The 55621-nt window shown below is 62.7% G+C and carries 63 protein-coding genes and 1 tRNA gene (2 of these 64 running past the window's edge); 24 read left to right on the top strand and 40 right to left on the bottom strand.

Translation table 11 applies throughout. The annotated features are described in order from the left end of the window. From ahbB to DMP03_RS07200, 3 genes are all read right to left on the bottom strand, one after another. Positions 1-479: the 5' portion of a siroheme decarboxylase subunit beta gene (gene ahbB, locus DMP03_RS07210; protein ID WP_152120013.1), read on the bottom strand. The gene continues 607 nt to the left of window position 1, outside the view; the window shows 479 of its 1086 coding nt (coding positions 1-479); the start codon lies at positions 477-479; its stop codon lies off the left edge, out of view. 44 nt (positions 480-523) lie between these two features. Continuing rightward, a complete protein-coding gene (locus DMP03_RS07205) occupies positions 524-928 on the bottom strand; it encodes a DUF5778 family protein (RefSeq protein ID WP_152120012.1) in 405 nt (134 codons plus the stop codon). Positions 929-1059: 131 nt separating this feature from the next. Then, on the bottom strand, positions 1060-1254 hold the full coding sequence (locus DMP03_RS07200; protein WP_075938198.1) for a cold-shock protein: 195 nt from the start codon (positions 1252-1254) through the stop codon (positions 1060-1062). Between the two features lie 99 nt (positions 1255-1353). Between DMP03_RS07200 and uppS the strand changes: the two genes are divergently transcribed. Together uppS and DMP03_RS07190 are read left to right on the top strand one after the other, a co-directional pair. Further along, positions 1354-2262, top strand: coding sequence for a polyprenyl diphosphate synthase (gene uppS, locus DMP03_RS07195; RefSeq protein ID WP_152120011.1), 909 nt, complete (start codon positions 1354-1356; stop codon positions 2260-2262). A 168-nt stretch (positions 2263-2430) separates the two neighbouring features. Continuing rightward, positions 2431-3747 (top strand): metallophosphoesterase, encoded by a 1317-nt coding sequence (locus tag DMP03_RS07190; protein WP_152120010.1) that lies wholly within the window; start codon positions 2431-2433, stop codon positions 3745-3747. A 132-nt stretch (positions 3748-3879) separates the two neighbouring features. Here the strand turns inward: DMP03_RS07190 and DMP03_RS07185 are convergent, their stop codons facing one another. Next, positions 3880-4488, bottom strand: a complete 609-nt coding sequence (locus DMP03_RS07185; protein WP_152120009.1) for an undecaprenyl diphosphate synthase family protein — start codon at positions 4486-4488, stop codon at positions 3880-3882. A gap of 79 nt (positions 4489-4567) precedes the next feature. On the opposite strand from DMP03_RS07185, the gene DMP03_RS07180 reads away from it, so the two are divergent. From DMP03_RS07180 to DMP03_RS07155, 6 genes are all read left to right on the top strand, one after another. Next, positions 4568-5449 carry a Vms1/Ankzf1 family peptidyl-tRNA hydrolase gene (locus DMP03_RS07180; protein WP_152120008.1) on the top strand — a complete coding sequence of 294 codons (882 nt, stop codon included), beginning with the start codon at positions 4568-4570 and terminating at the stop codon, positions 5447-5449. A gap of 42 nt (positions 5450-5491) precedes the next feature. Next, the gene (locus DMP03_RS07175) at positions 5492-6517 is read left to right on the top strand and encodes a DUF1611 domain-containing protein (protein WP_152120007.1); all 1026 of its coding nucleotides are present in this window, start codon (positions 5492-5494) and stop codon (positions 6515-6517) included. Between the two features lie 23 nt (positions 6518-6540). Next, entirely contained in the window at positions 6541-7530 is a 990-nt protein-coding gene (locus DMP03_RS07170; protein WP_152120102.1) for a dipeptide epimerase, read from the top strand. Positions 7531-7557: 27 nt separating this feature from the next. Further along, complete coding sequence (locus DMP03_RS07165) at positions 7558-7983, top strand: PaaI family thioesterase (RefSeq protein WP_225870717.1); 426 nt, start codon at positions 7558-7560, stop codon at positions 7981-7983. Between the two features lie 147 nt (positions 7984-8130). Then, positions 8131-10059 carry a threonine--tRNA ligase gene (gene thrS / locus DMP03_RS07160; protein WP_152120006.1) on the top strand — a complete coding sequence of 643 codons (1929 nt, stop codon included), beginning with the start codon at positions 8131-8133 and terminating at the stop codon, positions 10057-10059. A gap of 88 nt (positions 10060-10147) precedes the next feature. Continuing rightward, positions 10148-12280, top strand: coding sequence for a bifunctional metallophosphatase/5'-nucleotidase (locus tag DMP03_RS07155; RefSeq protein ID WP_152120005.1), 2133 nt, complete (start codon positions 10148-10150; stop codon positions 12278-12280). A 1-nt stretch (position 12281) separates the two neighbouring features. On the opposite strand, the gene DMP03_RS07150 is transcribed toward DMP03_RS07155, so the two are convergent. The 5 genes from DMP03_RS07150 to trkA form a co-directional block, all read right to left on the bottom strand. Then, positions 12282-12587 carry a hypothetical protein gene (locus tag DMP03_RS07150; protein WP_152120004.1) on the bottom strand — a complete coding sequence of 102 codons (306 nt, stop codon included), beginning with the start codon at positions 12585-12587 and terminating at the stop codon, positions 12282-12284. Positions 12588-12633: 46 nt separating this feature from the next. Continuing rightward, positions 12634-13536, bottom strand: a complete 903-nt coding sequence (locus tag DMP03_RS07145) for a hypothetical protein (RefSeq protein ID WP_225870718.1) — start codon at positions 13534-13536, stop codon at positions 12634-12636. Between the two features lie 108 nt (positions 13537-13644). Continuing rightward, complete coding sequence (locus DMP03_RS07140; protein WP_152120002.1) at positions 13645-14475, bottom strand: PspA/IM30 family protein; 831 nt, start codon at positions 14473-14475, stop codon at positions 13645-13647. Positions 14476-14519: 44 nt separating this feature from the next. Then, positions 14520-16118: a TrkH family potassium uptake protein gene (locus DMP03_RS07135; protein WP_197739306.1), complete on the bottom strand. Its 1599-nt coding sequence runs from the start codon at positions 16116-16118 to the stop codon at positions 14520-14522. A gap of 50 nt (positions 16119-16168) precedes the next feature. Further along, the gene (trkA, locus tag DMP03_RS07130; protein WP_152120001.1) at positions 16169-17500 is read right to left on the bottom strand and encodes a Trk system potassium transporter TrkA; all 1332 of its coding nucleotides are present in this window, start codon (positions 17498-17500) and stop codon (positions 16169-16171) included. A 275-nt stretch (positions 17501-17775) separates the two neighbouring features. On the opposite strand from trkA, the gene DMP03_RS07125 reads away from it, so the two are divergent. Continuing rightward, on the top strand, positions 17776-18708 hold the full coding sequence (locus DMP03_RS07125) for a transcription initiation factor IIB (RefSeq protein WP_152120000.1): 933 nt from the start codon (positions 17776-17778) through the stop codon (positions 18706-18708). A 228-nt stretch (positions 18709-18936) separates the two neighbouring features. Here the strand turns inward: DMP03_RS07125 and DMP03_RS07120 are convergent, their stop codons facing one another. The 26 genes from DMP03_RS07120 to DMP03_RS06995 form a co-directional block, all read right to left on the bottom strand. Further along, a complete protein-coding gene (locus DMP03_RS07120) occupies positions 18937-19137 on the bottom strand; it encodes a hypothetical protein (RefSeq protein WP_152119999.1) in 201 nt (66 codons plus the stop codon). Between the two features lie 114 nt (positions 19138-19251). Beyond that, positions 19252-20727, bottom strand: coding sequence for a preprotein translocase subunit SecY (secY, locus tag DMP03_RS07115; RefSeq protein ID WP_152119998.1), 1476 nt, complete (start codon positions 20725-20727; stop codon positions 19252-19254). Position 20728: 1 nt separating this feature from the next. After that, positions 20729-21223: an uL15m family ribosomal protein gene (locus DMP03_RS07110; protein WP_152119997.1), complete on the bottom strand. Its 495-nt coding sequence runs from the start codon at positions 21221-21223 to the stop codon at positions 20729-20731. After that, positions 21223-21687 carry a 50S ribosomal protein L30 gene (locus DMP03_RS07105; protein ID WP_152119996.1) on the bottom strand — a complete coding sequence of 155 codons (465 nt, stop codon included), beginning with the start codon at positions 21685-21687 and terminating at the stop codon, positions 21223-21225. The genes DMP03_RS07110 and DMP03_RS07105 overlap by 1 nt, the downstream gene beginning before the upstream one ends. Next, positions 21687-22322, bottom strand: a complete 636-nt coding sequence (locus tag DMP03_RS07100) for a 30S ribosomal protein S5 (RefSeq protein WP_123123866.1) — start codon at positions 22320-22322, stop codon at positions 21687-21689. The genes DMP03_RS07105 and DMP03_RS07100 overlap by 1 nt, the downstream gene beginning before the upstream one ends. After that, on the bottom strand, positions 22319-22864 hold the full coding sequence (locus DMP03_RS07095; protein ID WP_152119995.1) for a 50S ribosomal protein L18: 546 nt from the start codon (positions 22862-22864) through the stop codon (positions 22319-22321). The genes DMP03_RS07100 and DMP03_RS07095 overlap by 4 nt, the downstream gene beginning before the upstream one ends. Positions 22865-22866: 2 nt before the next feature. Continuing rightward, positions 22867-23307, bottom strand: coding sequence for a 50S ribosomal protein L19e (locus DMP03_RS07090; protein WP_152119994.1), 441 nt, complete (start codon positions 23305-23307; stop codon positions 22867-22869). Continuing rightward, positions 23300-24007 carry a 50S ribosomal protein L32e gene (locus DMP03_RS07085; RefSeq protein ID WP_152119993.1) on the bottom strand — a complete coding sequence of 236 codons (708 nt, stop codon included), beginning with the start codon at positions 24005-24007 and terminating at the stop codon, positions 23300-23302. The genes DMP03_RS07090 and DMP03_RS07085 overlap by 8 nt, the downstream gene beginning before the upstream one ends. Continuing rightward, the gene (locus DMP03_RS07080; protein WP_152119992.1) at positions 24007-24546 is read right to left on the bottom strand and encodes a 50S ribosomal protein L6; all 540 of its coding nucleotides are present in this window, start codon (positions 24544-24546) and stop codon (positions 24007-24009) included. The genes DMP03_RS07085 and DMP03_RS07080 overlap by 1 nt, the downstream gene beginning before the upstream one ends. Further along, complete coding sequence (locus DMP03_RS07075; protein ID WP_152119991.1) at positions 24536-24928, bottom strand: 30S ribosomal protein S8; 393 nt, start codon at positions 24926-24928, stop codon at positions 24536-24538. The genes DMP03_RS07080 and DMP03_RS07075 overlap by 11 nt, the downstream gene beginning before the upstream one ends. A 3-nt stretch (positions 24929-24931) precedes the next feature. After that, the gene (locus tag DMP03_RS07070) at positions 24932-25093 is read right to left on the bottom strand and encodes a 30S ribosomal protein S14 (protein ID WP_075938176.1); all 162 of its coding nucleotides are present in this window, start codon (positions 25091-25093) and stop codon (positions 24932-24934) included. Beyond that, entirely contained in the window at positions 25090-25608 is a 519-nt protein-coding gene (locus tag DMP03_RS07065; protein WP_152119990.1) for a 50S ribosomal protein L5, read from the bottom strand. The genes DMP03_RS07070 and DMP03_RS07065 overlap by 4 nt, the downstream gene beginning before the upstream one ends. Next, positions 25605-26303, bottom strand: coding sequence for a 30S ribosomal protein S4e (locus tag DMP03_RS07060; RefSeq protein WP_152119989.1), 699 nt, complete (start codon positions 26301-26303; stop codon positions 25605-25607). The genes DMP03_RS07065 and DMP03_RS07060 overlap by 4 nt, the downstream gene beginning before the upstream one ends. Next, positions 26300-26653: a 50S ribosomal protein L24 gene (gene rplX, locus DMP03_RS07055; RefSeq protein WP_152119988.1), complete on the bottom strand. Its 354-nt coding sequence runs from the start codon at positions 26651-26653 to the stop codon at positions 26300-26302. The genes DMP03_RS07060 and rplX overlap by 4 nt, the downstream gene beginning before the upstream one ends. Then, the gene (locus DMP03_RS07050; RefSeq protein WP_152119987.1) at positions 26650-27048 is read right to left on the bottom strand and encodes a 50S ribosomal protein L14; all 399 of its coding nucleotides are present in this window, start codon (positions 27046-27048) and stop codon (positions 26650-26652) included. Before DMP03_RS07050 ends, rplX begins: the two co-directional genes overlap by 4 nt. Next, entirely contained in the window at positions 27048-27377 is a 330-nt protein-coding gene (locus DMP03_RS07045; RefSeq protein ID WP_075938171.1) for a 30S ribosomal protein S17, read from the bottom strand. Before DMP03_RS07045 ends, DMP03_RS07050 begins: the two co-directional genes overlap by 1 nt. After that, on the bottom strand, positions 27368-27643 hold the full coding sequence (locus DMP03_RS07040; RefSeq protein WP_075938170.1) for a ribonuclease P protein component 1: 276 nt from the start codon (positions 27641-27643) through the stop codon (positions 27368-27370). Before DMP03_RS07040 ends, DMP03_RS07045 begins: the two co-directional genes overlap by 10 nt. Before the next feature lie 4 nt (positions 27644-27647). Then, on the bottom strand, positions 27648-27857 hold the full coding sequence (gene rpmC, locus DMP03_RS07035) for a 50S ribosomal protein L29 (protein ID WP_075938169.1): 210 nt from the start codon (positions 27855-27857) through the stop codon (positions 27648-27650). After that, positions 27857-28786: a 30S ribosomal protein S3 gene (locus DMP03_RS07030; protein WP_152119986.1), complete on the bottom strand. Its 930-nt coding sequence runs from the start codon at positions 28784-28786 to the stop codon at positions 27857-27859. Before DMP03_RS07030 ends, rpmC begins: the two co-directional genes overlap by 1 nt. Next, positions 28786-29247, bottom strand: coding sequence for a 50S ribosomal protein L22 (locus DMP03_RS07025; RefSeq protein ID WP_152119985.1), 462 nt, complete (start codon positions 29245-29247; stop codon positions 28786-28788). The genes DMP03_RS07030 and DMP03_RS07025 overlap by 1 nt, the downstream gene beginning before the upstream one ends. Beyond that, positions 29247-29669 (bottom strand): 30S ribosomal protein S19, encoded by a 423-nt coding sequence (locus DMP03_RS07020; protein ID WP_152119984.1) that lies wholly within the window; start codon positions 29667-29669, stop codon positions 29247-29249. Before DMP03_RS07020 ends, DMP03_RS07025 begins: the two co-directional genes overlap by 1 nt. Before the next feature lie 2 nt (positions 29670-29671). Next, on the bottom strand, positions 29672-30400 hold the full coding sequence (locus tag DMP03_RS07015; RefSeq protein ID WP_152119983.1) for a 50S ribosomal protein L2: 729 nt from the start codon (positions 30398-30400) through the stop codon (positions 29672-29674). After that, positions 30401-30649: a 50S ribosomal protein L23 gene (locus DMP03_RS07010; protein WP_152119982.1), complete on the bottom strand. Its 249-nt coding sequence runs from the start codon at positions 30647-30649 to the stop codon at positions 30401-30403. After that, positions 30646-31392, bottom strand: a complete 747-nt coding sequence (gene rpl4p, locus DMP03_RS07005; protein ID WP_152119981.1) for a 50S ribosomal protein L4 — start codon at positions 31390-31392, stop codon at positions 30646-30648. Before rpl4p ends, DMP03_RS07010 begins: the two co-directional genes overlap by 4 nt. Then, on the bottom strand, positions 31389-32399 hold the full coding sequence (locus DMP03_RS07000; RefSeq protein ID WP_152119980.1) for a 50S ribosomal protein L3: 1011 nt from the start codon (positions 32397-32399) through the stop codon (positions 31389-31391). Before DMP03_RS07000 ends, rpl4p begins: the two co-directional genes overlap by 4 nt. 7 nt (positions 32400-32406) lie before the next feature. Further along, complete coding sequence (locus DMP03_RS06995; protein ID WP_152119979.1) at positions 32407-33273, bottom strand: putative RNA uridine N3 methyltransferase; 867 nt, start codon at positions 33271-33273, stop codon at positions 32407-32409. A 208-nt stretch (positions 33274-33481) separates the two neighbouring features. On the opposite strand from DMP03_RS06995, the gene DMP03_RS06990 reads away from it, so the two are divergent. The 6 genes from DMP03_RS06990 to DMP03_RS06965 all read left to right on the top strand — a co-directional run bounded on the left by DMP03_RS06990 (position 33482) and on the right by DMP03_RS06965 (position 42365). Then, positions 33482-33552: transfer RNA gene (locus DMP03_RS06990), tRNA-Gly, on the top strand. A gap of 134 nt (positions 33553-33686) precedes the next feature. Then, positions 33687-34820 carry a tyrosine-type recombinase/integrase gene (locus tag DMP03_RS06985; protein WP_152119978.1) on the top strand — a complete coding sequence of 378 codons (1134 nt, stop codon included), beginning with the start codon at positions 33687-33689 and terminating at the stop codon, positions 34818-34820. Between the two features lie 1098 nt (positions 34821-35918). Next, positions 35919-37421 (top strand): type I restriction-modification system subunit M, encoded by a 1503-nt coding sequence (locus DMP03_RS06980; RefSeq protein ID WP_152119977.1) that lies wholly within the window; start codon positions 35919-35921, stop codon positions 37419-37421. After that, positions 37414-38697 (top strand): restriction endonuclease subunit S, encoded by a 1284-nt coding sequence (locus tag DMP03_RS06975; protein WP_152119976.1) that lies wholly within the window; start codon positions 37414-37416, stop codon positions 38695-38697. The genes DMP03_RS06980 and DMP03_RS06975 overlap by 8 nt, the downstream gene beginning before the upstream one ends. Continuing rightward, entirely contained in the window at positions 38690-41650 is a 2961-nt protein-coding gene (locus tag DMP03_RS06970; RefSeq protein WP_152119975.1) for a type I restriction endonuclease subunit R, read from the top strand. Before DMP03_RS06975 ends, DMP03_RS06970 begins: the two co-directional genes overlap by 8 nt. After that, complete coding sequence (locus DMP03_RS06965) at positions 41643-42365, top strand: M48 family metallopeptidase (RefSeq protein ID WP_152119974.1); 723 nt, start codon at positions 41643-41645, stop codon at positions 42363-42365. Before DMP03_RS06970 ends, DMP03_RS06965 begins: the two co-directional genes overlap by 8 nt. A 280-nt stretch (positions 42366-42645) precedes the next feature. Here the strand turns inward: DMP03_RS06965 and DMP03_RS06960 are convergent, their stop codons facing one another. Continuing rightward, on the bottom strand, positions 42646-44559 hold the full coding sequence (locus DMP03_RS06960; protein WP_207105368.1) for a hypothetical protein: 1914 nt from the start codon (positions 44557-44559) through the stop codon (positions 42646-42648). A gap of 371 nt (positions 44560-44930) precedes the next feature. Then, positions 44931-45161 (bottom strand): helix-turn-helix domain-containing protein, encoded by a 231-nt coding sequence (locus tag DMP03_RS06955; RefSeq protein ID WP_152119972.1) that lies wholly within the window; start codon positions 45159-45161, stop codon positions 44931-44933. A 427-nt stretch (positions 45162-45588) separates the two neighbouring features. Here DMP03_RS06955 and DMP03_RS06950 point away from each other — a divergent pair, with 427 nt between their 5' ends. From DMP03_RS06950 to DMP03_RS06910, 9 genes are all read left to right on the top strand, one after another. Beyond that, the gene (locus DMP03_RS06950) at positions 45589-46461 is read left to right on the top strand and encodes a hypothetical protein (RefSeq protein WP_152119971.1); all 873 of its coding nucleotides are present in this window, start codon (positions 45589-45591) and stop codon (positions 46459-46461) included. Positions 46462-46654: 193 nt separating this feature from the next. Next, on the top strand, positions 46655-46876 hold the full coding sequence (locus DMP03_RS14915; RefSeq protein ID WP_152119970.1) for a hypothetical protein: 222 nt from the start codon (positions 46655-46657) through the stop codon (positions 46874-46876). Between the two features lie 478 nt (positions 46877-47354). Beyond that, a complete protein-coding gene (locus DMP03_RS06940; protein ID WP_152119969.1) occupies positions 47355-48071 on the top strand; it encodes a hypothetical protein in 717 nt (238 codons plus the stop codon). Between the two features lie 407 nt (positions 48072-48478). Beyond that, a complete protein-coding gene (nadE, locus tag DMP03_RS06935) occupies positions 48479-49285 on the top strand; it encodes an NAD(+) synthase (RefSeq protein WP_225870720.1) in 807 nt (268 codons plus the stop codon). Between the two features lie 218 nt (positions 49286-49503). Next, a complete protein-coding gene (locus DMP03_RS06930; RefSeq protein ID WP_152119968.1) occupies positions 49504-49821 on the top strand; it encodes a thiamine-binding protein in 318 nt (105 codons plus the stop codon). A 42-nt stretch (positions 49822-49863) separates the two neighbouring features. Continuing rightward, the gene (locus tag DMP03_RS06925) at positions 49864-50598 is read left to right on the top strand and encodes an SDR family NAD(P)-dependent oxidoreductase (RefSeq protein ID WP_152119967.1); all 735 of its coding nucleotides are present in this window, start codon (positions 49864-49866) and stop codon (positions 50596-50598) included. Positions 50599-50637: 39 nt separating this feature from the next. Next, a complete protein-coding gene (mch, locus tag DMP03_RS06920) occupies positions 50638-51570 on the top strand; it encodes a methenyltetrahydromethanopterin cyclohydrolase (RefSeq protein WP_152119966.1) in 933 nt (310 codons plus the stop codon). Then, a complete protein-coding gene (locus tag DMP03_RS06915; RefSeq protein ID WP_152119965.1) occupies positions 51567-52052 on the top strand; it encodes a hypothetical protein in 486 nt (161 codons plus the stop codon). The genes mch and DMP03_RS06915 overlap by 4 nt, the downstream gene beginning before the upstream one ends. A gap of 37 nt (positions 52053-52089) precedes the next feature. Continuing rightward, complete coding sequence (locus DMP03_RS06910; protein ID WP_152119964.1) at positions 52090-52752, top strand: HAD family hydrolase; 663 nt, start codon at positions 52090-52092, stop codon at positions 52750-52752. Here the strand turns inward: DMP03_RS06910 and DMP03_RS06905 are convergent. The 3 genes in view from DMP03_RS06905 to DMP03_RS06895 are tightly spaced (at most 44 nt apart) and all read right to left on the bottom strand, a layout consistent with a single transcriptional unit that may run on beyond the window. Continuing rightward, on the bottom strand, positions 52723-53652 hold the full coding sequence (locus tag DMP03_RS06905) for a M48 family metallopeptidase (RefSeq protein WP_152119963.1): 930 nt from the start codon (positions 53650-53652) through the stop codon (positions 52723-52725). The genes DMP03_RS06910 and DMP03_RS06905 overlap by 30 nt on opposite strands. Beyond that, positions 53652-55268, bottom strand: coding sequence for a GTPBP1 family GTP-binding protein (locus DMP03_RS06900; protein WP_152119962.1), 1617 nt, complete (start codon positions 55266-55268; stop codon positions 53652-53654). The genes DMP03_RS06905 and DMP03_RS06900 overlap by 1 nt, the downstream gene beginning before the upstream one ends. A 44-nt stretch (positions 55269-55312) precedes the next feature. Then, positions 55313-55621, bottom strand: the final stretch of a protein-coding gene (locus DMP03_RS06895) for a DMT family transporter (RefSeq protein WP_152119961.1). The gene runs 579 nt beyond the window's last position; the window shows 309 of its 888 coding nt (coding positions 580-888); the start codon falls outside the window, past its right edge; the stop codon is at positions 55313-55315.

Genomic DNA, 55621 nt, shown 5'->3' with positions numbered 1-55621 from the left:
AACTTCGCGCCGACGTGGAACTCGCGCAGCTTCGGCATATCGTACGTCTCCTGCCCGGTCGCCTCCTCGATGCGGTCGAGCACAGTCGCCACGCCGTCGCTGTCGGCGACGGAGACGACGAACCACATGTTCAGATGCGGGTGTTCGCGCTCGTAGTTGTGGGCGACTTCGCGGAAGTCGTTCACCTGTTCGGCAATCTCATCGTAGCGGTCTTCCGGAGCATGGAGCGCGACGAGTGAGGCCGCACCGCCGATCTCCTCGGCGTTGACGAGCGCGCCGTACCGCGAGAGCGCGCCGGCGTCCACCATCTCAGTGAGACGGGCGTGGAGGTCGGCCGCGCCGATGTCGACGCCACGCTCACGGAGCGCGCCGGCGGCCAGCTCGAAGGGATCTTCGACGACCGGGAAGCCGCCCTGGAAGGCGTTCACGATTGCGCGGTCGAGACGGTCGAACTCGTAATCGACGGGGCCGCGAGTCATTGCCACAACTCGGGGCTACCGGGTCATAAGCCCCTCGCCGTCGGCTACTCGCCGGGGACGCTCGTCACGTCGCGCCCGTCGTCGTCGAGGTCGGAGATGATGCCGTCCTGGTCGGCGCTGGCCTCGTAGTAGAAGACGACCTCGTAGTGTTGCTCGCGCATCAGCTGTTGACACTCCCAGACGAACTCGTCGCCGTCGAGGGTGCGCCCCTGGTGCTGATTGACGCCGAAGTCGGGGTCGTCGTTGCCCGAGTAGACGTACGTGTCGGCGGGGTCAAGGCCCGCGTGCTCTGTGATGGTCTCGCCCACATCCAGGGTGAGTTGGTGGAGGGTCGGCTCCTCCTCGCCGGTGAGGTCGGTGTGGACGATGAGACCGTTCAACTCGATGTCGCCGGGTTCGAGCAGGGCCTTCGCTCGCTGATAGAGGTCGCGGTCGGTCACGTCGCTCATACACGAATCAGGAGCGTCGCCACTAAACAGCCACCGATACGCGAGAGACGGTGCGGTGGCTGGAAAGCGTTGTATCGACGCCGTAGAAACACGCCGCCGCAGTCTGAAACCGCTACCGTGACACTACCGAGTTACAGTCGGGTGACGTTCGTCGCGCGCGGGCCCTTCTCGGCCTGCTCGATGTCGAACTCCACTTCCTGTCCCTCTTCGAGGTCCGGACCGCCGACGTCTTCCATGTGGAAGAACACGTCCTCGTCTGCGTCCTCGGTGTCAATAAAGCCGTAACCGCCAGTGTCGTTGAAGAAATCAACAGTTCCTGTCGCCATTGCGTCTTGACGAAGAGTGGACGTAGGTAAAAACCCACCGGCTACACTCGCCGACGGGGGGTCACAAGACTGATACCGGTACGCGGTAGAGTAAATCCAATGACGACGCCGCTGCGTCGCGTCGCGACCTCGCTGTACGAGCGGCTCCTAGCACACGGTATCGAGGCGACGCCGAGTCACGTCGCCGTCATCCAAGACGGCAACCGCCGCTACGCCCGCGAGCAGGGCGACGACGAGACGCAAGGCCACCACGCGGGCGCCGAGACGACCGAGTCCGTGCTCCGGTGGTGTCGCGACCTCGGGGTCGAGGAACTCACCCTGTACGCGTTCTCGACGGAGAACTTCGAGCGACCGGACGAGGAACTCGAATCGCTGTTTGACCTCATCGAGACGAAGCTGTACGAGTTCGCCGACAGCGACGAGATTCACGCCGACGAGGTGCGGATTCGCGCCATCGGCGAGATGGAGGAACTGCCGCCGCGGGTGCGTGAAGCCGTCCGGTACGCCCACGACCGCACCGCCAGCTACGACGGCCTGCAGTTGAACATCGCCCTCGCGTACGGCGGCCGCGCGGAACTGCTCGGAGCCGCCCGCGAGGTCGCACGCGACGTGCAGGCGGGCGCGCTTGCGACCGAGGACATCGACGCCGCGGAGCTCAACCGACGGCTCACCACCCAGCCGACCCGCGACGTGGACCTCATCATCCGGACGGGCGGCGACGAGCGCACCTCGAACTTCCTGCCGTGGCACGCCAACGGCAACGAGGCGGCCGTCTTCTTCTGTACCCCGTTCTGGCCGGAGTTTCGCCGCATCGACTTCCTGCGCGCGATTCGCACCTACGAGTCTCGGGAGGCCTCGTGGCGGACGACGCGAACGCAGCGCGCCCGGACGCTCGTGGAGTCGCTGCGCGACAGCGAGCTTCGGGAAGCGAACCGGGTCCTCCGGGTCGGAGACCAAGAGGACCCAGAGCTCGACGTTGACACAGACGTAGAGCCGACCGCCGACTGACAGCGTCCATCGCCCGCCGCGTCGGGTCCGTCGGTCGCTCAGCGTCGGGTGCACGTACCGCAGAATCTCGGTGCGTACACGTCACACTGCTCGGGGGCGACTCGGCGACGCTCCGGTCTGTCCGGACGGACGGAAACAATTTCAGTCTCGGACGCGGTTATTCAACGAATGAGTGATGTGGCCGATGATCGGGTCTATTACGTCATCAGCGACCTCCACATCGGCGGCGACGAACAGCTGGAGGAGATCGAATTTCGCGAGGAGCTGCTGGGGTTTTTACGACGGCTAGAGGACACCGATGAGAACGCCGAGCTGGTGATTAACGGCGACGCGTTCGGGCTGTGGGAGTTCACGACTGTCGACGGAATCGAGAAGTTCGACACACTGGAGGAGACGTATCCGACGTTGTTCGAGCAGTTCCGTCGGACGGGAACGAACGTCCAGATTACGCTGATTCCGGGCAACCACGATCACGAACTGGCTGCGTACGATGAGTACGTCGAACGGTTCGGTGAGTACAACGTCGACCTCGTCCAAGACGAGTCGATTTCGCGGCGCGTCGGCACGCAGGCGATTCACTTCGAGCACGGTCACCAGCAGGACCCCAACAATCAGATTGATGACTGGGGGAATCCGCACGCGACGCCGCTCGGATATTTCTACAATACGCTTATCACCAGCCGTGCCGGCCAACTTTCCGACCGCGGGAAGTACAACTGGCTGCGGGATGTCCAGACGGTCACGCCCACCGAGCGAATGCCGATCTGGCTGTTCTCGAAGTACTTCTATCGCGAGATGAACCCACTCATTCGGTACTCGCTCGTGCCGTTTCTGCTGCTGTTTAATGTGAGTGCCGTCTTGGCAGTGCTCGCCGCCCTTGATTTGACGGGCGTCTGGTCGATGCCAGTTACACAGGCCAGCGAATTTCTCGGACAGTTCGGATGGACCGGGACTGCGATTTGGTCCCTGTTCGTCGTTAACGTGGCAGTTACCGGCCTTCTGCTACTAGTCGGTGTTCCGTTGTACTTCCTCCGCAGGGACGTTCGCAAGACCATCAGTCGGTTTGGCGTTTTCGAGACCGCACTGACTGTTGACACTGAGACGCCGTACGAGGAGGCCGCCCGCGAGGTCTTCGCCGAACAACCGGAGACGACGGTGTTTTGCTATGGTCACACCCACCGACCGTCGATTCGGGAGGTCGATGGAGGGCTGCTGGTCAACACCGGTACGTGGCTCAAGCGACTCCACCGACGTGATGGGATAATCGGTCTTCTGCCACCGGTCTTCTATCCGTCGTACCAGCTGACGGCAGTCCGCATCGCCAGCGAATCCGAGGGCGTCTCCGTCGAGTATCAGACGATAACAAAGCCGAGTCCGGCAGCCGAAGAGCTGACGCTCACTGAACGTCTCCTGACCATCGGTCGAGAGCCAGATTTTGCCGTCCCCGACCGACACGTCGTGGAAACAGAGACGCAAGAGCGCTAGGCCCAGCGCGACCGGCAGCGTCGGAAAATCGTCGCACGCATCCGTCGACTCCAACGGAGATGAGCAACACGCCGGGGCGAGCTACCGGCCAAACCAGAGCCAGATTCGCACCCGCATCTGGCAGGGTTCGGGCTAGCGCCCGAACCTCCGCTGGCGGTCCTGATACTCTCGGAGCGCACGCAGATACTCCCGTTTCCGGAAATCACGCCAGTTCACGTCGGTGAAGTAAAGCTCCGAGTACACCGACTGCCAAATCATGAAATCAGAGAGCCGTTCGGCCCCGGTCTTGATGAGCAGGTCGGGGGCCTCGGGAAACAGCAGTCGGTCCTCGATGGTCCCCTCGTCGATATCTTCGGGCGCGAGGTCGCCGGCTTCGACGGCCTCCGCAACACCCCGAACCGCCGTTGCGAACTCCTCGCGACCGCCGAGACCGATTGCGACCTGCACGGGCGTGTCGGCCGGCGTGTCGTCGTCTGGGCCGCGAATCGCCATCTCGCGGGGCGTGTCGAGCGATTCGAGTGACGTGCGGAGGGTCGGAATCGCGTCGGCGTCGAGCACGCTGACCGAGACGGTGACGCGGGCAGCCCCGTAGTCGAACGCCCACGTGAACAGGTCGGTGAGCGTGTCGTACGCGCCGGGCTCCAGCAGGTCCCGTTCCGTGATGACGAGCGCGATCTGCTCGGGCAGCGGCGCGTCCGCGAGTCTGAGCCGCGCCGAGAGATACCGGTCGTACAGTCCCACGGCCGTACTCCCGCGTCGGGTGGCGTAAGTCTCGTGGTCTCCCACCAGGATTTTGACCCAGAGCGGGCAAACGTCGAGTATGCTTGATGACCTGCTCGGCCGCACGAAGCTGAAAGAACGCATCGAGGAACTCGAAGAGCAGGTCCACCACCTCGAACGCGAGCGCGACGCCGAAAGCGAACGCCGCAGCGACGCCGTCGCCGCCAAACAGGAGGCAGAGCGCGAACTGAATCGCCTGCGCGACCGCATCGCCGACCTCGAGGGGCGCGTCGAGGAGCGCGACGACGACGAACGGGAGTTTCGCCGGACGGAGACGCTCACCGGCGACCGCCGCGACGATGTACTCGCGCGGCTCCAGAGCCTCGAGACGGGACCGGAAGGCGCATTCACCGCCGTCGTGACGAACGAACACGACCTGCCCGAGCAGGTTCGCGCGCAGTTCGGCGACCGCGCGACGCTCGTCGCGCGCGCCGCTCCGTGTGTCGTCTACGCCGACGACGCCGACCTCGTGAGCGTCGCGCTTCGGCCGGCACTCGTCCCCGACGAGCGCGTCGCGTGGGCCGATTCGTTCGACGTGGACGAGTCGTGGTTCCGGCCGACCGGTCAGTTCGCGTTCGCGCTCGTTCGCGCTGACGTGTTCGCGCTCGGCGTGTACGAAGCCAGCGAGCGCGTCTCGCTGACCGGCTTCACGACGGACGTGAAATCCGACCACTCGAAGGGCGGCTTCTCACAGGGCCGGTTCGAGCGCATCCGCGACGGACAGATTCGCGACCACGTCAGCCGGTGTCGCGACGCGATTGCCGACGCCGACGCCGATCGGCTCTACGTCGCCGGCGAGTCGACGCTGTTGGGCGAGTTCGACGCCGACGCGACTGCGAGCGTCGACGCGACGGGCGACCCGGAGGCGGCACTCGACAGCGCCGTCCGTGACTTCTGGAGCACGCGGCTGTTCGCGCTGTGAGCGATAGCGGGATTTTTGTCCGCCGCTCCGGTCTGTAACCGCATGACACGACGGATTGCGGTACTCGCACACGGCGGCTTTCCCGACGGCGCGAAGACGGCTACCGGTATCCTCCGGTACGCCGACGCCGAGGTGGTCGCCGTGCTCGACCGCGACATCGCAGCCGACGACCCGGACGCCCGCGTCACGGATTATCTCCCGGACGTGACAGACGCGCCAATCGTCGCCAACAGCTCCGAATCTCCCGACTTCGATGCGCTCGTCATCGGTATCGCGCCCATCGGCGGCAGCTTCGACGAGACGTGGCGCGGTGACGTGACTCACGCCATCGAGTCCGGCGCTGACGTGGTGTCCGGACTACATTACTTCCTCGCCGACGACCCGGAGTTCGCCCGCCTCGCCGGCGAACACGACGTGGAGCTGCGGGACGTGCGCCGCCCGCCAGAGGATTTGACCGTCGCGGAGGGTGTCGCTCGCGACCTCGACGCCGAGATAATCACGACCGTCGGCACGGACTGCTCGACGGGAAAGATGACGACCACGCGGGAGCTGTACGAGGCGGCCCTCGACCGCGGCGTCGACGCCGGCTTCATCCCCACTGGACAGACCGGTATCGTCATCGAGGGCTGGGGAATTCCCGTCGACCGAACGGTGAGTGATTTCACCGCCGGCGCGGTCGAGCGCATGGTGCGCGAGCGCAGCGACCACGACTACCTCTTCGTGGAGGGGCAAGGTAGTATCATCCATCCGGCGTACTCGCCGGTGACGCTCGGCATCCTCCACGGGTCGATGCCCGACTCGCTCGTGTTGTGCCACGAGGCCGGCCGGGAGGCGATTCACGGCTACGAGGACTTCGAGATACCGAACCCTGGCTACGTCGCCGAACTGTACGAGTCGCTCGCGGAGTCGGTCGCACCCACGGAGGTCGTCGCCGGCGCACTCAACACCGCCCACCTCGACGAGACGGAGGCGAGCGACGCGAAGACGCGATACCAGTCACAGCTCACCGCCCCCGTGACGGACCCGATTCGCGACGGCGTGGGCGAACTTCTGGAGGCCGTGCTGTGAACGCCAGCTTCGAGCGCGTCTCGATGGCGCTTGCCGAGCCGTTCGAAATCGCCCGTGGCGTCCAGACGGAAAGCGAGAACGTCGTCGTCGAACTCACCCACGAGGGAGAGACGGGCGTCGGTGCGGCCGCACCGTCGACCCACTACGGCGAGACGGCTGCCACGGTCGAGGCGGTGTTGCCCCGGCTGTTCGACGTACTGCCAGGGGACCCACACGACATCGACGCCGCACACGCGGCGATGGACCGAGCCGTCCGGGACAATCCAGCGGCGAAGGCGGCAGTCGACATCGCGATGCACGACCTCGCCGCGAAGCGACACGACCTGCCTCTGTACCGGCATCTCGGGCTCGACCCGAGTTCGACGCCGACCTCCTCGTTCACGGTCGGACTCGCGTCGACAGCAGAGATGGCACGGAAGGCCGAGGCAGCGAGCGACGCCGGCCACGACGTGTTGAAGCTGAAGCTCGGCACGGACCGCGACCGCGAAATCGTCGAGACGCTCCGCGAGGCGGCTCCAGACGTGCGGCTCCGAGTCGACGCGAACGAGGCGTGGACGCCCAAGCAGGCGGTTCGGCTGTGTCGCGAACTGGACGGACTCGTCGAGTTCGTCGAACAGCCGGTCCCGGCCGAGAACCCAGAGGGGATGAGACGGGTGACCGAGCAGTCCCCGGTTCCGATTGCCGCCGACGAGTCGCTCGTCGACCCCTCGGATGTGCCCGCAGTCGCCGGTATCGCCGATATCGCGAACGTGAAGCTGATGAAATGCGGGGGGATTCGTCCGGCCGTCGAGACGCTCCACGCCGCCCGCGCACACGGACTGGAGACGATGCTCGGCTGCATGATCGAGTCGAACGCTGCTATCGCGGCGGGCGTCCAGCTCTCTCCGCTGCTCGATTACGCCGACCTCGACGGCTCGCTCCTGCTCGCCGAGGGGGCCGACCCGTTCGCCGGCCCGCCGGTCCCGTCGCTGGACCCGACTGGCGTCGTCGGCACAGGCGCGCGCCGGAACTGATTTTTACCGGTCGTCGGTGTCACCCGTATGGGCCACTACGAGAAGCTCGAACGGATGTATCTCTCCTCGCCGACCAGCGAAGACTACGACGCCGATATTTCGATTAGCGAGGGAGAAGCGACCGTGACCGTCCCGGTACAGGAAAAGCAGTTCCACGCCGCCGGCGGCGTCCACGGCTCGGTCTACTTCAAGCTGCTCGACGACGCGGCCTTCTTCGCCGTGAACTCACTCATCGAGGACGTGTTCGTGTTGACGACCAACTTCAACATCCACCTGACGCGGCCCGTCTCGGAGGGCGAGATTCGCGCCGAGGGGCGGGTCGTCAACGAGAATCCGCGTCAACTCATCGGCGAGGCGGTCGCGTACGACGACGACGGCAACCAGGTTGCCCGCGGGTCGGGGACGTTCGCGAAGTCGAACTCGGAGTTGCGACCAGAGATCGGCTACGAGTGAGCAGTCGACTGCGAAGGGCGTAGAGTCGCCGCGGGCGGGTTGCGCGCGTCGAACGGCTCAACGACGGTCGGTCGCCGGGTAAGACAACGGCTGTGAGCGGGCGAGCGTCTCTAAACGCTTATACGGCGCGTCCGGCTTCACGAACACATGAGCGACGTGACGGTCACGCTTCCCGACGGCTCCGAGCTGACGGTGCCCGAGGGGTCGAGTGTCGAGGACGTAGCATACGAGATCGGCCCCGGACTCGGGGCCGACACGGTGGCGGGTGTCATCAACGGTGACCTCGCCGACAGACACGACGAGGTCGAAGACGGCGACCGACTCGTCATCGTCACCGACCAGAGCGACGAGTATCGACAGGTGTTGCGCCACTCGGCGGCCCACGTCTTCGCGCAGGCCCTCCAGCGGCTCCATCCCGAGGCGAAACTCACCATCGGGCCGCCGACCGACGACGGCTTCTACTACGACGTGACGAACGTCGACCTCGACGAGGACGGCCTGGAGGAAATCGAAGCCGAGATGGAGGAGATCATCGAGGCCGACTACGACATCGAGCGCGTCGAGCGCTCTCGCGAGGACGCGCTCGCGACCTTCGAGGACAACGAGTACAAACGCGAGATTCTCACCGAGGAGGCCGCGGGCGAAGAGACGGTCTCCTTCTACGTGCAGGACGACTGGGAGGACCTCTGTCAGGGACCACACATCGAGTCGACGGGCGAAATCGGCGCGGTGAAGCTGCTCAACGTCTCCTCGTCGTACTGGCGGGGCGACGAGGACAACGACACCCTCACGCGGGTCCACGGGACGGCCTTCGAGTCGGAAGCCGACTTGGAGGAGTTCATCCAGATGCGCGAGGAAGCCGAAGAGCGCGACCACCGGAAGATCGGCTCGGAGATGGACCTGTTTTCGATTCCGGACCACTCGCCCGGCTGTGTCCACTTCCACCCCCCGGGGATGGCGATTCGCCGCGAGCTCGAGGAGTACATCCGCGGCAAAAACGACGAACTCGGCTACGAGGAGGTGTGGACGCCCGAACTCAACAAAGCGGAGCTGTGGAAGCCGACGGGCCACTACGAGAACTTCACCGAGAACGGCGAGATGTTCAACTGGGAGCAGGACGACACCGAGTACGGCCTGAAGCCGATGAACTGCGCGAACCACGCGCACATCTACGACGACACCACCCACTCCTATCGTGACCTCCCGATTCGGCTCTCGGAGTTCGGCACCTGCTACCGCAACGAACAGTCGGGCGAGCTGTCGGGGCTGCTCCGCGTGCGTGGGTTCACGCAGGACGACGGCCACGCGTTCATCCGCACGGACCAAATCGAAGGCGAAATTCGCGACGCGCTCCGCATCGTTCAGACCATCTACGGCGACTTCGGCTTCGACATCAGCTACAAGCTGGAGACCCGCGGCGAGGGAGCCGTCGGCAGCGAGGACGTGTGGAACAACGCGACGGACGCGCTGAAGGCCGCGATGGAGACGGAGAGTCTCGACTACGACATCGAGGACGGCGAGGCCGCCTTCTACGGGCCGAAAATCGGTATCGACGTGCACGACGCCATCGGGCGCGAGTGGACCGTCGGCACCATCCAGCTCGATTTCAACATCCCCCGCGAACTCGACTTGACGTACGTCGGCGAGGACAACGACGAACACCACCCGGTGATGGTGCACCGGGCGCTGCTCGGCTCCTTCGAGCGGTTCATGGGCGTGTTAATCGAGCACTTCAAGGGGAACTTCCCGACGTGGCTCGCACCCGAGCAGGTCCGGATTCTCCCCATCTCGGAGGACCAGCTCGGCTACGCCCACCGCGTGAAGAACGAACTCGGCGACCACCGCGTCGAAGTGGACGACCACGACTGGACCATCGGCCGGAAGATTCGCGCCGCCCACGACGACCGCGTGCCGTACATGCTCATCGTCGGGGGCGACGAGGCCGAGGCCGGCACTGTCTCGGTGCGCGACCGCTTCGAGAACGAGCGCGACGACGTGGCGACCGACGACTTTGCCGCCCACCTCGAGACCGAAATCGAGTCGCGGACCATCGAGCCGGACTTCATCGGGGAGTAACACGCTCGATACCCCTTTGTTTGGGAATATAGCACGAGTGTGAATATTTGATAACGTTTAACTTCCGAATACTGCCACGTCCGTGTACATGGCAGAGACGCCAGACGCCGACGGAACCGACTACACACTGAATCGCCGTAGCCTGCTGGCCGCCGCGGGGGGGCTTGCGGCCGCGAGCGCGACGGGCGGTGTCGCGAGCGCGACCCAGCCGTCGAACACGGTGACGCTCATCCACGACACCCACTTCCACGGGCGCTTCGAGGACGCGGGTGACGCAGAGCTGAATCTTCAACGGTACTTCGCGGTCGCGGACCAACTGCGAAGCGAGTACGACAACGCCGCCTTCATCGGCAACGGCGACGACCTCGCGCCCTCGCTGCTCGGCCTGGAGTACGAGGGAAGCCACATGATTGAGGCGCTCAACTACATGCAGCCTGCGGCCGTCGGCGCTGGCAACCACGAGTTCGACTTCGGCATCGAGGTCGCCCAAGAGCGGTTCCAGACCTCGGAGTTCCCGTGGGTCATCGCGAATCTGCTCACCCCCGACGGCGAGCCGGTGCCGGGCACTCAGCGGTGGACGACGTTCGAGACCGGCAGCGCGACGGTCGGCGTCTTCGGGCTCGGCACCGAGAGCTTCCACACCATTACCTCCTACCCGGACGACTGGCAGGTGCTCGACAACGTGGCGGCCGCCCGCGAGGCCGTCGCCGCACTCGAGGGCGACGTGGACTTCATCATCTGTGCGAGTCACATCTCGACGGGCGCACAGGAGCGCGTCGCCAACAACGTCGACGGACTCGACGCCATCGTCGGCTCACACTCCGGTGTCGTCTTCGACGCACCCAAGACGTTCAACGGGACGACAGTCGCGGAGTTCGGCGACGAGTTCGGCCACCTCGGTCGGCTCACCTTCGACCTCGAGACGGGCGAGTTGAGCGAGTGGGAGCGGCTCGACTTCTACAACTCCGCGGCGCTCGGGGACGGCGACAGCCCGCCGGGCGGCGACAGCGAGAACCACGTCCCGCGTGACGTACAGGAGATTGCGGGCGACGAGGAGCTCGCGAGCATGGCGCAAGCGTACACCGCGGAACTCGAAGAGCAGCTCGGCCAGCCCATCGTCGAGAGCGAGGTGGAGCTGAACGCGACGTACGACAACTACGCCGTCGAGACCGGTCTCGGCAACCTCATCACGGACCTGATGCGCGAGGTGGGTGACTTCGAACCGGGAATCGACGTGGCGGTCCAGAACGCCGGCGGCATCCGGTCGAACACGATGTACGGACCGGGGGCAATTACGGGCATCAACGTGATGGACATCCTCCCGTTCCCGAACGAAATCGAGGTGTACGAGCTGTCGGGCGCGAAGCTCCGCGAGTACATCGAGGGGTCGGTCCGGCCGATGCCGGGCGACTTCGGCTCACAGCCCGCGATTCAGGTGTCGGGCATCAGCTACGAGTGGTGGGGCCACGACGGCGAGACGAACGTCGAGAACGTCTTCGTCGGCGGCGAGCCGCTCGACGAGTCGGAGACGTATCTCGTCTCCACGAACGACTACGTGGCCGGCCGCAGCGTCATCGGCGAGGGCGAACGCATCCTCAGTTCCGGGCAGTTCCAAGGGCCGTTCATGATCGACCAGCTCGAAGGCCGCGACACCATCTCACCGACCCGCGGACACCGTATGATTCGCGTCGACGAGACGGTCGACCCCGCGACCGTCGAGGGCGACGGCGAGACGATTACGCTGACCGCCTCGCTCCCGACCGAGGCGTCTGAGGGCTTCACGCTCGACACCTACCGCGTCGTCCCGCGCACTGGCGAGTCGGTCACTCCCGAGAGCGCGAGCGCGAGCGACGGCATGGTGACCGCGACGTTCGACGCGGCGGAACTCACCGAGCTCGCCTCCATGGACGACCCGACCCTGCGGCTCGTCGGCGGCTTCGACCCGGACGAAGAGCACTACGGCTACACGAACGACGAGGGCGGCCTCGTCGAGCTACCGCCGTCGAGCGGCTACAGCTACCACCAGCTGAAAGCCAGCGTCGACGCCGAGACTGTGCTCGCGGCGACGGCCACGGCCACGCCGACGGAAACCGAGACCGAGACGAGCGGGACCGAGACGAGCGGGAGCCAGCCCGGATTCGGTGCGACCGCCGCAGTCGGCGGTGCCGCCGGCGGAGCGTATCTCTACGACCGGCTGAGCGACGACGAGACCGAAGGATAGGTTACGCCTCGGGGTCGTCAAGCGTCCCGAGCTGCTGGGACAGGACGAGCTGGTCGATGGTGACGACGAGCGTCACGCCGGTGATGATACCGGTGGTGAGACCCTCGAACATCGTCTCGACGGGGTCGGAGCCGGACATCACCGCACCGAGCGGCGAGGGGTCGAGCGTGCCGACGAGGAGTAAGAAGGCAAACAGACAGACGGCGAGTAGGCCGGCGACTGCCCACCGGTTCCCGGCGAGCAGGAGCCAGCGGCGCAGCCGCGTCTGTCCGTCGGTTCGGGCCGTCCCGTTCGAGGCCGCGGTCACGTGAGTCCGTTCGGAAGCGGGCGCGAAAAAGCGGGGTGGCCCGGCGTCAGTCGTCGGTGCCCCGGAGGATGAACGGGCCAATCGAGAGGGTGTGTTTCGTCACCGTCGCGATGCGGAGCACGTACGACAGCAGGATGGCGAAGGGGACAAGTCCGATCGTCGCGCCGAGCGCGAAGACGAATACCAGCCCGTCGAAGCCGAACACGGTAGCCTCGAAGGTCGCGACGTTGAAGTACGCCACTATGAACAGCGAGACGACGAGGGCTGGAATCGCGGCCGTGAGAATCGTCCGCGACAGCGCCGTGAGTTCCCACTGGAAGTAGAGCGTCTTGAAGTGTTCACGCGCGGGACCGAACAGCGTCAGCGTGCGCCGCAGCGAGTCGAGTTGGTCGCCGAACTCGGCGTCGATACGCTGCGTCTCGTACACCTTCCACGAGTAGTTGAAGTCCAGTGCCCCCGACACCACGTCGAACTCACCGAAGGAGGCCCCGTCTAAGTCCTCGGCGACGGAGTCCGCGTTGCCGATGATGCTCTCGGTGAGCGACTCGATTGCTTCGCCCGCCTCGCCGTCGGGCGCGTTCTCGCGGAGCGCTTCGGCCTGTTCGCCGGCCATGCGGACGAACGAGCCGAGAAACTGCGCGGGCTGGGCGGGCGCGACGGTGGTATCGAGCACGTCGGCGGCGTCGCGGTGGAAGGTGACGGCACCGTCCATCCGGTCGCGCTGGTCGCCGACAGCACCCAGCTCCTGTGACAAGACGAGCTGGTTCAGCGTCAACACGAGCGTCACACCGGTGATAGTGGCCGTGAGCAGCCCTTGAAACATCGTGTCGACGGAGTCGGTCTCGCGGAGCGTCACCTCCGCGCCCGGATACGCTCCACCGGCGACGAGCAGCGTCAGAAACACCGACAACAGCAGGACGACGGCGACGACCCGACGGTCGGCGTTCATCACCAGCCACAGTCGCCACTTCCCCTCGTCTGCACATTCGCGAAGCGTGTCGTCCGGTCGGTTCTCCTCGTCTATACCGCGACTCCAGCCGCCGAGAAAAAAGCCCGCCTAGTTCGATTCGTCGTCCTGAAGCTCAGCGAGTTCGGTCTCCACGTCAGGGTCCGACGATTCCGTCGCGTCGAGGTCCTCCAGCGTGTCGTCTTCGGCGTCCGTCGTCTCGGCCGTCGACTCGCTTTCCGTCTCCACGCCCTCCTGCTGGCGGAGCGTATCGAGTTCGGACTCGATTTCGGCGTCCGCACGCCCGCTGTCGAGTTCCTTCTCGATGTCCGAGCGGTCGTCCATCGCGTTCTCCAGCGCGCCGGAGCCTTCGAGTTCGTCCATCGCCTCTGCGCGAGCCTCCATGTCCTGGGTCTGTTCGCGCGCTCGCTCGATGGAGCGAGACACGTCTTCCATCTCGTCGCCCGCGCCGGTCATCGCCTCCGAGACGCGCGTGCTGGCCTCCGCGGCCTCGTAGCGCGCCTTCATCGTCTCCTTTTCGGTCTTGAACTGCTCGATCTGCTGTTGAAGCTCGTCCTTCTTTGAGACGAGATTGTCCTGCGTCTGTTGGAGGTCGGCGATCTGCGTCTCCAGGTCCTCGATTTGGCTCATCTTGCTCTTCTTTTTCTCCAGTGCGCGCCGCGCGAGGTCCTCGCGGTCCTGGCGGACGGCCTCACGCGCCTGCTCGTTGTGTTTCTCGACGTTCTCTTCGAGTCGGCGCTTCTGGATTTCGAGTCGTTTTTTCTGTGTCGTCAGGTCGGCGATACCCTGTTTCACGTCCTGCAGCTCGTCGCGCATCTGCTCGTAGGAGTAATCGAGCTGTTCGCTGGGGTCTTCCGCGCTCGAGATGAGCGTGTTGAGCTTCGACCGGATGACGTACGACGCTCGCGAGAGGATTCCCATACTACCCCTATGTGTCCGACGACTAAAATCCTCAGCACCGACCGTTACGACCGCCAGTAGGAGGAGGTGAGCAACACGAGCACGGGGATAATCTCTAATCGCCCGATCCACATGAGAAACGTCATGAGTAGTTTCGAAGGTACCGGGAAGAACTCGTAGAACCCCATCGGTCCGAGCCGACCGAAGCCCGGTCCGACGTTACCGACGGTGGAGGCGGCAGCGGCGATCCCCTCGAATGCGCTCAAATCCAGGCCGACGCGCGCCGCATCAAGCATTAACAGCGCCGCGCCGAAGCCGAAACAGAGCATGTAGACGAGGGTGAACGCCTGAATGCCACGGACCGCGCGCTCGTCGATTGCGTTCCCGCCGAGCCGGACGGGCGAAACAGCCTCGGGATGGATGGATGTGAACAGCTCTCGTTTGACGCTCTTGATGATGACAATCCATCGGACGATCTTGATACCCCCACCGGTCGAGCCGGCCGAGCCGCCGATGAACATCGCAAACAAGAGGAGATACTTCAGCGGCTGTGACCACGCGTTGAAGTCGATGCTCGCGTAGCCGGTCGTCGTCACCATCGCGAGCGTCTGGAAGACGGCGTGGCGCAGCGACGCCTCGATATCGCCGGCGATGCCGGAGTAGAAGTCGAGGGCACCCGGCCCAACGTCCGCACCACCGGTGAACAGCAGGGTCGCAAGCACTACCGAGAACACCCCAACGATACCCGAGTAGGCGCGGAACTCGATATCGTCCAGTAGTGCGCGCGGCTCACCGGAGAGGAGCCGCCACGTCAACGCGAAATTCACACCCGCTGCGAACATGAACGGGATGATGAGCCACTGGACTGCCGCGGAGAACGCCTCGATAGACCGCGCCTCTGGCGAGAACCCGCCGGTCGGCATGGTCGTCAGCCCGTGGGCGACGGCGTTGTAGGCGGCCGCGGCGTGGTCGGTGCCGGCCACGAGGTTGTCCATCGCGGGCGCAAGCCCGACGAGGTGAAAGACGAAGAGTAGGACGATTTCGAGGGCGGTAATGCCGGCGTAGACGAGCCAGAGGACGCGGGCGGTCTCAGCGATACGGGGCGTGAGCTTCTCGATGCCGGGACCAGGGGCCTCGGCGTCCATCAGCTGGGCACCGCCGACGGAGAGCTCAGGGAGGATGGCGATAGCGAGCACGACGATACCCATCCCGCCGAGCCACTGGGTGAGCTGTCGCCACAGCAACAGCGCGTGAGAGTGTTGCTCGAAGGAGATGTTCCCCATGACGGTCGCCCCGGTCGTCGTGAAGCCGGACATCGACTCGAACAGCGCGTTCACCGGCTGGGCGAGCGTGCTATCGGTTCCCATCCCGGCGATGAGATACGGGAGGGTGCCGACGACGGCGACGGCCAGCCACGTGAGCGCGACCATGAGCAGCGCCTCGCGCGCCCCGAGATCGGGGTCGGGGTCGAGCTGTTCGAGGGCAAATCCGAGGAGGAAAGTCGCGACGACGGCGACGGCGAACGTGAGGATGTCGTCGCCGTAGAGGAGAGCGACGACGAGGGGGACACACAGCGGGACGGCGAGGTACTTGAGAACCCGACCGGTCAGGGCGACACTCGTCCGCCACTCGACGCGGATGCCCCCACCGGAGCCGAGACTCAGGAGTGACACGGCGAGTCAAACTTGCGGCGAGAGCAAGAATCCATCGTCTCTCACAAGACGCCGGTGACGGCGTCGATGGCGCTCGCGCTGGCAAACACGACGACGTGGTCGCCGGCCGCAAGCATCGTGTCGCCCCGAGGCGTGATGAGGGTCTCTTCGCGCGTGATTGCACCGAAGACAACATCATCGGGGAGCTCACCGGCGAGTGCACGGATCGTGCACCCGACCGCATCGCTGTCTTCGTCGACTTCGAACTCGAGCACCTCCGCGCGGTTTCCTTCGATGAGTGCAACGTTCTCGGCACGACGACCGCGGGTGAACCGAGTGATCTCACCCGCCGTCGCTTCGCGTGGAGAGACCGCCACGTCGACTCCGACGGCTTCGAAGATGTCCGCAAACTGGACGGTGTCGACGACCGCGATGGTGCGGTCGACACCGAGCTGTTCGGCGAGGAGACACGCGAGGAGGTTCTGTTGGTCGTTCTCCAGCGTCGAGATGAGTACGTCGGCGGTCCCGACGTGCTCACGGTCGAGGAACTCGCGGTCGGTCGCGTCGTTTTGCATCACGGTCGTCTTCGGAAGCTTCTCAGCGAGCCAGCGCGCGCGGTCTGGGTCGTGTTCCACAAAGCGCGGCGAGAAGCCGCGAGCCTCGAGCAGCTTCGCCGTCTGGTAGCCGACCTCGCTTCCGCCGACGATGACGATGTCTTTCGGGCCCGACTGTTCGGGCGCGATGGCGGCGCTGAACGCGCGGGTCGACTCCGGACTCCCGATGACGATGACGTCGTCGTCGGCCTCGATGCGTGTCTCTCCCCGCGGGATGATGATGGAATCGCCACGGAGAATCGCCGCGAAGGTGAGCGAGTCGAACCGGTCTGCCTCCTCGACGGTTTGGCCCGCGACGGGGCTTTCGGCCGGAATCTCGAACTCGGCCATCTGGACGGCACCGTCGGCAAAGGTGTCGACGTCTTGTGCGGTGGCGAGCCCGATGACCCCGGTGATGGTCTCGGCGGCGAGCAGATCGGTACACACCATGAAATCCGCGCCGAAGACGCGGGAGCCGCGCTCCCACGTACGGAGGTACTGCGGGCTCTTCACGCGGGCGATAGTGAACACGTCGTCGAAGACGCTCGCCGTCCCACAGGTGACGATGTTCGTCCGGTCATCGTTCGTCGAGGCGATGAGCATGTCCGTCTCCTCGATGCCCGCTTCCTCGAGCGTCTCGACGTCGCTCCCGTCGCCCTCGACCCCGAGCACGTCTTCGCCGTAGCTGATCGACTCGACCTGTCCACCGTCGATATCGACGACCGTGACCTCGTGGTCGCTGGACAGATCGGCAGCGATACTGGAACCGACCTCCCCCGCTCCGACGACGATTACGCGCATCTGTCCGGACCTCTCATTACTTCCCACTCGCCCGCCCGCGGTAAGTGGATTTTCATCCGAGAACGGGAGACCACCGGATTTGTCGGGACCACAGACAAATTATATAAGAGTGTGGGCTAACTACGTTAGGTACAGTCGGACAGTCAGGCGTCGTGTCGAGTTGTCCCCCCCGACGCGTCGATACGACACGCGGCGTTCCGGCTCGGGGTCAGGGTCCGAGTCGACTACGACCGCTGTGTGTCGTCGCTACCACCCCTCAGTCTCGACCGGGCCCAATGACACGAATCTCAAAAGGGCAGGACAGAACAGACGCACAGACGGACGACGTCGACCCGGAGAACCTCGTTCGTACGGCCAACGGCGAGTTGATGGACGAAGAGACTGGTCTCATCGTCGACGAGGACAACATCGACCACGGACCGGAGTGGCGCGCGTTCTCCCATCAAGAGCAACAACAGAAGTCCCGCGTCGGCGCGCCGACGACGCGCACGATGCACGACAAGGGGCTGACCACGAACATCGACTGGCAGAACAAAGACGCCTCGGGCCACACGCTCTCACAGGAGAAGCGCAGCCAGATGCAGCGGCTCCGAACGTGGCAAGAGCGAATCCGAACCCAGGAGAGCGGCGAGCGGAATCTCCAGTTCGCGCTGAGCGAAATCGACCGCATGGCGAGCGCCCTCGGCGTCCCGCGGTCGATTCGCGAGGTCGCCTCGGTCATCTACCGGCAGGCGCTCGACCGCGACCTCATCCGTGGCCGGTCCATCGAAGGCGTGGCGACGGCGTCGCTGCACGCCGCGTGCCGACAGGAATCGATTCCCCGCTCGCTCGACGACATCACGGAAGTCTCACGCGTCGAACGGCGGGAAATCGGCCGGACCTACCGGTACATCTCACAGGAATTGGAGCTGGCGTTAGAGCCGGTCGACCCCAAGTCGTATCTCCCACAGCTCGCGAGCAAGCTCGAGACCAGCGACGAGGTCCAACAGGAAGCGGCCCGAATCGTCGAGAAGACGACGGAGCTTGGACTCCACTCCGGCAAGTCACCGTCCGGGTACGCGGCCGCCGCGCTGTATGCCGCCTCGCGTATCGTCGGCCCGAAGCTGACACAGCGTGCAGTCGCCGACGTGGCAGACGTGACCGTCGTGACGATTCGCAACCGGTATCAGGAGCAGATGGACGCGCTCGACGTGAGTATCACCCACTGATCTCCCCGACGCTTCTGTAGTCGTCGCGAGGGAGCCGCCCCGCAGTATTAAGACGTATCCGATAGTTCAGCGAGATAGCCGGACGGCGAATCGACGGCTGTGTCAGAGACAGTCCGACCACGTCGTCACGGCCCACACCCCGCGAGTGCGGCGGTCGTTGCGGCTCGCACCTCGATGTGGGCTGGACGCCGGCGGTCGCGGGACGGCCGCTGGACACGCGACCGGTTTTTATGACGGTGACTCAGTGCTGTCGAGCACTGCGGCCGTAGTACCAGCGGCGAGCACAGCGAGGCTACATGCCGTCGCGACTGGACTACCCGCAGACAGCGAAACGCCGAGTCCGATAGTCCCAGTCGCGATGGCGACGAACGAGAGTGGCCCGACGGGCCACCGGTTCGTCGTGTCGGGCCACTCGGTGTCGCGTGCCATACTCGCGTGAGGAGACAGCGACGGCTACTAAAACAGTGGGTGGCGTTTCAGGCTCCGAACCGGGGAGGAGACAGCGCGGTCAGTGACGGCCGAATCGGAAAGAGCGTCTGAGGGTCAGGAGCCGCCGCCGAACATCTGGCGCATCATCGGGTGCATCTCCATCATCTGCTCTTCGGCGATCTCCTCGTACAGCTTGTACGTGATGGAGACGGTGAGCAGCAGTCCCGTGCCGGAGACGTTACCGATGGTCCCGAGCATGTTTGCCATCACGGCGAGTGCGCCGACGAGCGCACCGCCGATGACGGTGACCTGCGGGATGTAGCGCTCGAGCACCTTCTCGATGACGCCAGGCGACTGCCGGAAGCCGGGAATCTGCATCCCCGAGTTCTGAATCTGTTGGGCGGTCGCCTCCGGCCCCATGCCGGTGGTCTCCACCCAGAAGATGGCGAATATCGCGCCGCCGATGACCATGAACGTCAGGTCGATACTGATACGCAGGAACACCTGCCACAGCTCAACCGGCAGGTCGGTGATGAAGAACATCCAGTCCTTGTAGTTGTAGATGGGCGCGACGTAGTAGAAGAACCCATCAATCGCCTGGCCGTTGGAGTTGAAGTCCCCGAGCCAGGCCGGCATTCCGTCTCCCATCTGAGAGTGGATGATGCGACCGAGGAACTGCAGGTTCGTCTGGAGCGCGCGGACGAGAATCATCGGCAGGACGGACGCGTAGATGAGCTTCACCGGGAAGCGACCGCGTGCGCCCTTGACTCGCGCGTGCGAGAGCGGAATCTCGACGCGGACGGACTCGGCGTAGACGACAACGACGAAGATGAACACCGTCGTGAACAGGAATAGCAGCTGCCCCTGTTCGAGGAGGAGTCCCTGTAGTCCAGCGCCGCCGAGTACCGACCCGAGGTTCGCGTTGGTGAAGATTATCTGATACCAGCCGAAGAGGAAGCCGCTCTGGCCGGTGATGTCGGGAACGCCGAAGAAGCCACCGACGAGTCGCTGGCTGATGCCGGCGATGATGAACAGCCCGACACCGGAGCCGACGCCCCACTTCGAGATGACCTCGTCCATGAACAGGATGAGGAGACCGCCGACGAAGATCTGGGCGAACATCAGCCACTTGACGCCGCCGGTGCCGATGTTGAGACTGTTCGCGACGGCGTCGCTGGCCGGCAGGAAGTTGCCGGCGAACACCATCGGCAGCCCGGTCAGACAGATCATCACGACCACCAGCAGCTTCTGGAGGCCCTGATACAACACCTGGTCGCGCGGGTCGTTCGTGTCCAGCCCGAGCAGGTTCGCACCGCCAAGCAGCTGCAGGACGATGGATGCCGTGACGATCGGGCCGATACCCAACTGCAGGATGGTTCCCTGTCCACCCGCGAGGATGGAGCGGAACTGACCGAACGCGTCTGAACCCTGTCCCGCGAGGCCGTAGACGTAGACGTTCGTCAGGAAGAAATACAAGACGAGTACGCCTGCTGTCCAGCCGAGCTTCCGGCGGAACGGCACGTGGCCCTCTGGCCGGGTGACGCCGGGCATTCGCGTGAGCAGCGGTTCTGCGGTCTCCTTCCAGCCCATCTTACTCTCCTTGCTCGTCGTCGTCGGCTTCCTCGGCTTCTTCGAGCAGTTCCTCGCCGAGTTCCGTCAGGACGGCCTCACCGCCCGCGGCGTCGAGGGCGGTCTCGGCGTCGTCCGAGAAGGCGTCAGCGGTGACGGTGAGTGCCGTGTGACACTGCCCGCCGCCGAGCACCTTCACGCGGTCGATGTCGTTGCGCCCTTCGACGACCTCGCGGGCGTCGACGGCGTAGCCGTCGTCGGTCTCCTCTGCGACACCGTCCTCTGCGAGCAGCACGATATCCTCGTCCAGTTCGCGGAGGTTGATGGTCTCGACGACACGGTCCGTCTTCTGGGGCCGCTTGAAGCCGTGCTTCTGTCGCGGGGGATACAGGTTCTTCTCGTGTTTCTTGCGACCGGCGCGACCGCGACCGCCGCGGTGGCCTGCGCCGCGTCGCTTCTTGTGCGAGCCGCCGCCGTGCGTGCGCGAACCACGCTGTCGTCGTTTCTTACTCGTCATTATCGCATCGCCTCCAGGAGTGAATCGAGCGCCTCGGTCTCCTGTTTACCGAGCATTCCACCTTCCTTGCCGGGGTGTTTGATGCCGTCGTGACCGCCGCGTGGCGGGTGGAGTCGGAGCGTCGGGGAAAGCCCCTGCTCTTTGAGCGTCGTCTCCTCCTCGAAGAGGGCCGACGCGAGCGCGTCGATATCGTCGTACTCCGTGTTCGCTTCGACCCAGTCATCGTCGATGTCGGCGTCGCCTTCTGCAGGCTCGGCGCGCTTCGCGATGAGCAGGGCGACCGTGTCCTCGGACGGGGTCCCGTGTGCGACCCAGTCGTTCACCTTGGTAATCATGCCGCGGTAAGTGTCCGTCTCGGGGACGAACGTCAGGTGGTTCACCTTGTGCAGGTTCAGCATCGAGAGCGTGTCTCGAACTGCGTGGCTCTGGTTCACCTCGCCGCGGATTTGCACGATTGCTTCCATTACTCGATCACCTCACGCTTCTCGAAGGCTCGCTGTGGGACGCGGGCCTCGCTGGTCGCGCGAAGGGCGTTGAACGTCGCCTTCGCGAAGTTGACCGTCGTCCGGGTGTTCCCGGACGAGCGGGTCCAGATGTCCTCGATACCGGCGAGGTCGAGCACGTGGCGGACGGTCTCACCGCCCGCGAGTCCGAGCCCGCGCGGTGCGGGACGGAGTTCGACCTCGACGGAACCGGCCTTGCCGGTCGTGCGCAGCGCGACGGTGTGGGGACGCCCACAGCCACACTCCCACGACCCGCAGCCGCGCGACACGTCGATGACGTTCAGCTTGGCCACCTCGATGGCCTTCTGGATTGCGCCGCCGACCTGCTCGTCGCGGCCCTCGGCGTAGCCGACGAAGCCGTCGCGGTTCCCCACGACGACGACACACCGGAACTTCACCCGGCGGCCGGAGTCGGTCATTCGCTGGACCATGTTGATATCGAGCACCTCGTCGTCCATCCCCGGGAGGAGCTGGTCGACGATCTCGGGCTCCTTCAGCGGGAGTCCGCTGTTCAGGGCCGCCCGCATGTCGGTGATCTCGCCCTCTACGACCTTGTTTCCGAGCCGCGTTCGCGGCTCCCAGCCTCTATCGCTCATTCTAGTAGTTCCTCACGGAGTTCGTCGAAGTGCTCGGGCAGTTCGGTGGCGTCGAAGTCGCCGCTGTAGAGACCGCCCTCCTGCTCGGCGTAGTCGGCGATGTGGGTACCGCGCGTGCGGTCCCACTCGGCGAACACGTCGTCGTTGTGGGGAATCTCCAGTCCGGCGTCGATCGCGCCCTCCTGCACCGCGAACACCTTGTTACCGGGCGTCGCCGTGTTGAGGCCGATATCGAGCACCGCCTCCTCGACGCCCGCCTCGACGGCGCGCGTACCGAGCAGGAGCCCGGTGAGGTACGCCGCCGGCAGATTGCCGGTGGGTGCCTCCCAGCCGTACTCGTCGAGGTCCTCGGAACTCGCCTCGACGACCGTTTCGTCACCGTTCTGTCCTCGCGTAACCAGCTGCGCCGTGGTGTGCTGGTTGCTCTTGCGAGCGACCAGCCGGGGTTTCCCGGATTTCAGCAGGCGCAACCTCTGATGGTAATTCGTTCGTGCCTCGCGGCGACGCCGCATCGGCACTTTGTATCGTGGTCCGGTTGCCATTGTTAGTAGTTGTTCTCGATGTATCGTTCGAGGTCGGCGACGGAGTCGAACTCACCACCGGACGCCATGTCGTAGACGTCGCGGTAGGTGGAACGGTCGATGTCGCCGTCCTCGCGGAGCTGTTTGAGTGTGGAACGCTGGGCGCGGATCTTCGACTGCCACGCCTCCTTCTTGTTCTGTCGACCGCCGGCCTTCCCTTTGCGGGAGCCGGCTCCCTTCTTGTGCCCGTACGCGCGCTTTGCCGCGCGCTCGCGGGCACGACCGCGCGAGTTGGACTTGGCGTCCTCTGCGCGAATCGCTCCCTCGTCGATGAGGTCACGGACATCCTCGCGGGTAATCGCGTCGGCGAGGTCCTCCTGTCGCCCGGGGTCGAGCCAGATGCGGTTCTTGCCGACATCAAGGATGTCGGCGGCGAGTCGCTTCTGTGCGGTAAGGTCACTCATTCACTTCCACCTCCTCGTAGGTCGGGTTGAGAACGCGGATTTCGCGTTCTTCCGCCACGTCCTCGATGTTCTCGCGCTTGCGACCGCCGACCGTCGAGCCGATGCGGACGGCCTGCGTGTCGCCGTCGACGCCCTCGAGGTCGTCCACGTTGTGGACGTGGACCTCCTCGAAGCCCGACGGGTGCAGTCCGCGCGCCTCGACCGGCGAGCGGAAGCCGGCTTCGACCTTCTGTCCCTTCCCCTTGATTCCACGGCGCTGCTTCGACAGCGCGCCGCGGGGCTTGCGCCACGAGGTCGGGGTGCGCTTTTTCTTGTGGTAGTCCTGTCGGTTGAACTGCGGCGTGGAGACGCGGCTCCGCTCGCCGAGCAGTCGTTCGGTCTCCTCGTCGAGCTCGGGCGTCTTGTCCGCGTGCCCGCGTGCGACGAGTTCCGTCTCGACGGTCCGTTCCTCTTCGTCCGGCTCGGAGTCGCTCTCGTCTTCGACCTCCGCCTCGGTCTCCTCTTCGACTTCGAGACCGCCGACGTCGGCCTTGATTCGGGCCGCGAGGGCGTTTCCGATACCGTCGACGTCGGCAAGCTCGGACTGCGAGGCGCGTCGCACGTCCTCGACAGTCTCGAAGCCCGCGCCCTCGAGGGCCGCGGCCTTCGCGTTGCCGACACCGGAGATGTCTGTCAGCTCTTGTGGTTCGTCGTCTGCCATCAGGCGTTACCTCGTTCCGGTTCGCTGGTGATGTACACGCCGTCCTGGAAGACGCGGGTGTCCTTCCCAGAGACGCGTGTTCGCTGTTCGATATCGGCGGCCGTCTGACCGACGTCCTCGATGCTGGGCCCGGAGATGGTGAGCTCCTCACCGTCGACGGAGACCTGCGTGTCACCGTGGATGGGGACACGCCGCGGCTCTCGCTCGCCGATGAAGTTCTCGATGACGACGGTCTCGTCCTGCACGGAGACCTGCATCGGGAAGTGAGAGTAGAAGACCTCCATCTCGTACTCCCAGCCGTCGGTAACGCCCTGAACCATGTTCCGGACGTGGCTCTCGAACGTGCCGACGGTGGCGTTCGTCTTGGCGTCCGACTCTTCGGACGCGATGACGACGTCGCCGTCTTCGATGTCGACGCTGATGTTCGGATACCAGAGCCGGCGCGTGACGGAGCCGTTCGGTCCCTCGACGATCACGTCGAGATGATCGATGCTCGCGGTCACGTCGTCCGGCACGGCGATGGTGCGTTCAGTAGACATATGCAATCACCTGTCCGCCGATGCCCTGTTCGCGGGCCTCGTAGTGGCTCATCACGCCGTGGCTCGTCGTGACGACGAGCGTCCCGTAGTCGCGAGCGGGGAGGAACCGTTTTTCCCACTTCTCGTAGTCGTCCGCGGTCACGGAGTAGCGCGGCTTCACCGCGCCACAGGCGTTGATGGAGCCTTTCAGTTCGACCTCGAACCGGCCGGCCTTCCCGTCGTCAACGAACTGGAAGGTGTCGACGTACCCGCGGTCTGCGAGCACTTCGAGCACGGAGCCGATTTCGTTCGAGGCGGGCTCTACTGTGTGGTCGAGATGGCCGACGCCTTCCGCGTTGTCGATGCCCGAAAGCGCGGCGGCCAGTGGATCGTTTGCTGTCATGGTTTAGCTGTACTTCTCGAAGCCCATGTCGCGTGCGATCTCGCGGAAGCACTGTCGGCACAGCCAGATATCGTACTTGCCGACAAGCCCCTGCTTGCGACCACACCGCTGACACTCTTCGGTCTGTCCGGTCGGGACAGACTCCTCTGTTTCAGTTTCGCTCATTCGTTCACCTCGACGTCGTACTCAGCTTCGAGGTACGCGACTGCGTCCTCGGGGGTGAGTCGGTGGCTCCCCGGAATCTGTGTACTGGCCTTGTCGCGCTTGTGGACACGGTAGCCCGGTCGCACGAGGTTGACCGTCACGTCCAGCCCGTAGATACCGATTTCGGGGTCGTACTCCTGGCTCGGGAACGCCGTGTGTTCCTCGACGCCAAACGAGAAGTTGCCCGTCTCGTCGAACTGCGACGCATCGATATCTGCAAGCGAGAGCGCCGTCGCGAGGAACTCCTCGGCGAGGTCACCGCGGAGGGTCACCTTCGCGCCGATGGGGTCGCCCTCGCGGACGTTGAACTCCTGGATGGTGCGCTTTGCGGTCGTGCGGACCGGCGTCTGGCTGGCGATTTCGGCGAGGATGTCCTCGGCGTTCGCCAGTTCGCGGCCACCGCGACCGACGCCCATGTGGACGACGACCTTCTCCACCTGCGGCGTTCGCATCTCGTGGAGGTCACTCACGCTCATGCATCATCACCCGTGAAGTTCTCGTCGATGACGACGACGTAACCTTCGACCGTCTCGAAGCGACCGTCGTCCTGGTCGACGAGGACGTTGTTCTGTGAGGAGCCGTTCGTCACCTGAATCTCGTCGACGGTGCCGATTTCGCCGGCGTGTTCGCCGTCGACGGCCGTGACGAGCGCGCCCTCCTCGTACGAGAAGTGCGCGACGACCGACTTGTCGTCGTTCGAGACGACGATCGAGTCGTTTTGCGTGATGGTATCGTCGTCGGCGAGCAGCGTCGTTCCGTCGTGGAGCGTGAGCTGCGTGTCGCCGCCGGCGACCTGCTGTTTCTTCACGACCTTGCCGAGCCGCGAGTCCGCGGCGTCGGCGTCGATTTCGGTGAGCGCGAGCCGCCCACCCTCGTCGGGGAACACGCGGTAGTACTCCTCGCGTTCCACGAAGGCGAGAATGTCGAACATGCCAATCGGGCGCTGTTCGTCACTCAGTGCTTTCCCGTTCACGAGGATGGAATCCTGTTCGAGGGCGTAGCGCGCCTCCTTCTTCGAGTCGACGTAGCCGAGCACGTCGCGCAGAACGATGAGGAGGGGAACCCCCTCTTCGCCGTGCGGGCCCGCGCCCGCCTTCACCGTGTAGGTCTGCTCCTTGCGCTCGACGGGCCACGAGTTCGGTACCGAGAGTCGTTTCTGGTGTCGCGTCATTCGTTGTCCTCCAGGCGCGCTTCGCGCCGGTCGTCTTCGAGGTCGAGCTCCGTCACGACGAGGTTGGACGCGTCGAGCGGCCGTGGCACTTCTTCGCCGTCGGCCGTCTCTTGGGTCACGTCCTCGACGTGGATATCGGTGGAGCGGAGGTCGACGTTGACGACCTCGCCCTCCTCACCGGCGTAGTCGCCGCGCTGGACCTCGACGGTGTCGCCCGCGTTCACGCGAACGCTTCGCTGGTCGTACTCCTCGCGGAGGTCCTCCGAGAGGTGTGCACGGACCTGCTTTTGCTTCTCGTGAAGCGGGGCACGTCGCTGTCTGCTTCGTTGTTTCTCTGGCTGTCGTGTCATACTATCATCGTCGCCGTGCTGGCGATTGCGCCGAATCGTTCGGCGACCTCACGCGCGATTGGGCCTTTCAGCTCCGTCCCGCGCGGGTCCTCGTTCTCATCGACGATGACGGCGGCGTTGTCCTCGAACTTCAGTCGGGTGCCGTCCGGACGGCGGATGGATTTCCGCTGTCGGATGACGACCGCTTCGAGCACCTGCCGTCGCATCTCCGGGGTTCCCTTCGTGACCGAGACGGTGATCTTGTCACCGAGACCGGCCTTCGGGTGTCGGTTCTTCGTTCCCGAATACCCCGACACCGAGGTCACCTTCAGCTGTCGTGCACCCGTGTTGTCCGCACAGGTGATGAGCGAGCCTTTCTCGAGGCCCTGCGTCACGTCTGCGTTGAGCGCTTCCATTAGTTCTCACCCTCCGTATCCGTCGCGACGACGACGTGCGACTTCGTCTTCGATAGTGGGCGGGTCTCTGCGATACGAACCGTGTCGCCGACCGAGATGTCGAGACAGTCAGGGTGGTGTGCCGAGATACGGGACCGTCGCTTCATGAGACGGTCGTATTTCGGCACTCTGACGTCGTACTCTCGCTCGACGACGACGGTTTTGTCCATGTCGGTGGAGGCGACTTCGCCCTCAACCGTCTGTCCGCGCACGCTCAGCGTGCCGTGGAACGGACAGTTCGGGTCAGAGCAGCCGGCCTCCGGTTCCGGTACGTTCAGTCCTAGCGCCATGTGTGTGGTGTTGTCAGTTCGGTTCGCCGGGCGGGACGAGCAACGAGCCGTTCGCCCTCGATGATGACCGTCTCATCCTCAAGAGTGACACGGAACGTCGCCGCCGCCTTCGGAACCTGTTTCGTCCCGTCGCCAGCCACGAGCAGGGTGTGCATCGTCTCATCGACGATGTCTCCCTCGATGCCGACGAGGTCGGCGTTCGACGACTCGATGACCTCCGCGTGGAGACCCGCGAGTTCGTGTCGTGGCAGGGTTTGGGCGTTCATTTCGTTATTCCTCGTTGTCGCCTTCTTCCGCCTGGATCGTCTTGATCTGGGCGATGGTGCGGCGCAGCTCCTTCGTGCGACCCGGATTGTCCGGGGCGCCACCGGCGGCCTGCACTGCCTTCGCGTTCAGCAGTTCCGTCCGAAGCTCTTCGATTTCCGCCTCGCGCTCTGCGGGCGTCATGTCGCGGATCTCCTCGACGTGCAGGATGGCCATTATTCGTCACCCTCCTCGGACTCCTCGTCCATCTCGTCGAGCAGCTCCTCGGCTTCCGCCTCGGTCTCCTCGTCGAGGTCTTCGACCTCTGCTTCGAGGTCGTCGATTTCGGACTCGATGTCGTCGTCGGACGGGGCAGAGGGTGCAGCGCCCTCCTCGGACTCGATATCCTCGTCGACGAGCTCCTCTTCGGCGAGGTCGAGGGCGTCTCCCTCGACCTCTGTCTCGTCGGCTGCCGACTCCTCGTCGAGGTCACCCTCGATCGCCTCGTCGGCCTCCGCGAGCAGCTCGTCCACGTCGCCTTCCGCCTCTTCGATGAACGACTCCACGTCGGCATCTTCGGTGATGGTGAAGTCGTCGGGAAGCTGGGTGTTCGGCGGGATGATCTTCACCTGCACCCCGATAGTGCCGAGCTTCATCACGGCCGTTCCGACGCCGGAGTCGACGATCTCCTCTGCCGGCTCACCGTTGTGCTTCACGTAGCCACGGTTGAACTTCTCCACGCGCGAGCGTGCACCCGTGACCTTCCCGCTCAGGATGATCTCGGCGCCGCGTGCGCCGGCGTCCATGATGCGGTCGATGGTGGTGTGGCCGGCCTTCCGGAAGTACCAGCCGCGTTCGAGCGCGTTCGCCAATCGGTCGGCGACGATCTGCGCGTTGAGATCCGGCTCGTCGACCTCCTGAACGTCGATCTGGGGGTCGTCCATGTCGAACCGCTCTTCGATCTCGGTGGTGAGCTTCCGGATGTTCTTCCCGCCCTTGCCGATGACCATCCCTGGCTTCTCGGCTTTGAGGACGATCTGGGTCCCCATCGGCGTCTGTGCGAGCTCCATACCGCCGTAGCCGGCTCGCGCCAACTCGTCGGCGAGGAACTCGTCGATCTGGGTTCGTTCGAGCCCCTGCTCGATGAACTGGTGTTCGTCTGCCATTATTCGGATACCTCCTCGGTGACGATTTCGACGTCGACCTGCGGTGTGTTCCACGCGGACGCGCGGCCCATCGCGCGGGGCTTGCGGCCCGGCGACTCACCGACCTTGTGGGCGGCGACGTGGATGATCTCCATCGACTCGCCGTCGAAGCCCTGGTGGTCTGCGTTGTTCGACACGTTCTCGAGCAGATCGAGGAACGCTTTGCTGGCCTTCTCCGGGAAGCGCCCAGCGTCCCAGCCGTCGATGTCGGACCGGTGTGCGACACCGCTGTTGTGGGACTTGAAGGGAACCGACCGCTCACCGGCGATGACGGCGTCGAGATACTCGGACGCCTCGCCGACGGTCATCCCCTTGATTTCCCGGGCGATGGCCTTGCTGTGCTTGTGGCTCATATGACGCTCTCGGAGCATGGCTTTCGCCGTCGTGTCCGAGTCTACGTCGATGCTGTAGCTGATTCCCATTATTTGAGCGGGACGAACTTCGAGGACCGAGTCGCCCCAATACCGGCCTGCCCGTGTTCGACGGAGTTGCGCGTTAGCACGAACTCACCGAGATAATGGCCCAGCATCTCCGGCTCGACACGGACGCGCTCGAACTCGTGGCCGTCGTAGACGGCGAAGGTGAGTCCGACGAACGACGGGACCACCGGCATGTTGCGCAGGTGCGTGCGGAGCGGGTTGTTGGCCGTCTCCTCCTCGCCGCTCTCGCGTGCGTCATCGAGCAGCTTCTGCTGTTGCTCGGTGAGACCACGGGTGATACTTCGCCGCAGACGTGCGGGGAACAGTTCAGCAACCTCGTCGAGCTCCATCGACTGGAGTTCGTCGAGCGTGTGACCGCGGTAGGTGAACTCACCCTCGCGGCCGGTCTGGTACTCTGTACTCATTGTTAGTTACCTCCCTTGCCGCCGCGGCCCGTGGAGCGCGACGCGATGTCACCGACCTTGCGGCCCGGTGGCGCGTTACGCGAGACGGACTTCGGCTTGCCGGGGTGCTGGCGGCCACCGCCACCGAACGGGTGGTCGACGGCGTTCATCGCGACCCCACGCACGTTCGGCCACTTCGTGCCGCGTGCGCGCATCTTGTGGTGCTTGTTGCCGGCCTTGACGAACGGCTTCTCCGTTCGACCGCCGCCCGCGACCGCGCCGATGGTGGCGCGTGCCTCGGGGCTGAGACGGCGGACCTCACCGGACGGGAGCTGGACGACCGTCACGTTGCGGTCATGTGTCATCAGCGTCGCGTTCACGCCGGATGCGCGTGCGAACTTCCCACCGTCGCCGGGCTGTCGCTCGACGTTACAGATGGGGACGCCCTCCGGAATCTCGGCGAGCGGGAGCGTGTTCCCGACCGCGATCTCCGCGGAGACACCCACCTGTAGGGTGTCACCGACGGCCACGCCCTCGGACGCGAGGACCAGACGCTGGTCGCCGTCCTCGAACTCGACCGCCGCGAGCGGGGCCGAGCGAGCCGGGTCGTGTTCGATGTCGACGACGGTCCCGCTGACCACGTCACCGTCTTCGACCGTGCGGTGCGACAGATTCGCCTTGTAGCGGTGTGACGGCGCTCGGAACGTCGGGCCACCACGACCGCGTCGTTGTCCTTGGATTCGTCGTCCCATTTAGAACACCCCGATGCGCGAAGCGACTTCCTGCGCGTCGTCCTCCTCAGAGAGGGTGACGACGGCCTTCTTCGTCCCTTGCGGCGTTACCTGCGTGTTGACGCTCGTCACGTCGACCTCGAAGCGGCTCTCGACCGCTTCGCGGACATCCGGCTTTGCGGCGTCCGTGTCGACGATGAACTGGAGCGTGTTGTTGAAGTCCATGTCGTTCATGGCCTTCTCCGTCACGAGCGGGTACTTGATCGTCATCGGTCGGCCACCTCCTCGAGGGCCGACTCGGTCCACACGGTCAGTCGCCCCGGGTGCGTCCCGGGCGCGAGGTCCTCTGCGGAGACGTTCGCCGCGGTGGCGACCGTCGCGCCCGCGAGGTTGCGTGCGGCCTTCGACGGTTCTTCGCTCGTCACGAACAGGACCGACGATGGCTCCTTGTGCTTGCGGCCACGGGTCGTCCCGCGTCCGGCGCGCACTTTCTTGCCGTCGTCGGCGCGCTCGATGTCGGCGTGTGCGCCGACGGCTTCGAGGAAGGAGACGACTTCCTGCGTCTTGAGTAGGTCCTCGAACTCGTCGCTCACGACGAGTGGCAGCCCGAGGTCGTCGTCGAAGTCGTGACCGCGCTCCGCGACGCGCTCGGCGTCCGTGGTAGCCGCGATGGCCGACCGGACGGCGAGCTTTCGCTCCTTCGTGTTGATGTCGAGTCCGCGGTCCTTCTCGGCCTTCGGCGGGTGTGCCGGACGGCCCTTGACCGCCTGCGGGACGCGGCGACCCTGTCCGTCCTGTCGAGGGACGTGGGCCATGCCGCGACCGGAGCCTTGCGACTCCGCGGGCGTTCGGAGCCCGGCGAACTCGTCTGCGCCGTAGTCCTGTTGTCGATTCGCCTGTGCGGCCTGAACGGCGCGCTTGATGAGGTCCGGCCGGTAGTGGGTCTCGAAGACCTCCGGCAGCTCGACCTCGCCAGCGTCCGAGCCGTCGAGATTACGTACTGTCGCGTTCATTGTCCTTGGTTAGACGCCGTAGAGACGTAGCGCACCTCGGGGTCGAGACGCGGCTGGTCGTTCGGTCGCACGGCGGGGCGAAGACGGAGCAGACGCTTGTTCGGACCCGGCAGGGAGCCTTTCACGAGCGCGTAGTCACCGTCGACCTCGCCGTAGTTGACGAAGCCGCCGTCGGGGGTCACGTCCTCGTCACCGAGCGCGATGAGCCGCTTGTTCAGCTCCGTGCGCTGGTGGTAGCCCGTCTGGCCCAGCTGCGGGACCGTCGAACGGACGCGCGATGGGTTCCACGGACCGAGGTTGCCGATGCGTCGGCGCCATCCCTGGCGTGCGTGTTTGCCCTTTCGCTTCTGGACGCCCCATCGCTTGACGGGGCCCTGCGTCCCCTTCCCCTTCGTGATGCCCGCAACGTCGGTGTACTCGCCGGCGCGGAACACGTCCGTCGCGGCGTGTTCACCGCCGTCCTCAACGAGGTCGAGTGCGAACTCGACGCGGTCGGCGATGGAGCCACCGCCGACGCGAGTCTCCATCACGTCGGGCTTGTTCTTCGGCACACCGCCGAGCACGCCCGGCGTGGTGTGCGTGACGACGCGAACGTCATCGATGTCGCCCGCTTCGAGCGCATCGTGAATCGCGTCGGTGTCGGTGCTCTGTTCGTCCGGGGCCGAGAGCGCTCGGTCGAGGTCCTCGTGAAGCTCGTTGCTCCACGCCTCGGTGAGCGGCTGCAGCCCGTAGTTCGTTTCCTCGTAGACTCGAAGCGCAGCGGCGCGCATCGGTGGCGTCTCAACGACGGTGACAGGGACCGTCTCCTCCATCCCCTCGCGCGGGGAATTCGGTTCGTCGTTGATGGCCACGACGTGGGACATGCCAGCCTTGTATCCGGCGAAGCCCTGGAGTCCCGGCTGCCCGTCGTCGTCGGGCCAGCTATTGAACCGCGGCACCTCGCTGGCGGCGCGGACGCGCGGGCCGAAGCCCATCGAGCCTTTTCGTGGTCTGTTTGGTTGTGGCATTCTGGTCTCACTCCATTGTGAGGACAGCAAGGGAGGCGAACATCGCTTCCTCAGTTCGCACGACCTTGCTGGCTTGATTCGGGACCGTGTTGAGCCAGAGGTCGAACCGCGAGAGCGGTTCGTCTGTGTCGCAATCAGAGCCGGGCCCGTCGCCCGACCCGTCGGTTACGTCGCTCGGTTCCACACCGAGTATCTTCGGCAGCCCCCGCTTGGGGGCACCGAAGACGACGGTACTGTCTCCACGCGCGGGCTCGATATCCTCGAGCAGTCGCGGAGAGACCGGCTCGCCGTGTCGCGACGCGGCGATACGAACGCCGGCGTCGGGACGAGCGAGCACGGTTTGCAGGTCCGCGCGTTCCACCTGATACCCCGACGGTGGGATATCAAGCAGTCGTGCGCGCACCGGTCGTCGCGAAGTAACCCTGACTGTGACGCGTTCTCCCTCCCGTGGTGTCGCCATCGCCGGCGGCACGGGCAGCGAGACCGGGTGTTGCATGCCGCAATTGACCCGAACGCGGTCGTCAGATCCGACCTCGGTCACGATTCCCTGTCTTAACGACCCCGAATCGTCGGATTCGGAGCCGGTCTGTGAAGCGACGCGGAGCGGCGGCAGGACGCCGACGTACGCCAGTTCGTCACGCCTCCCCCACAGCTCCTTTCGGAGGTCCGGGGGCGTGGCCGCGTACCGTAAGACGGTATCGACGAACCCGTCGCCGAACCGCCCGTCGTCGCCCGACGAATCGGGGTAGACGACGAGACGGTCCACCCGAAAGATGACCGCCGCGCGTGCGACGTAACCGAGTTTGCGAGTCGCCTCGCGTTTGTCCTCGGCCTCTCGGGTCAGAGACGACGGCACGAGTACGGTGCGTGTCATGCCGAATCGCTTCCGTGTCTGCTCACTAGACTGTGACAACGATACCGAACCCGGACATAAAAGTGGCCCGCTTTGCGCGCCGGCTGTCGGCCGTTCACAGGCGTTTCAACGTGTGTCGCCGTCACACGGTACGGCGTGTCGACCGCCCCGCCCTCCCCCGTTTCGGAAGCCTTTTACTCATCACCGTTCTCGCTTGAAACGCAGACGCGCACCGATAGTGTAGTGGTATCACGTGACCTTGCCATGGTCACAACCCGCGTTCAAATCGCGGTCGGTGCATGAGACCCCAACGCGGCCGTTTTCCCCATTTTCCGCTGCCTTCAACAACGAAAGAAGGCACATATGATTCACCCGATAGCACTACACGAAACGCATAGTCAGCAGCATCGAAACGACCGCGCGAGGGGCGCAGAATGAACTTTGCTGGAGAAGCGGCAGAGGCGACATTTGATTTTCCCATTGTTGCCGAGGAGACGATTGATTCTCTCGCAGACCAGCACGCCCGCGCGCAGACAGATTATGACAGTTGGAAACGGGAGCTACTCGAATGGCTCCTGACCGAGGGGAAAGACCCCGACCGTCTCCGAGGATACTCCGACCGTACAGTCCGGAATACAAGCTACAAAACAGACCAGATTATGCGGTGGCTCTGGAACGAACGCGGATACACGACAGAGCTGACACCCGAAGACGCCGACCAACTCATGAAGGAGCTTGGCCGGTACAGCGAGTACGGAGACGCGAATCTCAACACCTTCGTCAAGGTCATCAAACGTGTATTCCAGTTTTACAACCACGAACGACGGAGGAGCATCGAGTGGGAGTGTCGTCTAAATCTCAACGAGCCAAACGTCACCAACCGAGACTACTTCAAGAAAGACGAGTTTCGGGCGCTGTATGAGGCCGCGCTCAAGCACGGAGCAGTCAAGCACTACCACTCGTGTACGCCGGCTGAACGAGACGCACTGAAGCGCGTCCTTGCACAGCGGTTTGAAACTCCGAAAGAACAGATTGGACCTGAAGCGTTCCAGCGTGCAAACTCATTCAAGATACCGTCACTTGTCTCGGTCGCGCTGGATTGTGGCCTTCGTCCAGTTGAGGTCGGACGAGCGACTGTTGACTGGGTGAATCTCGATAACGCCACGCTTGACATTCCAAAGGAGGAGTCGAGTAAGAACGTAGAGAACTGGAGATGCGTTCTATCAGACAAGAGCCTCCGCACACTCCGGAAGTGGCTCGGAGAGCGTTCAACGTACGAGAAGTACGAAGGGACGAACGCGCTGTGGCTAAACGACAAGGGCAACGTGTACGGCTCAAGTCCGCTGAACTACCTACTTGAGAAGCTTATCGAGTCGGCAGAGATTCAGCCTGCTGGACGTGAATTAACGTGGTACTCGATTCGACACGGCGTAGCGACTGTGTGGGCTGACGAGGAAAATATTCAGGACGCACGCGAGCAGTTACGACATAAGAAGGTGGAGACGACGCTCGGATATGCTCACTCGGGAGCTGAGGGGCGACTTGGGAAAGTGAACTCCAAGTGGTAGCGTAGAAGCCCCAAGGAGATAGTTCGTATTCCAGTGTTTACCGCGGTGCTTTCGTCCAAAGTTATTTCAACTGTCCGATGGGTGTTAACATACTGCTCAGAGCTTTGGGGGAGCCACATATGGGAATTGACCTACCAGCTGATGAAACCACGACAGAAGACAGTTCCACGTTCCAGAGTCGGAAGGAATTGTATGAGGCCTACTGGCTGTACGTAGATTGTGTCCGGTACGTCGGACCTGTGCTAAACAGCGCAGAACGACGAAACAAGAAGAAGACAGTTCTCCGCTTGCCCGCCACTACATTCACTTCTACAATAAGAAGGAGGAATTCAAAGAGAAATGTCGGGAGCTGCCGGGGAGCCTTCCCGAGTACAAAGACGAGTTTGACGCTCCACGTGGGGACACCCGGAAGATACCCCAAACAGAAATGCAAGAGTTGGGTATTCAACAGCGAGACGGGGACGACCCTATCTGGATTCCAGCAGAGTACGAGCTGCCGGCGGTTTGGGACGATAGCGAATCAGGTCAATCTGGAGACGCAGAGCTTGAGAGAGAAGTGCGTAGACTCAAGCAAGAAAATCGGCAGCTACGGGCAGAGCGAGACGAACTCAGAGAACGTATCGAATCGGTCAAAGAGACACTTTCGGAGTACTTGGACACAGACACGAGTAGTGGTGAAACGACTACAGAGCAAGACGCCGAGACGCATGTTTGTGATTCGTGTGGGCAGTCATTCTCATCGAAGCAGGCCCTCCACGGGCATACCGGGGGAAGCTCCTGTGGAGAGAGCAACGGCTCACCCAAAACAGCCGATAGAGGAGAGATGGAGCGACTTGCGGCAGACCTTCCCGAATTAAGCGAGACACAAGCTGCACGCGGAGTCGAAGCGATGCCCGAGGAGGAACGAGAGAATCTGAATCATCTCATTGACGGAGTGTTGTGAGGGACAGCTGTAGGGCTTCCATACACCGCTTTTTCGCCTTGCGACGTATGTTCCGAGAACGCCCGCTTTCTTACTCCTAAGCGGTGGGTCCGGCCCATCGCGTCTCCCCCACCCCCATCGCAGGACATTTGATGTCTCCACAGAACACTACCAATATGCCTCTCTCTTTGAACGACCTCGAAACGCATCTGTTCAAGTGCGCCGATATAATTCGGGACGCCGTTGACCCGACGGACTACAAGGAGTATATTCTCCCGCTCGTCTATTACAAGTCCATCTCCGACGAGTTCGAGAAGCAGTATGCCGAGAATCTTGAGGAGTACGGTGAGGACTTCGCACGTCGAAACAATCTCTATGACGTACCTATCGTCCCCGAGGGCTATCTGTGGGACGACCTTCGAGCGACGAGCGACAATATCGACCAAACCCTCAACGATGCGTTTGAGGCTCTGGTAGAGGAGAACCCCGAACTACAGGGTGTTTTCCGGGCGGATTATATCGCCGCCGACGCGCTTGACGACGACCGACTCGGGAAGCTCGTTGAACATCTCTCCACGCACGACCTTGACCGCGACAGCATCCCGCCGGACGTGCTCGGCGAGGCGTACATGGACTTGGTCAGCCACTTCGCCGAGGAGGAAGGCAAGGAGGGCGGGCAGTTCTTCACGCCCCCGGAGCTTGTCAATCTCTGCGTGCGGCTGGTCGATTCCTTCGAGGACGGCATGACGTTCCACGACCCGACGGTTGGCTCCGGTGGGATGCTCATCGAGGCCGCGCGCTACTACCGCGACGAGCAGGGTGGCGACCCGACGAAACTCACCTTCACCGGCCAAGAGGTGAACCCTGATATCGCCGCCATCGCGAAAATGAACCTCTCCATCCACGGCTTCAACGGGGAGGTACGGCGCGAGGATTCCCTGTCAAGTCCGGCGTTCACTGACGACGACGCGAACGAACTCACGCGCTACGACCGTGTGCTGGCGAACTTCCCGTTCTCGGCCAACTGGGACAAGGACGGCCTGCAGGACGACCCGTATGGCCGGTTCGACTGGCACGAGAAACTGCCGCGTGCCGACCGTGGTGACTACGCGTTCATCATGCACATGGCCAAGCAACTGAAGCGGCCTGATACGGACGGCGCGGGCGGAAAGGCTGCGATTGTCATCCCTCACGGCGTGCTGTTCCGTAAGCACGAGGGGCGGTATCGGAAGCCAATGCTGGAGAACGATATGGTGGAGGCGATTGTCGGCCTCCCCGAGAATCTCTTCCAGAACGTTTCGATTCCGTCCGGTATCCTCGTGCTGAACACGGACAAGCCAGCCGAGCGTGAGGACGAGGTGCAGTTCATTCACGCCGCAGACGAGGATTTCTATCAGGAGCTATCGAATCAGAATGAGCTTCTTGACGCGGGAGTTGACCACATCGTTGAGAACTTTACTGAGTGGACGACCGAAGAACGCGTGAGTCGGACGGTGGCGCTGGACGAGATTCGTGAGAATGACTATAATCTGAATATCGCGCTGTACGTCGATACGACGGAGCCGGAGGAGGAGATTGACGTGGAGGAAGAACTGGCGAAACTCCGCGAGTTGCAGGCCGAGCGAGATGAGATTGAAGCGACGATGAACGAGCATATGGAGGCGTTGAACTATGAGTGAGGAGGCTACGCTGGACGAGTTTGTTGAAGACGAATCAGAGGTAGATGGGGAGTTCGTTGAAACTGCGGCAGGGCAACTCCCGGTAGATTGGGACACGAAGAACGTTAATGAATTGTGTGCGTTGCGTAATGGGAAAGCAACGAACCACGCAGAAATTGGGGAACAACAGTTTCTTGTCTATGGTTCAAACGGGCCTATCGGCTCTTACTCGGAATCGAATTTCGACGGGGGGCTAATATTCGGTCGTGTCGGGGCAGTTGGTGAGGTTGAACGAGTCCAAGAACCTGCGTGGGTTTCCGATAACGCGATTCAAGCCAGCGTGACCGACAAGTGTAACACGGACTTCCTTTATTACTTCTTGTCAAATAAAGAATTGAGTTCTCTCGCGACCAAAACGGCCCAACCTCTCCTAAACCAATCAACTATAGGGAATGTTACTGTTCCCTCCCCACCACTCCCCGAACAGCGCAAAATCGCCACCGTACTCTACACGGTTGACCGGGCGATTGAGAAGACTGAGGAGACTGTTGAGCAGATGCATACTGTCCAACAGGGCTTGCTCCGTTCGCTATTCGGGAAAGAGAAACAGAGAAAAAAACCCGACATAGAAACGAAAACGGAACGGCTTGGGCCGAAGCAGTTCCAAATACCAATAACTTGGGAGACAACAGAAATATCCTCAATTGGGAAGGTTGTCACAGGAGACACACCATCCACGGATAATGAGAGTAACTTTGGAGGAACTCTACCATTCGTCACCCCTGCAACTCTATCTCAGGGTAAGTACGTGATTGAATCCAGCAGGACGTTATCTGAAGCAGGCCGAAACGAGGCTAAACCCATACCGGAGGGGTCGGTAATGATGGACTGTATTGGGAGTGATATGGGTAAAGTTGCAATTTCGGGATGCGAAGTGGCGACTAACCAGCAAATCAACTCTGTTGTTATTGAAGATGAGTCCTATCTTCCGGAATTCCTGTATTACCATCTGCAAGTCCTCTCTGATTTCATCAAATCTCAGGCTGGACAAACAGCAACCCCAATCGTGAATAAGAGCAGTTTCGAATCTTTCGCGATATTCAATCCGCCACTTGAGGAGCAACAGGAAATTGTTGACACGCTCTCGATTTACGATGAAGCTAGACATTCGAATATCGAATATTTGACGGGGTTGAAACGTCTCAAGCGCGGTCTCATGCAGGACCTCCTCTCGGGAACAGTCCGAACGACCGACACTACCATAGAGGTGCCTGACGACATCGCCCAGTATGGTTAGTCTCCCGTCGGAAGCCGGCGTCGAACGCTCTATTCTCTCGTGGCTCGACGGCGTCGGGTGGGAGACACACGGACAGGACGGCGGACGCGGTGCGAACGTTCTCGATGACGCCTACGAGCGCGACAGCCACGCGGTCATCTACTGGAAACTGCTCGCGGAGCAGGTCGTCGCCCTCAACGAGGCCGTGACCGAGGACAACGTTGATAAATTCATCTCCTCGCTTCGTCGCGACCTCGATACCGAGAACCTGATGGACGGGAATCAAGCCTTCCACCGATTGCTCACGAAAGGCAAATCGTTCAGCGTCCAACGTTCCGACGGAACCGCCGACACCATCTACGTTGACCTCATCGACTACGAGAACCCCGAGAGTAACCGCTTCCACGCGGTGAATCAGTTCTCCGTCGCCCGCGAGACGACCATCCGCCCGGACGTGACGCTGTTCGTGAACGGGATTCCGCTCGTGACGATGGAGCTGAAAAGTCTCGCACAGGACAACGACTGGCACGATGCGGTCCGCGACCTGAAGGACTACGAGGAGGATGTGTCTCGGCTGTTCGTGCCCGGCCTGTTCAACGTCGCCGCGGATACGATGGAACTTCGCTACGGTGCTGTTGGCGCACCCACGGAGTTCTATGAGCCATGGAATGACGCCCCTGACGAGTTTGCCGACGAGAACGAGATGCGGCAGGCAATCCGGGCGCTGTGTAACCCCGGTTCGATTCTTGACCTGCTGAAGCACTTCGTATTCTACGAGCGGCGTGCGGGTGGTGACGCGAAAATCATCCCGCGTTACATGCAGTATTACGCCGTGAATCGCATCCTTGACCGCGTGAGAACCGCCGACCACAAGCGCGGACTCATCTGGCACACACAGGGGTCGGGCAAGTCGTTCACAATGTTGTATGCCGCCGAGAATCTACTTTCGAGGCCCAACGTTGCCCGGAATCCGCAGGTGTTCATCATCGTTGATACGGACAAGCTCAACAGTCAGATGCGCGACCAGCTGGCGAATCTCTCGCTGGAGCAGTGGACGGAGGCCGAGAGCATTGACCACCTCCAGCAGCTCATCGAGGAGGGAAGCAGCCAGCTTGTCCTCACGACCATCCAGAAGTTCGAGGATGTTGACCCCGACGTACAAGGGAATGATGAGGTCGTCGTGATGAGTGACGAGGCGCACCGCTTCATGGAGGCTGACCTCGGGAGCCGACTCGAAGCCGCACTTCCGAACTGCTACCACTTCGGGTTCACCGGCACACCTGTCCGCGAGGGAGAACGCGAGAAGGACAAGAACACCTTCCGCGAGTTCTCTCCAGAGGGTGAGGACTACCTTCACCGGTACTCGGTCAAGCAGGGGATTGACGACGGCCTAATCCTCCCTGTGTACTTCACGCTCCGACATGAGATGGAGTGGGACATTGACGAAGCAGGGCTTGATGAGGAGTTTGAGCAGGAGTTTCGAGGGATGAGTACGGACGAGAAACGCGATGCTATCCGCGAGAGCGTGACTGCGACGACGCTTGCCGAGCTGGAGCCACGTGTCGAGAAGGCCGCCGAGGAAATCGACGCACACTACGACGAACACGTTTCCCCGAACGGGTGGAAGGGCATGGTTGTCACTCCGAGCCGGCGGTCGGCAGCGATGTACGGAGAACGATTAGCCGAGCGACGGGGAGCTGAGGAGATAGAGGTTCTCTATACTTCGACCAAGGACGATTCCGACCTCATCAAGCAGTTCCATACGGACTCTGAGGAGCGTGACAGTATCGTCAAGGCGTTCAAAGAGCAGGGGAACCCGAAACTCCTCGTCGTCCACAATATGCTCCTCACAGGCTTCGACGCGCCGATACTCAAGACGATGTATCTTGACCGCAATCTCAAAAATCACAATCTAATGCAGGCTATCGCCCGGACGAACCGGCCTGCTGCAGGGAAAGAGAATGGCGAGATTGTGGACTTCCAAGGCGTCTTCGAGAACATCGACGAGGCGCTTGACTACGACGCCGAGACGAAAGCCTACGCCGCCCGCGACAAAGACGAACTCTACAATGACCTCGTTGAGCAGGTTGAGCGGGTAATGGGCATTTTCGATGGGATTCCGAAGACTGACACGCAAGAAGCGACCTCCGAGGCCATTGAACGCGTCAGCACGCACCCGGAACGCCGCGAGTTCAAGCAGAACTTCCGCCGGCTTCAGAATCTCTACGAAGCCGTCGCACCCGATGGGCGACTCGTAAGTGAGGGTATCGAACGAGACTACAAGTGGCTGAGCCGGATTCACGTCGCGTTCAAGCGTACGACCTCAGGCGACGACGACCCCGAGAAGGAGATGCGCGAGAAGACGCGGGAGATAATCAACAAGCATGTTGATATTTCGGAGATTAAGCGTGACTTCCCGACCTACAAGCTTGGCGAGGAGATTCTCGAAGACGCTGAAGGCCTCGATAACCCCGGCGTCAAGGCTTCACAGATAGCGCACGCAACCCGCGAGCATCTCCATCCACGCGAGAATCAGAATCCCCGGTACAAGCGGCTAAGTGAGCGGGTGACTGATATAGTGGAACGGTGGCAGGGCGATGAGATTGGCGACCCCGAAGCGGTTGAAGCACTCAAATCGATTGAGAAAGAGGTGTTGAACGTTGAGAGAGAAGCCGATAACGAGGGAATGGAAGCCGCCGAGTTCGCCATCTACACGCACTTGACCGAGGAGACAGCCGAGGCGATAGAGTCCGATGAGCAGGCGGAGAGAGTCGCAGAGGCGGTTGTCACACAGTTCCGTGACCGCGTTGACCGAGGGTACTCTGGCTGGAAGACAAACCAGCAGACCATCGCGGAGATTGAACGAATCTTGCTGGATGTGTTAGTCGTAGAGCACGACCTCGGCCACCTCATCCAAGATGATGACGGATTCGTTGACGACGTACGGAACTATCTCATCCAGAATAATGGCTGAGACCAAACGCCGGACTGTAGAGCTACTGGGCCAGTCCATCGAGTACGACCTCCGACGGAGTGTTGACGCGACTGAACCGCGCATTGACGTGGATATTCACGGCGTCACGGTCGTTGTCCCACAGACAGCAGAAGAGCATCCTGAGGAGCTGCTCAAACAGAACGCGGTATGGGTCATAGAGAAGAAAGAGAAGTACGATACGTACCGTGAGCAGGTTCCAGACCGGAAGCACGAAGAGGGCGCGATGTTCCCGTATCTCGGCTCCGAGCGCGAGGTCGTGGTAGAACGTCGTTCGTCATCAGACGTTACTACGGACACCCTACGGTTGGCCCGCCACCATGTTGAGGAGACCTCAGTCAAACGTGCTCTTGAGACACTCTATCAACGCAAAGCACGTGAAGTGTTTGAGCAGCGAGCGAAGCACTTTGCTGACCGGATGGGCGTAGAGTACGAACAAATTGAGATACGGAACCAGCGAACCAAGTTCGGTTCCTGTTCCACGACAGGCACGCTTGGATTCAATTGGCGGCTGATGATGGCTCCGCCAGAGATAGTAGACTACATCGTGATTCACGAATTGGCTCATCTTCAGGAGTCAAGTCATAACGATTCGTTTTGGTCGCTCGTTGCAGAGTACGACCCGGACTACGCGGAACACTCTGAGTGGCTTGACTCGAACAGTACGCGGCTGGTCTTCTCGCAACAAGACGTATAGGACCAAGCATTGCAGGCAGACATTGAATTAGTGAGCCGCTTGTCTACATGACCAAAGGTCTCCGCGAGAAGGCCGGCGAATAGGTCTCTGCGAGAAGGTTGTTGGCCCGGTATCGCACCGCAGCGAGCGACCGGAGGGAGCGAGCGAGGAGCGACACCCGGCAGTTGCAGTCTATTCTCATTACCAATCTTCGAATAGAACCGGCGGGGTTATCGAGGCTAACGTTCGGCTAAGTTGTTGGGGGGGTGTGAATTGGCTGTAATATTAACATTAGTAGAGGTCAGTTCACACCTTGGGTATCTGATATATCCAAAATCCCTGACGGACACCGTTCGGTAGAGTACAAGTTCGGCTCATTGTGACCCTCTGTCTCTTCCATTTTGAACCACGGATAGTCTGTGTATTTATTCAAAGTATCATGTACGTATTTTCTGGTAACGTCGAGCTGTTGCTCGATACTGGAGGGAGCTACTTTCTCGTTGAGACGCAGATATTCGAGAATATCTCTTTGTTTCTTTCCAAGCACAGTAACGTCATCTACGCTCTTGTCAGTCCATTCAGCTGGAAGGACATTGGATAGAACATAGACAGTAGCGCCGCTGTCGTCCTTCTCTGGAGAACGGGCATACCGTCCACAGGACTGCAATACGTGGTTGAGTTGGACATCGTTTAGCAATTCCATGGCTACTGATGAACCCGGCCCAAGCCACTCTTGCCCCTGATAATCGCTGAAGCACTCTCGCTTCGGAGCTGCATCACCGTCAAGAAGTGCTAACCACGTTTTGATATGGTCACTACTGGGGCTGATACATCCTGCAACCAATCCAACCCCTTCGGAGTCGAAGTCATTCAGTGACTTCTCATTACCGAGGTGAAGCGTCTGTGGGGTTGTTATATCGGCATCAGTCAGTATCTCTTGTAATTGCGGTTCGAACCGTTTCGAAGTGATTCCGGTCTGAAAGTCATCGCCGTGCTGCCAGCGTAGTTCCTCAACAAGAGCACGCACCTTCGCTTCATTGAATCCGTTTCTTGTCCACGTATTCTTGTTATCACCAATTTGGACGATTCGTAGCTCGCGGGTATTTCGACGCCACTGATGCTTGGCTTCATCACCAACCACCTGTTTCGATGTAAGCGATTTCAGGACATTTCCCTCCCACAGTGGCATAGTCGGAAATGCGTCAAGCCCGATGATACTCCGCGCCTTCTCGAAGTCGGGAATCGCTTGCAGCAGCCGGACTTCGTTGTTCTCATCAAATACAATTCTGATTGTGATGTTGTTGTCTGGTGTATCCCGGTTCGGTATTAGTTCTGGATACGAGTATTCACTCTCACCAACCCACAGGTTGTGACAACGCTCTTCGGCGGTCGCTATCGCTCGGGTGATTCCCGGCGTGAGTGCATGGGCATTTGAATCGTCGCGGAACCACTCACGACCGGGGTCTTCCAATGACTCAGCGAATCCCTCAGGTAGTGCTCCTTGACGGAGTAGCGTTACTGTATCTGCCCATCTGCTCACGTCCGCATCAATTTCACCCAAGTAGCTGGTAACTGACTCCCGTAGCCGACCCTTTGGGAGGTTCACTGAATAGTCGGGAGACTCGTCAATGACGACGTTAGAATCAACAATCAGCTGGGGAACCCGAGCGAACATGTGGGTTGCATGGAGAACATCGTAATCATGAGCCTCTCCGTCTTTCTGAGAGATGGCATCCCACTGTTCCGCAGAGGCACACTTTCCGTCTTCAGAGCAGGGTAGGTCTCCGTCATATGCTCTCTCAAATACTCCGTGCGCGAATGAGAATGTATGGCCACGTGTGTTACACATCTCATCAAACCAAGCAGAGGGGGCCATACCCTCGGGAGCGATTACTTTGTTTTCTCCTTCGTCATACTCGCCCCAAGCAAGCGGACACGTATCTTCACGTCCTCTCAGCCGTTTTGTGGCAGCAGATGAGCTTTTACCCTGTTCAAATGCACTGTCTCGGGCTTTCTTGCTTCCAGATAGCATGATAACGGGCTGTTCACCAGCAATCTCAGGATGGTCCCGCCAGTTGGTTGTACTAACGGTGTACGTCTTTCCAGAGGATGTCGGTGCCTCAATTACGGCGTTTCCGCCGTTCTGCATGGTTTCGTGAATAATTGACTTCAGAGAGTTACGAATCTCTTCCGTCGTTGGTCCACTGTTCGTCACTTCTTGGTTCGTATTCTGTCCGTTGCTATCGCTTGTGCAGGTGTTATTTTCCACTACTAATTATTGAGAGGCATAGCCGAGGCTGGCAATACATATGCTATGATTGCCAGAACAGCGGTAGCTCCCAGAAGTTGACTATCTGAGAACTGCCTCTACTACACTATGATTACGCTCGCTTATATATTGCACGATTTAGGACGAGAATAACAGTGGTAACAACGCCAAAATTTGATTCAACTACGTCAGAACAGAATAGCCCAAAATTCAGGCAAATTCGACATATCTTCGCGCGGAGGGTTACTAATAATTCAGATGGAAGTTCCAGTTGGTGTAATAACCGGTTTGAAAGCCAAGCAGCTGGTGGATTACTCTCACATTCGGATATACACGACCGCTCGTGCCCCGACCTTCTTTTTTTGAATTTCTCCCTGTTTGACCAGTGTCTCAAGTTTGTTATATGCTGTCGGCCGTGAGCAGTCAATCTTGTCCGCGACCTCGCTGGCCGTTAAAACGGGAATCTCGGCACGTTCAAATACAGAGATAACCCGGGTAAGCGATACCTCATTGGTGTATTTGCCAGAATCGTCGCGTTCGCGGCCCATACCCGCTCTTTGTGCGCGGTGTGAAAGTTCCTCTGACCTTGTGGTTACTGGGAAAGACTTTACTCCATTAACCTCGTAGTTATTGGTAGAAGGGCGCTCACCCTATGGGGCGTGATACGCGAAAACGCCCGGTGCGACAACACCGGACGAGTGGCCTTCTGGATAGCAGAACGCCAATGAAAGCTAACCTATCGACGGAACCTGAATCTTCCGTCACGACAGCGAGTACTGTTCCGACTACCGCAGATGAGGGGGTAATGACGAAGGCGATAACCCACGCGCCACTGAAACGTTCCGGAGGGGGTCTGGCGGCGTTCTCGAAGCAGACAGAGGGAACGTCTCTGCCTTGCGTGAACGACGAAGCATGGTGTCCGGGTCCAGAGAGCGATGAGCTGCCGTGTTTTGACTGCTTCACTGCGAGGAACCAATGACGGACCACAGCAACGACGAGCGGACTGTGAGGTGTCCGGTAGATGGCTGTGATGCGACTCCATTAGCTCGGGGCATCAATCTCCACGTTCGTCAGACGACCGGTAACGGCCACGGTCCACAAGGAGAGATACCGGATTCGGTCAACTTCGAGAACCTCGATACAGTCGGCGAGCGGGAGGTAACGATGGATTACCCCGAAGAGCGTGAGACGGAAGACTCGGCGCGTTTGTGCCCCTACTGTTCGCTGCCATTCAGAGGAGCAAATGGCGTACTCATCCATCTTGGACAGGTAGCCGGGAGAAAAAATCACCCCGAGAACGCGGCAGCCGACCACACAGAGGCAGACTTCCCGCAGGTGGAGCTGGATGAGCAAGGCAATATCACAGTTGTCCCAAACCGGGCAGATGTAACGGAAGAGACCACGAAGAGTTCAGCTGATATTCCTCGCCAGCGGGTGTATCAGTTCATTGCTACGCTGCTGGCAGACGATGAACCGCGGATGGCTCACCGAGTCCGCCGCGGCCTTCTCGGAGTCGATAATGCGATTTCCGCGAAGCGTGGCGAACCACCACATCCGGCGCTGTTTGAATCCCTACTCGCACAAGGACGAGCGGAGGTGACAGAACACCGGTTGACTACCGCACTGGAGGGCGAGCGCCTGATGGTTTCATGCCGCGGGGAGTCCGCGCTCTATACCGCAAATGAGGCTCGCGAGGTGGCTGACAGGCTGGAGCAAGTAGCAGCGGTTGAGGGATGGACACCAGAGATAGCCCGCGGGCTTATCGAGGTCTACCGCTACGGTGCTGAGGTTCTGGAAGGAGACCGGACAGAACGGAGCTTCCACAAGGAACTACGCAAGCGAGCGTAAGATACTGATGCCGGTTGCTCACCCATCTAACGAGTCATGTGCGAAGTGTGGGCGGAGTGGTAGTGTGTGGGTACACACAAAGTCAGAGCCGACAGTGACGAAGCGTCAGTTCACTTGCAAGGCGTGCGGATGTGAGTGGACCAGAGTAGAACAAGACTAAGCCAATTCGCCGTTGGTTATCTTTTCACGAATGGTGAATCGCTTCGAGAAGGGTGACCGTGTACGGATTGACATTCCCGATAAGGGTGACCTCGACCACGAGAAATATCATGGGGAGTGTGGGAGAGTAGTTCTCGCGATGAATGACGATGCAGATTCCGAGACTGGTGACCCGCGTGATGAAGTAATCTATCGGGTAGAACTCGATAGCGGGGGTCAGATGGATTTTCGCTGGCGTGACTTACGTCCGGAATAGTACAGCGGTGTACCAGTTAGAGACGTATTGTGTAGTTCTACGTAACATCTTCATCGCGGTTACGTGGTTTCGCTAACGAGGGTTTATGTGAGATGTAGTGCTATCGGTAATTAGGTAGCAGAAAACCGGGGAAGCAGCAATATGTGCTGCAAAATCGGCCGTTTGGGATAGTGGTATCACGTGACCTTGCCATGGTCACAACCCGCGTTCAAATCGCGGTCGGTGCATCCCTACTTATACTTTTTACAGAGTGTACTGACAAGTCTCGGGGGGACTCACTGTAAGTGCGTCCGCCATTCCGGACGGTATTGCCCCCGACGAGTGCGGAATCGAGGGCATCGACTGGCTGTAGCACCCACCTCTTTTCAGAAACGGACGACGGCCCGCATCTGCCGGTGGATTGAAGCCTCACTCCCGACTTGTACACGTCATGCCATCTCGACGCCGACAGTTTCTGACGACCACGGGGGGTCTGTCGATGGTAGCGCTTGCCGGCTGCTCGGCGAGTTTGAACCGACTCAACGGGGGCGGAGAATCGTCCCAGTTGAAGCCGCAAAAAGCAGTTGTCGACCAGTTCATCACCGGCGTGAACGAGAACGACCCCGACGCAGTGGACGAATCCGTGGGGTCGTGGGCTGCCGGTGCGTTCACGGCGGACAACATCGGAGAGTACACGTTCGAGCGCGGGGATTTGCGGCGAACTACTCGCGAACGGACGTACGTGATTCTCGAGACAGATCTTACGATCACGCACCAGGGAGAGTCGCGGACGGAAGAGGTCTCCTTTCGATTGTCCGAGGCCAGAGAAGAGTGGTACATCGGACAGATTTTCATCGTCGGTGGACTCATCATCGATGGGGAGGCGCTGGGACCGCCGTCTGCCTTCATGGACGCAGAGTTCGACTCGGCACCGACCAGCAGCGACGAGACCGGTGTACTGACGGTTAGACACAGTGGTGGTGGACCGCTTACCGCGAAGGGACTGACGTTCCGCGGGACGATAGTGGATCCCGAGGGTGCCAACCCCGACATCTCGACCGACGGCGTGACAGTCGCCGAGGCGACGCAGCGGTCGCAATTCGTTCCGGGAGACACCCTGACTATCGGGGTCGAAGCCGAGTATCAAATCAGCGTCAGGTACAGCAAAGAGGGACTGGGCAGCACGGTGATTCTGCAGGAGTTCAGCCACTCGTAACGACAGTTGCCTGCGGTGAGTTCCGAACACTCGTAGCGAGACCGTCGACGACAGACTAGCCGACAAGGTACGGATTCTCGACGTGGACGCAGAAGACCGCCAGCGGCGAGCAGTGGCCGACCACCGGGGCCTTCGCGATACTTCGCAACCACCGGACCACAGCCGGAGCCTACGCGACTCGCGAGCCGCTGTCTGGGTTACTCGGTAGTCGGCACCGGCGAGAGGGAATCACGCAAGGAGCGCATTCGTCTTGTCGGCGTTTAGTCGCATATAATCACCTTCCATCGCTTGGAGACATCCCAATCAACAGTTAACCGTTTGCAGTTGATTTCATTCAGTATGTGCATACTCGTCCAAAAGCTAGCTCGTTCGCGTGACAAACGTCTCGCAGTCGGCGCAGGTCGTCGATGACTCAGATGGAAGCGTCGCTGCCGACCGACCGAACGCCGGCGACGCTGCACGAACGGGCCGAGCAGCTCGTCCTCGATACCGTGACGGAAGCCAGCGCGGAGGGTGTGGTGCTGGCCCTCGACGGGAGTGTCGAGACGGCGACGCTCGCCGCGGTCGCGACCGACGCGCTCGGTCCCGACAGCGTGACCGCGCTCGTCATGCCGGCGTTCCTGACGAGCGAGGCCGCCGCCCGCGACGCCGAAATCATCGCGCAGGGGCTCGGTCTGACTCCCCAGCGCGTCCAGCTCCAGCCGCTACTGGGGGCGTTCCGCGAGGCGATGGACGAGACGGGCGTCCCCGCCGACGACACCGTCGCGGTCGAGAATGCGCTCGCGCGGTTCCGGATGGTGTGTCGCTACTACGTCGCGAACACGACCGACCTGCTTGTCGCCGGCGCAGTCACGCGCACCGACCGCCTGCTCGGGACGGTGACCAAACACGGGACCTTGGGCGCTGACCTGCTCCCCTTCGGCGCGTGCTACCGGAGCGAGGTGATGGCCATCGCCGAGCGACTCAACGTGCCCGCGTCGTCACCGGCCGGCTTCGAGTCGAGTCCGACCGATGCCGAACGACTCGGCGTCGACCACGCGACGCTCGACGCCGTCCTCGTCGGGCTGGTGGAGGACGGAGAATCACCCGCGACGGTCGCCGAGCGCGTGGGTGTCGACTCGGCGACGGCCGAACGCGTCGCCGACTGGGTGGCTGTGACGGCACACAAGCGCCAGCCGCCGAAGGTCTCCGACGACGCCCACGAGGCTCGCTGAACCGCGATTTCGCCTGAACTGCGGGTCCCATCGAAACCGAGGGTCCGGACCGAGATATAGTGCGGTCGAGCATCCCCGTCACTGGTCCTCACAGCGGTGTAGCGAAGTCAGTCGCGCCACGGCCAAGGTCGATAATGTGATAGCCGGAGGGGACCGGACGAGGAGACGTGGCCGGCTCCCACCAGAAGATACGAGCCAGCGGGGCGCGAACTGGGTGTATGACAGTCGTTGCACTGCTGAGTGTGGCTCCGGTTATCGAGGGAAGCATGGCGAGTGAGGTGGCGAAGGCCGTCGCCGCGCTCGACGGCTTCGACGTTGAGTACGAGACCAACCCGATGGGGACGGTCATCGAGGCCGACGATATCGACGAGCTGATGCTCGCGGCCACGGCCGCACACAAGGCCGTCGACGGCGACCGCGTCAGTACGTTCCTCAAAATCGACGACAAACGCACCACAGACACCACGGCGGGGTCGAAGGTGGACCGCGTCGCCGAGGAGCTCGGCCGCGAGCCGCGAAGCGCCTCCGACGAGTAGCGCTGTCGCCACAGTTATTTGCTGGTGGTACAACCAGTTGATATGTGCGTGCTCGTGACGGGCGGAAGTCGCGGTGTCGGTCGAGCGACAGCTATCGAACTAGCAACGGACCACGACGTGGCGGTCGGCTACGGCGAGAACGAAACGGCAGCCGAGGAAACCGTCGAGGTGTTTCGCGACCGCGGTGCGACTGCCGTGACCGTCGGCGGTGACATGCGCGATTCGGCCGACGCAGACCGACTCGTCGCCGAGACCGCCGACGCGCTCGGCGGGCTGGACGCGGTCGTCTCGAACGCCGGCATCGTCCGGCCGAACCGCGTCGAAGAAACGACCGACGAGGCGTGGCGCGACGTGCTCGGCGTCAACCTCGATGGAGCCTTCTACGTGAGTCGGGCCGCGACGCCGCATCTACGCGAGAACGGCGGCGCGCTCGTCTACGTCTCCTCGGTCGGCGGGACCGCAGGGACGGTCGATGCGGCCTACGCCGCCTCGAAGGCCGGCCTCCACGGGTTGACTCGCGCCCTCGCGCGCGAACTCGGTCCCGACGACGTGCGGGTGAACGCGGTCGCGCCCGGCCCGGTCGATACGAGCATGAACGACGCCATCGTCGAGTATCTCGAAGCCGAGTCGTTCCGCGGCCACGAGAACGTGGACACCCACCTGCCGGCGTACGCCTGCACGCCTGAAACCGTCGCCGAGAGCGTCCGCTTCCTGTTGGAGACCGAGTACGTCCACGGGGAGATACTCAGACTCGACGGCGGGATGAGTCTCGGCTGAAACGGACATTCCTTTCCTGTCGCCCGCACAGAAGGGTGTATGGAGAGTCTCAATCGGATGGCCCTCGAACTCGTCGACGAGGCCATCGACTTCGCTGACGAACTCGCTATCGAGACCGAGACGCTTGACAACGGCGCGACCGTCCTCGATTTCGGGGTCGACACCCCCGGCGGCTACGAGGCCGGCTTACTGCTCGCCGAACTCCAGACCGGCGGGCTGGCGACGGTCCAGACCGAATCCGGGGAAGTCGACGGTGTCCCGATTCCCCACACCACCCTCCACACCGACCACCCCGCAATCTCGCTGCTCTGTTCACAGAAGGCCGGCTGGGAGGTCTCCGTCGGCGAGTTCGAGGGACTCGGCTCCGGGCCGGCCCGCGCGCTCGTCGCCGAGGAAGACGAGTTCCGGCGTATCGGCTACGCCGACGCCTCCGACTTCGCGACGCTGTGTTTGGAGTCTGACACTCTTCCCGACGAGGCCGTCGCCGACCACGTCGCCGACATGACGAACACCGACCCCGGCTCCGTCTTCCTGCCGACGTTCCGCACCGACTCGATTACGGGGAGCGTGACGCTCGCGGCCCGTGCCGGCGAGATGGTCGCCTTCCGGCTTGCCGAACTCGGCTACGACCCGCTGGATATCATGACAGTCCACGCCAGTGCACCGATCGCGCCCGTCGCCGACGGGTATCAGGCCGCCATCGCACGGACGAACGACGCGCTCGCGTACGGCGGTAAGGTCCACGTCACCGTCGACAGCGACTTCGACCGCTTCGACGAGCTCCCGTCGACGGCGGCAGACGAGTACGGCCGCCCCTTCGCCGACATCTTCGAGGCAGCCGACTGGGACTTCTACGACGTGCCGACGGACGTGTTCGCGCCCGCACAGGTGACGGTCGACGTGTTGGGCGGTGAGACGTACAGCCACGGCCGGGCCGACGAGGCCCTGCTCGCGGAGTCGTTCGGGCTGTGAGGTTCAAAATCGTTCCGCCGGTGCCCGACTCGCCGGCGCGCATCGAGACGGTGTGGAAGGCCGTGCCCATCGTCCCCGACCCGGAGGACTCCTGTTGTCAGCGGCTGATGGCCGACGCCGACGTGCCCTCACAGGACGAGGCGAAGGAGTGGCTCACCTTCTGTCGCGCGCTCAAACTCGTGGAGGAGGGACCACGCGGCTACGCCCGTATCCGTGACGGCTACGACCCCGCCGAGTTTCCGGAGCGCTTCCGCGAGCGCGTCTACGCCGTCCCGGAACTGCTCGCCGTGCTCGCCGACGCCGAGGAACCGCTCTCGCCCGAGGTGGTGTTCGATCGCCTTCGCGGGCGCGTCCCCGCGTGGGAGCGCGCGCGAACCAACGACTGGGAGGGGACGTGGACGCGCCGCGTCGAGCGCCTGCTGGAGTGGGCCGTGTTGTTCGGATTCGCAGAACGGGCGGGCGACGGCTACCGCGCAGCCTGACAGAACGGTTATTACCGTTCGGTGATACCCCCCGACCATGTACGACGCCGTCCTGTTCGATGTCGACGACACGCTGTGTCGCTACCGGCGCGACGCCGACGAGGTGCTCGCTGAGGCGTTCACGGACGTGGGCGTCGACCCCTACTTCGGACAGGACCACTACCACGACCGCTACCCGGAGTTCGTCGATTCGACGGACGGTATCGATCACCTCCGCGAGGAGTGTTTCGCCGCCATCTCCGCCGACGCCGGCCGCGACCCCGACCTCGGGCGCGCGGTCGCACGCGCCTTCGCTGCCGCCCGCGACCACTCCGACGTCGAACCCCTTCGCGGCGTGCACGACGCCGTCGAGACCATCGTCCGCGACCACCGTATCGGCGTCGTCACGAACGGCGCACCCGAGATGCAGCAGGCCAAGCTCCGCGGCCTGGGACTCGATGACGCCTTCGAGACGGTTGTCCACGCCGGCTACGACGCGCGCGCGAAACCGCACCCCGAGCCGTTCGAGCGGGCGCTCGATGCGCTCGACGCCGACCCGACGCGGGCCGTCCACGTCGGCAACTCACTCTCCTCTGACGTGGCCGGCGCACACGCGGCAGGTCTCGACTCGGCGTGGCTCGACGCCGGCACGACGCCCGACCCGACGCCGACTCACACCCTCGCGTCGATGTCAGACCTGACGACCCCGCCGTGGGTCTGAGTCGCGCCGCCGGAGCCGTTCGATACGCTCGTCCATCGGCGGATGCGTCGCCAACAGCCGGGTGAGCGTCCCCGTCTCGTCGCCGTGGATGTACAGCTGTGCGAGCGGGCCGGAGGGCGTACTCGCCCGTCGAATCGTCGCGAGCGCCGAGGCCAGCGCCCGCGGGTTCCCAGTCAGCTCCACGGCGGTATCATCGGCCGCGAGCTCGCGACGGCGCGAGTACGCCCGCAAGAGGGCAGTCAGTCCGAACAACAAGACAACCGCGAGCGAGCCGACCGCGGCCTGTGCCCACGCGGTCGTCGCCTCCATCTCCGCGGGCGAGTCGCCGCGCGCGAGCGCGAGCGACCGCGCGACGCCGACCGCGAGCAGGGCCGCCGGCAACAGGAGGAGTCCGAGCAGCCTGGCGACCGTCGAGGTGGCCGTCGCCCCGAGTGTCCCCACGAGTCCGTCGCGGGCACGGAGGTGCGCGAGTTCGTGGGCGAGAATGCCCTCCAGCTCCGGCCCGGAGAGCAGCCGGAAGAGCCGCACGTCGAGGACGAGCACGCCGTCGCGTCGACCCCCGAGCGCGAGCGCGTTCGGCATCTCCATCCGGGCGACACACACCGTCGGCGGTTCGATGTCGAGTCGGTTCGAGAGGTGCGCGACCCGTCGGTGAAGCTCGGGACTGCATTGGGGAGCGAGCGGCTCTGCACCGAGAGATTCCACGATAGCGCGCGTCCCGAACCGATAGGAGCCGTAGCCGAAGGCGATGGTCACGCCAGCGACGACGAGCACGGTCGCCACGGGGTCGGGCCGGTGGCTCCACACCACGGCGAGGGCAGCCCACGCGAGCGCCGCCGCAGCCGCGTAGAACACGAGCGTGGCGAGGGCGGCAAACAGCCAGACCGGACCCCGCTCCATCACTCGACGCTGGTGACGGTGCCGACGCCCTTGCTCGACCCCTCGCGGAAGACGAACCGTTGGCCTTCCTCGACCAGATACGGGCGGAACTTGAATCGAACCGTCGCCTCGCCGGAATCCCCGGGGAGTAGTTGCCCGCCTTCCGGGTGGATGGAGGCGGCCTCGCTCACGGTTTCGAGGTGGACGACCGGCTCGTAGCCGTCGTCGATGCGCGTCGGATGGTTGAGCACCATCACGTCGGCCTCGAACTCACGGACGGGCGTCGGCGCGCTCTCGCGGGGGACGAGCACCATCCCGCGCTCGATTTCTTCTTCCTTCACGTTCGAGAGTGCGATGCCGACGATGCGGCCGGCCTGCGCCTCCTCGACCTCGTGGTAGTGCATCTCGATGCTTCTGGCTTCGACCTCGCGAAACTGGCCGTCGGCCATCGGCCCGAGGAGGAGTTTGTCGCCGACCTCGACGGTGCCGGAGCGGACGGTGCCGGAGGCGACGGCCCCCACGCCCGTGACCGAGTAGCTCCGGTCGATGTACATCGAGAAGTCGCCGGCGGTTTGGACGGTCTTCGGGAGTCGCTCGAAGAGCTCATCGAGCAGGGGAAGTCCGTCCATCGTGACGGCGCTCGTTTTGACCACCGGGACGACCTGCGGAGAGATCTCCTCGACGGCGGCGTCGACGCCGTGGCGCTCGACCGACAGCGGCGTCTTCTCGGCGTTGCGGAGCAGTCGCTCCACCTCGCGTTCCACCTCGGCGACCCGCTCGTCTGACACCATATCCGTCTTCGTAATCGCGACCATCGTCGGCAAGTCGGTGGCTAGCAGGATGCCGAGATGCTCGCGGGTGGTCTTGGTCGGGCCGTCGTCGGCCGCGACCACGAGTAGTCCGTAGTCGAGCTTCTGTCCCACGAGCCCCCGAATCGTAGTTCGGAGCCACGGCTCGTGGCCCACGGTGTCGACGAAGGAGACGAGCCGTTCCGCCTCCTCGACGACGCCCGCGCGGTCGCTCTTGCGGTCGGGGTTGTCCATCCGGACGGCCATCCCCTGCTCGTCGAAGCCGTAGACGCCATACGAGAGGTCCGCAGACAGCCCGCGTTCCATCTCGTGGGGCTGCACGTCGAGAAACGACCGCGTACCGCCCTGCCCGTCGTCGGGGTCGCCGGTGACCAGCGAGCCGACGAGCGTCGACTTCCCGTGGTCGACGTGGCCGGCCGTCCCGACGACGATGTGGTCGTCGTCGCTGTCGAAGACAGCCCCTTCTTTGAGAGTCGCGACGCCGATGAGACCCTCGGTGTCGCTGTCGTCGGCGTCGCCGGCGCTCCACGTCTGTACGTCGTCGATGTGTGCGCCGGCCTCCTCGGCGAGGACCGAGAGCACGTCCATCGTCTCGGAGAAGGCGTCGGGGTCGATGCCCGCGATACCGCCGTCGTCGGTGACGCCGACGGCGTAGGTTGCCTCGCCGTCGCCCGAGAGGACGCGGTGGCGAAGCTGTGCGGCGAGTGACTCCATGCGGCCGTCGGCGAGGTGGACGCCGCGGGTGAGTCGCTGTTTGAACTCCACGCTTCCGTCCTCGCGTTCACCGTGTTCGAGGGCGAAATCAAGCGTGCCGCGGTCCGCGCTCATTGATAACTGGTAGCGTCCGCCGGGACTAAAGCCTTCCTCGGGCCTCAGGCTGTCGAAACAAGCCCGACGCCGACCGCGAGGACAACCCCGCCTGCGACGAGTGCCGGCCCGATGGCCTCGTTCAGGAGTAGCCCACCGAGCGCGATACCGACGACCGGCTGTGCGAAGAACGCGACCGCGGTGGTCGAGGCGGCCGCCCGCTCAATGCCCTTGTACCACAGATACCACGCCAGCGCGGTCGAGACGACGCCGAGGTACGCGACCGCCGCGACCAGCGCCGGCGACCACGCGATAGCGCCGAGCGAGGCGTCCGTGAGCGTCAGCTCCGCGAGCGCACCGAGCGCGAACAGCGG

Origin of the sequence: Halosegnis rubeus, from assembly GCF_009184545.1 — an archaeon.
In the GTDB taxonomy this organism is placed as follows: Archaea; Halobacteriota; Halobacteria; order Halobacteriales; family Haloarculaceae; genus Halosegnis; species Halosegnis rubeus.
The sequence above is the reverse complement of the archived record's forward strand: the minus strand, read 5'-3'. Positions and strand labels throughout refer to the sequence as shown.

Coding starts and splice junctions, on each gene's coding strand:
- DMP03_RS06975 (WP_152119976.1), top strand. CDS start 37,414: ATGAGTGAGGAGGCTACGCTGGACGAGTTTGTTGAAGACGAATCAGAG.
- thrS (WP_152120006.1), top strand. CDS start 8,131: ATGAGCGACGTGACGGTCACGCTTCCCGACGGCTCCGAGCTGACGGTG.
- DMP03_RS07145 (WP_225870718.1), bottom strand. CDS start 13,536: ATGAACGCCGACCGTCGGGTCGTCGCCGTCGTCCTGCTGTTGTCGGTG.
- DMP03_RS07140 (WP_152120002.1), bottom strand. CDS start 14,475: ATGGGAATCCTCTCGCGAGCGTCGTACGTCATCCGGTCGAAGCTCAAC.
- DMP03_RS06985 (WP_152119978.1), top strand. CDS start 33,687: ATGAACTTTGCTGGAGAAGCGGCAGAGGCGACATTTGATTTTCCCATT.
- rpmC (WP_075938169.1), bottom strand. CDS start 27,857: ATGGCCATCCTGCACGTCGAGGAGATCCGCGACATGACGCCCGCAGAG.
- DMP03_RS07110 (WP_152119997.1), bottom strand. CDS start 21,223: ATGACGAGTAAGAAACGACGACAGCGTGGTTCGCGCACGCACGGCGGC.
- DMP03_RS07180 (WP_152120008.1), top strand. CDS start 4,568: ATGCTTGATGACCTGCTCGGCCGCACGAAGCTGAAAGAACGCATCGAG.
- uppS (WP_152120011.1), top strand. CDS start 1,354: ATGACGACGCCGCTGCGTCGCGTCGCGACCTCGCTGTACGAGCGGCTC.
- DMP03_RS07175 (WP_152120007.1), top strand. CDS start 5,492: ATGACACGACGGATTGCGGTACTCGCACACGGCGGCTTTCCCGACGGC.
- DMP03_RS07020 (WP_152119984.1), bottom strand. CDS start 29,669: ATGAGTACAGAGTACCAGACCGGCCGCGAGGGTGAGTTCACCTACCGC.
- DMP03_RS07050 (WP_152119987.1), bottom strand. CDS start 27,048: ATGGAAGCGCTCAACGCAGACGTGACGCAGGGCCTCGAGAAAGGCTCG.
- DMP03_RS07080 (WP_152119992.1), bottom strand. CDS start 24,546: ATGTCTACTGAACGCACCATCGCCGTGCCGGACGACGTGACCGCGAGC.
- rplX (WP_152119988.1), bottom strand. CDS start 26,653: ATGACACGACAGCCAGAGAAACAACGAAGCAGACAGCGACGTGCCCCG.
- DMP03_RS07155 (WP_152120005.1), top strand. CDS start 10,148: ATGGCAGAGACGCCAGACGCCGACGGAACCGACTACACACTGAATCGC.
- DMP03_RS07010 (WP_152119982.1), bottom strand. CDS start 30,649: ATGACGATCAAGTACCCGCTCGTGACGGAGAAGGCCATGAACGACATG.
- DMP03_RS07045 (WP_075938171.1), bottom strand. CDS start 27,377: ATGGCGCTAGGACTGAACGTACCGGAACCGGAGGCCGGCTGCTCTGAC.
- DMP03_RS07170 (WP_152120102.1), top strand. CDS start 6,541: ATGGCGCTTGCCGAGCCGTTCGAAATCGCCCGTGGCGTCCAGACGGAA.
- DMP03_RS06940 (WP_152119969.1), top strand. CDS start 47,355: ATGGTAGCGCTTGCCGGCTGCTCGGCGAGTTTGAACCGACTCAACGGG.
- DMP03_RS06970 (WP_152119975.1), top strand. CDS start 38,690: ATGGTTAGTCTCCCGTCGGAAGCCGGCGTCGAACGCTCTATTCTCTCG.
- nadE (WP_225870720.1), top strand. CDS start 48,479: ATGACTCAGATGGAAGCGTCGCTGCCGACCGACCGAACGCCGGCGACG.
- DMP03_RS07105 (WP_152119996.1), bottom strand. CDS start 21,687: ATGGAAGCAATCGTGCAAATCCGCGGCGAGGTGAACCAGAGCCACGCA.
- DMP03_RS06995 (WP_152119979.1), bottom strand. CDS start 33,273: ATGACACGCACCGTACTCGTGCCGTCGTCTCTGACCCGAGAGGCCGAG.
- DMP03_RS07090 (WP_152119994.1), bottom strand. CDS start 23,307: ATGAGTGACCTTACCGCACAGAAGCGACTCGCCGCCGACATCCTTGAT.
- DMP03_RS07075 (WP_152119991.1), bottom strand. CDS start 24,928: ATGACAGCAAACGATCCACTGGCCGCCGCGCTTTCGGGCATCGACAAC.
- DMP03_RS07070 (WP_075938176.1), bottom strand. CDS start 25,093: ATGAGCGAAACTGAAACAGAGGAGTCTGTCCCGACCGGACAGACCGAA.
- DMP03_RS07040 (WP_075938170.1), bottom strand. CDS start 27,643: ATGAACGCCCAAACCCTGCCACGACACGAACTCGCGGGTCTCCACGCG.
- DMP03_RS06900 (WP_152119962.1), bottom strand. CDS start 55,268: ATGAGCGCGGACCGCGGCACGCTTGATTTCGCCCTCGAACACGGTGAA.
- DMP03_RS06950 (WP_152119971.1), top strand. CDS start 45,589: ATGACGGACCACAGCAACGACGAGCGGACTGTGAGGTGTCCGGTAGAT.
- secY (WP_152119998.1), bottom strand. CDS start 20,727: ATGGGCTGGAAGGAGACCGCAGAACCGCTGCTCACGCGAATGCCCGGC.
- DMP03_RS07165 (WP_225870717.1), top strand. CDS start 7,558: ATGGGCCACTACGAGAAGCTCGAACGGATGTATCTCTCCTCGCCGACC.
- DMP03_RS07200 (WP_075938198.1), bottom strand. CDS start 1,254: ATGGCGACAGGAACTGTTGATTTCTTCAACGACACTGGCGGTTACGGC.
- DMP03_RS07015 (WP_152119983.1), bottom strand. CDS start 30,400: ATGGGACGACGAATCCAAGGACAACGACGCGGTCGTGGTGGCCCGACG.
- DMP03_RS07030 (WP_152119986.1), bottom strand. CDS start 28,786: ATGGCAGACGAACACCAGTTCATCGAGCAGGGGCTCGAACGAACCCAG.
- rpl4p (WP_152119981.1), bottom strand. CDS start 31,392: ATGAACGCGACAGTACGTAATCTCGACGGCTCGGACGCTGGCGAGGTC.
- DMP03_RS07100 (WP_123123866.1), bottom strand. CDS start 22,322: ATGAGCGATAGAGGCTGGGAGCCGCGAACGCGGCTCGGAAACAAGGTC.
- DMP03_RS07085 (WP_152119993.1), bottom strand. CDS start 24,007: ATGGCAGACGACGAACCACAAGAGCTGACAGACATCTCCGGTGTCGGC.
- DMP03_RS07120 (WP_152119999.1), bottom strand. CDS start 19,137: ATGGCACGCGACACCGAGTGGCCCGACACGACGAACCGGTGGCCCGTC.
- mch (WP_152119966.1), top strand. CDS start 50,638: ATGGAGAGTCTCAATCGGATGGCCCTCGAACTCGTCGACGAGGCCATC.
- DMP03_RS06910 (WP_152119964.1), top strand. CDS start 52,090: ATGTACGACGCCGTCCTGTTCGATGTCGACGACACGCTGTGTCGCTAC.
- DMP03_RS07125 (WP_152120000.1), top strand. CDS start 17,776: ATGACACGAATCTCAAAAGGGCAGGACAGAACAGACGCACAGACGGAC.
- trkA (WP_152120001.1), bottom strand. CDS start 17,500: ATGCGCGTAATCGTCGTCGGAGCGGGGGAGGTCGGTTCCAGTATCGCT.
- DMP03_RS06930 (WP_152119968.1), top strand. CDS start 49,504: ATGACAGTCGTTGCACTGCTGAGTGTGGCTCCGGTTATCGAGGGAAGC.
- DMP03_RS07000 (WP_152119980.1), bottom strand. CDS start 32,399: ATGCCACAACCAAACAGACCACGAAAAGGCTCGATGGGCTTCGGCCCG.
- DMP03_RS07065 (WP_152119990.1), bottom strand. CDS start 25,608: ATGAGCGTGAGTGACCTCCACGAGATGCGAACGCCGCAGGTGGAGAAG.
- DMP03_RS07095 (WP_152119995.1), bottom strand. CDS start 22,864: ATGGCAACCGGACCACGATACAAAGTGCCGATGCGGCGTCGCCGCGAG.
- DMP03_RS06955 (WP_152119972.1), bottom strand. CDS start 45,161: ATGGGCCGCGAACGCGACGATTCTGGCAAATACACCAATGAGGTATCG.
- DMP03_RS06905 (WP_152119963.1), bottom strand. CDS start 53,652: ATGGAGCGGGGTCCGGTCTGGCTGTTTGCCGCCCTCGCCACGCTCGTG.
- DMP03_RS06980 (WP_152119977.1), top strand. CDS start 35,919: ATGCCTCTCTCTTTGAACGACCTCGAAACGCATCTGTTCAAGTGCGCC.
- DMP03_RS07205 (WP_152120012.1), bottom strand. CDS start 928: ATGAGCGACGTGACCGACCGCGACCTCTATCAGCGAGCGAAGGCCCTG.
- DMP03_RS06925 (WP_152119967.1), top strand. CDS start 49,864: ATGTGCGTGCTCGTGACGGGCGGAAGTCGCGGTGTCGGTCGAGCGACA.
- DMP03_RS07060 (WP_152119989.1), bottom strand. CDS start 26,303: ATGACGCGACACCAGAAACGACTCTCGGTACCGAACTCGTGGCCCGTC.
- DMP03_RS06965 (WP_152119974.1), top strand. CDS start 41,643: ATGGCTGAGACCAAACGCCGGACTGTAGAGCTACTGGGCCAGTCCATC.
- DMP03_RS07190 (WP_152120010.1), top strand. CDS start 2,431: ATGAGTGATGTGGCCGATGATCGGGTCTATTACGTCATCAGCGACCTC.
- DMP03_RS07025 (WP_152119985.1), bottom strand. CDS start 29,247: ATGGGAATCAGCTACAGCATCGACGTAGACTCGGACACGACGGCGAAA.